We start from the raw sequence: 57,671 nt of genomic DNA on the forward strand, positions 1-57,671 counted from the left end.
CGAACACCTCGTAGCCCGCGCTCAACGGCACCAAGGACTCCAAGCCTCACACGTCTGGCCGAGCTGCTGCTCAGGTCATTGCCAAGGTGCGCCCGAGGGTCACGTCGGCGCTCGGGCGGTTACCGTCGTCCCAGAGCTAGACGCGCCGTGTCCGTCTCTATCGTTATCGCGGTACCAGGTGCGAAGCGTGCAGGTGCTCCCACACGTCTGCACGTCGGGATTGCATTCGGGCGGAGCCATTTGGATGGAGGTAGTCCCTGCATCTGGCGCCGCCCGTGCTGGACCAGCGATCAAAACGAAGAGAAGAAACAGACAGGCCCGGCTGCACCTGTTGGAAGGGACATTTTTGAGAAACTGCAGCGCCACGCGCAGTGCCATTTCGGAGGCCCGGTTTGGGTGTCGTAGGTCACAAGCTGCTGTGCAGGCTTGCTTGCCTTGACGGCGACCAGATGAGCATGCGCAGAAGCCGAAAATCGAGTCCAAGCCGCGAGCCTAGCGAATGCTAAGAACCTCACATTTCAGCTTTCGCTAGCAGTTGCCGGGCGAAGGTGCGTCCGTGTCATGTGGAAGTGCCGCACCCCTCGCGATTAGGGTCTGGAATTCATGCTCCCGCCGGGCTGGCGCTCATTCCGAGGCTGTCCAGTTCCAGGCAGGTGCACGACCGCGTCCATGCCCCAGCTCCTCGCAACGACCTCGTTCCGCCGGCCGCTCGTCGCTCTCCTCCTCGTGCTGGGCGGCTGCACGCAGGTGCCCACGCTCGAGCTCGTAGCGCCACCGCCCCTCGAGGCCGTGCGGGGCCAGCAGACTCCCTGGACCATCGAGGTCCGGCGCGGAGGCGGGCTCTCGGAGCCCATCGAGGTCTCGCTGCTCGACCTGCCCACGGGCGTGAGTGCTTCCCCCGTGACGATTGCTGCCGACGAGACCCAGGCGACGCTCGTCCTCGAGGCCGGCGTCTCGGCGGTGCCGGCGAGTGCCGTCGCGGTGCGGCTCGAGCTGCACGCGAGCGCCGTGGCGCAGTCCTCTTCCGCGCAGCTCACCGTGCGTGACCCAGGTGGCGCGGCGGACCACAGCTTCAACGCGACCGGCATTGTCGCCAGCGAGGGGCTCGTGCCGGGGCTGATGCGGGCGTGTGCCGTGGCCGGCGATGCGCAGGGGCAGAGCGTGACGCTCAACATCCTGCACGGCGACTACCTCCTGGAGAAGCGCGACGCACAGGGCCACCTGCTCGCGAGCTTCGGCAACCGCGGCCAGGTCCACGTTGGGCGGGGAACCGACTATGGGATCTCCGAGTGTGGCCTCGCCCTGCTCTCCGACGGCTCCATCCTAGTGGGGGGAACCTTCAGGGAGCCGGGAGACGACTACGATGCCTTCGTCGCGCGGTACACGGCAGACGGCTCACTCGACACCACGTTCGGGGTCGAGGGCTTCGCCGTGCCCTCGCGCAGCGTGGGGTATCTCGCCTTCGGCTTTGTCTCCGCTCTGCAGGTGGACACCGCGCGCCACATCTACATCGCGGCCACCGGCGGCTGGGTGACACGCGTGGTCCGGCTGACCGCGAACGGGACCTTGGATGCGACGTTCGGCACGCAGGGGGTGGCCACCTTCGAGGGCGCGGACGGCACCTCGATTAGAGGACTCCCCCGGCTTGCACTTGCGCCCGATGGCTCGGTCCTGGTGGCGAGCAGTCGGCAGCCTCGCGTGGATCCGAGTCCCGAGTGGTACCTCGACCTGCGCCGCTACACCTGGAACGGCAGGCTCGACGTCGGGTTCGGCTTCAACGGGGGGGTGACCGTCGAGGGGAGCGCCATCTCCTCCGGGATGGCGGCCCGGGTCGATGCGCTCGCGGTACGCCCTGACGGGCGCATCGTCGTGGGCGAGCTTGTCTGGGGGGACAACAGTTACAAGACCTGTGTGGTCCAGTACCGCGCGGACGGCACGCCCGACCCGGCCTTCGGCATCAGCGGCCGGCAGGTCCTGCCGACAGTCGGGGTCTATCAGTACGACTCGGTGCTGGGTCTCTACCCCTCGGCGGACGGCAAGCTCACGGTCGCCAACACCGCGTACAACGGCCTGGAACCCCGCTTCGCCGTGCTGCGACTCATCTCCGACGGGCGCCCCGATCCAAGCTTCAACGGCGGCCGCGTGTTCGACGTCGTGACGCCCCTGCTCCCGGGCGCTGCGAACGATTGGCAGATCAATCCCGGCGGGAGCGCGCTGCTGCCGGACGGCCGGCTCCTGATGCAGGCGGACCGGGGCGGCGGAGACGGCGACCGGGGACTGGTCCTCGCACGCGTCTGGCTCTGAGCGCCTCGGCCGCGCGCGGGCAGCCCTTCGGCGCCTTGCATCTAGGTCCAACGGTCGTGGGAGTCGCAGGGGGTTAGCTCCGTCGCGGAGGAGCCCCCATGCCCACCGCCCGCGTCCCCGTCGTCTTCATCCATGGCCTCTGGCTGCACACCGACAGCTGGAAGCCCTGGGTCGAGCTGTTCCGCACCGCCGGCTACGAGCCCTTCAACGTGGGCTGGCCCGGAGACTCGAGCACGGCGGAGGAGACGCGGGAGCATCCCGAGCGCCTGGCGGGCCGCAGCCTCGACGAGGTGACCGAGCACTACGCTCGCTTCATCCAGTCGCTGGACACGAAGCCCCTCCTGGTCGGCCACTCCTTCGGGGGCCTCATCGCCCAGAGGTTGCTGGGCCAGGGCCTCGCCGCAGGTGCCGTGTCCATCGCCCCGGCGCAGATGCGCGGGGTGTTGCCGCTGCCGCTGGTCCAGCTGCGCAACACGCTGCCGGTGTTGGGCAACCCGGCCAACTACAAGCGCGCGGTCTCGCTGACGCCGGAGCAGTTCCACCGCGCCTTCGCCAATGCGGTGTCGGAGGCGGAGTCCAACGCGCTGCATGCGCAGTACGCGATTCCTGCCCCCGCACGCCCGCTCTTCGAGGGGGCTCTCGCCAACCTCAACCCCCACACGTCGGCCCGCGTCGACTTCAACCATGCCGAGCGCGGGCCGCTGCTGCTCATCGCGGGCGGGAAGGACGGCACCGTGCCGGAGGTGGTGGTGCGCGCGGAGCACAAGCTGTACCGCAAGGCTCCGACCGTGAACGACTACCGGGTGTTCGCGGACCGCGGTCACTCGCTCACCATCGACCACGGCTGGCGGGAGATCGCCGAGGCGTCGCTGGAGTGGCTGGCCAGCAAGGGGCTGGACTCCACCCTCTCCGACGAGGCCCTCTGGTCCCAGCACGCTGCGTCACCTCCGTTTCCCTCCGAGGGGCCGCACGCCGGATGAGCGGACCCGCGCTGCGCCGCAGGCCTGCTCCTGCCGTCCAGCCCTTGTCGCTCATTCCTTTGGACAGTACCCGGACGCGACCGGCGAACAGACCGTCAGCCCGGACCGACGGACGCAGCGCCGCTCGCTGCGATGGGAGGCCTTCCATGTCCCGCTGCTGTTTCACGCTGCTGACGGCGGTGCTGCTCGCGCTGCCGGCCGCTGCCCAGGTGGAGCCGTTCCCGAAGGAGTTCCATACCCAGGAGGTCTCCACCAACGGCACCACGCTGCACGTTCGGGTGGGCGGCAAGGGACCGGCCGTCCTCCTGCTTCACGGGTATGGTGACACCGGGGACATGTGGGCGCCGCTCGCGGCCGAGCTCGTGCGCGACCACACCGTCGTGGTGCCGGACCTGCGCGGCATGGGCCTCTCGGCGCACCCGGACAAGGGCTTCGACAAGAAGAACCAGGGCCGCGACATGGCAGGGGTGCTGGACGCGCTGAAGATCGACCGCGTGGACCTGGTCACACACGACATCGGCAACATGGTCGGCTACGCGTTCGCCGCGCAGTACCCGGCGCGCGTCACCCGCTACGTGATCATGGATGCGCCGCTGCCTGGAGTGGGCCCCTGGGAGGAGATCCTCAAGAACCCGCTGCTATGGCACTTCCACTTCGGAGGTCCGGACATGGAGCGGCTCGTCAAAGGCCGCGAGCGGATCTACCTGGACCGCTTCTGGAACGAGTTCTCCGCCAACCCGAAGGCGTGGACCGAGGCGGCGCGCGAGCACTACGCGGCGCTCTACGCGCGGCCGGGTGCGATGCACTCGGGCTTCGCCCAGTTCGCCGCCTTCGACCAGGACGCGAAGGACAACAAGGCCTTCCTCGCGGCCGGGAAGCTGAACATGCCGGTGCTCGCCGTGGGCGGCGAGAAGTCCTTCGGGCCCACCATGGCCACGGTGATGCGCTTCGCGGCGAACAACGTCCAGGAGGCCGTGGTGCCCAACGCCGGCCACTGGCTCATGGAGGAGCAGCCCCAGGCCACCATCAAACTCATTCGCGACTTCCTCGCCCGATGAGCCCGCACCGGAACGCCGTACTCCTCGTCGTGGCGTTCGCACTGGCCACGTCTGCCACCGCGCAGGCGCCTGCGGGAGAGCAGCGCCGGACGCTCGAGGAGTATCGCGCGCAAGCCTCGGGCGGACCCGGCCGTGGCACCTCGGGCGTGGCGGGTATCCAGACCACGGTGCTCAAGGGCGATCCAGCCAAGGCCGGGCTCTACACCCTGCTGCTGCGGGTGCCGCCGCACACGCGCATCGCCGCGCACTCCCATTCCGATGACCGCGTGGGCACGGTGGTCTCCGGCACCTGGTACTTCGGCTATGGGCGCACCTTCGATGCCCAGGCCCTGCGCGCGCTGCCGCCGGGCAGCTTCTACACCGAGCCTCCGGACGACGCGCACTTCGCCGAGACGCGCGACAGCGAGGTGCTGGTGCTCCTCTCGGGCGTGGGCCCGTCGGAGACGACCTACGTGCGGCCCGAGGACGCGCCACACTGAGGGAGATGCACCATGCTCCAGCCTGCCACCCGGCCCGCGGACTCCCGCATCGTCGTTCTCGGCGGCGGAGTGGGAGGGCTCACCGCCACCCGGGAGCTGGACCGGCTCTTGCGCCGGGCGCAGCGGTCCGCGGCCGAGGTCCTCCTCGTCAGCCGGGAGAACTTCTTCGTCCTGCCGCCGCTGCTCTTCGAGGCGTGCTCGGGCGTGTTGGAGCTGCGCCACTGCGCCCAGCCCATCCGTCCCTGCCTGCGGGGCGCGCGCTTCCTCGAGGCGATCGTGCAGGGGGTGGACGTGGAGCGGCGCGTGGTGCACGCGCTCGGGGCCGAGGGGGTGGAGCATGCGCTCCCGTACGAGCACCTCGTCGTGGCCCTGGGCGCCTCCACGCAGACCGCGCTCATCCCGGGCTCGGCGCACGCCCTCACCTTCAAGTCCGTGGCGGATGCGCTGCGGCTGCGCAACCACCTGCTCGGCTGCTTCGAGCGCGCCGAGGCCGAGCGCAACCCGGCGCGGCGCCGGCAGCTGCTCACGCTGGTGATGATTGGGGGCGGCCTCGTCGGCGTGGAGCTCCTGGGAGAGCTGACGGCCTTCACCCGCGACGTCCTCCGGTACTACCCGGGGATCGCTCCCGATGAGCCCCGCTTCCACCTCTACGAGGGAGGCGAGCGGCTGCTGCGAGAGTCCACGCCCTTCCTCGGTGCGTACGCCGCGCGCGTGCTGCAGGCGCGCGGCGCCCAGCTCCACGTCGCCACGCGCGTGCTGGGCATCGAGCCCGGGCGCGTGCGCGCGCCGGACGGCGACGTCGAGGCCGGCACCGTGGTGCTGGTCTCCGGCATCAGGCCCAGCGAGGTGTCCGCCACGGTGGCGGTGACGCGAGACCGGCAGGGTCGCATCGTGACGGACGCGAGCCTGCGCAGCGTCAGTCATCCGGAGGTGTGGGCCATCGGCGACTGTGCCAGCGTCCCGGATCCCACGGGCAAGCCGTACTCCGCGCTCGCGCAGAACGCCGTGCGCGAGGGCCGCGCCGTCGCGCGGAACCTGGTCGCCGCCAGGGCGGGGCACAGGCCCGCGCGCTTCGTCCACCGCTCGCTCGGAACGATGGTCGCGCTCGGCCACCGCCAGGCGGCCGTGCACGCCCGTCGGCTGCACCTCACCGGGTTTCTCGCGTGGTGGATTCGCCGCACCTACTACCTCTTCCAGATGCCCCGCTGGGACACGCGGCTGCGCATCGCGCTCGACTGGACGGTCGCGCTGCTCTTCCGGCCCGACCCCTCGAAGGTCGAGGTCTTGCCAGAGCACGCGCTGTGGGCGGCGAGTCGCGAGCCGGCTGCGCCACCTCCCCCGGCCGCGCTCCCCGGAGGCATCGGGATGCCCTCGCCAGCGCCGGGCCACGGCTGAGCGGAGCCCGGCCTCGGCTGAGGGCGATTGCTGAGGTCCTGCACACGAACGGCCCGCGTGACCGCGGTCCAATATTCAAGGGCCGCCGCGTACACGCTCTTACGGGAATGGCCTCTTCAACTCCGGTCGAGCCCGCGCTCGCCTACGCCACGCCGCGCGGCCGGGGCGTGCTCGCCGCCACCGTGCTCGGCAGCGGCCTCGCGTTCATCGACGCCACGGTGGTGAACGTGGCCCTGCCGCGCATCGGCGAGGCGCTGGGCGCCGGGATGTCCGGGCTCACCTGGACGATCAACGGCTACATGCTCACGTTGGCCTCACTCATCCTGCTGGGCGGCTCTCTCGGAGACCGCTTCGGGCGCAAGCGCATCTTCCTCATCGGGGTGGTGTGGTTCGCAGTGGCCTCGCTCCTGTGCGGCCTCGCTCCGGGAATTCACGCGCTGATCGCCGCCCGAGCCCTGCAGGGTGTGGGCGGCGCGCTGCTCACCCCCGGGAGCCTCGCGCTGCTGCAGGCCTCCTTCCGCCCGGAGGACCGGGCGCAGGCCATCGGCGCCTGGTCGGGCCTGGGCGGCATCGCGGGCGCCGCCGGGCCCTTCCTCGGCGGCTGGCTCGTACAGGTGGCCAGCTGGCGCTGGGTGTTCCTCATCAACCTGCCGGTCGCGCTCGCGGTGGTGGTGCTCACCCTGCGCTGCGTGCCCGAGTCGAAGGACCCGGCGGCCTCGCAGCACTTGGATGTCCCCGGCGCGGTACTGGGCGCCGTCGGCCTCGGCAGCCTCACCTGGGGCCTCATCGCCTGGCAGGACCTCGGCGCGGGCTCGCACCGCGTGCAGCTGCTGCTCGCGCTCGGAGTCCTCGCCCTCGCGGGCTTCCTCCTGCGCGAGCACCGGGCAAAGGAGCCGATGCTGCCGCTCGGCCTCTTCGCCTCCCCCCTCTTCAGCGCGGTGAACGCCGTGACCTTCGTGGTCTACGCCGCGCTGGGCGGGATGTTCTTCTGGCTCGTGCTCGCGCTGCAGGTGGTGGCGGGCTTCAGCCCGCTCGTCTCCGGGCTCGCGCTGCTCCCGGTGACCGTCGTCATGCTGCTGCTCTCCGCGCGCATGGGCGCGCTCGCGCAGCGCATCGGTCCGCGCCTCCCGATGACGGTGGGGCCCCTGATTGCGGCGCTGGGCACCGCGGCCCTCACGCGCGTCCACGCGGGCTCCACCTACGTGGGAAGCGTGCTACCGCCCGTCCTGCTCTTCGGCCTCGGCCTCTCGCTCACGGTGGCACCGCTCACGGCGACGGTGCTCGCGGCGGCGCCCGTGCGGCACGCGGGGCTCGCGAGCGGGGTGAACAACGCGGTCGCGCGAGTCGCCGGCCTGCTCGCGGTGGCCGTGCTGCCGCTCGTCGCGGGCCTGAGCGGCGAGGCCTACAGCACCCCCGCGCTGCTGCAGCCTGCCTACCACCGGGCGATGTGGCTGTGCGCCGCGCTGCTCGCGCTCGGAGGCCTGCTCGCGGCCCTCTTCGTGCGCCGGCCGCTGACGGCGCCTGCCCCTGCGACGCCCCGCGGGCCGTGCCACCACTGCTGCGTGGATGCGCCACCGCTCACGCAGTGAGTGCTGCGTGAGCGTTCGTCCCGCCTCGAGGATCGAGGGAGCGCGCCCCCTCCCGTTACTTCGCGGCGGGCGCGGCGGCGGCGGGCGTCTGCTCGAGCTGGCGCAGCACCCGGTCCAGCTCCTTGCGCAGCGCAGGGCCGCGCAGCCGCGCGAGCTCGCGCAGCGAGCGGGTGCGCCCCAGCTCCTTCGCCACGAGGTAGCCGAGGAAGTAGCCCGCGCGCGGCGGCACCACCGGGTCCTCGCTCTTCTTCATGAACCAGCGCTCGTAGTCCCCCTGCTCCTTCGAGTCGAGCTTCGCGCGCAGCTGCGCCGCGAGCGCAGGCAGGTTCGCACGCGAGCGCGCGGGCATGTCGCGCGGCAGGCCGAAGAGGATGGCCTCGGGAGTGCCGGGGTTGAGCGTATCGGCGACGTACACGGCGAGGCCCTCGTGCCACAGCTTCTGCGCGAGCGTGTCCTCGAGCGCGGGGTCGGGGAACTGCTCGTGGTAGATGTGGAAGAGCTCGTGGTCGAAGAAGGACTCGGGGTTGGCCTCGGCGCCGTAGACGGCCGCCATCACGTCCGTGCCGAAGAGCAGTGCGGTACGGCCGTTCACCTGGCGGGTGGCGCCGTCGAAGGCGCCCATGGACACCAGGAAGTACACGTCCCCCGTGTACGCGAAGTCCGGGAAGGCCTTGCGGAAGCGCGCGTCGTAGCGCGGCAGGTCCTTGCCCACGCGCCCGCTCAGCATCCGCGCCACGTCCAGGTGCGGCCCCACGAAGGCCATGGCACGCGGCCAGCGCTCGGCCAGCTGCGGGCCCAGCGGCTTGTCCTTCTCGAGCGTGAGGACGGTGGCGTTGTAGACCTCGGGGTGTGCGCGCACGACGCGCTCCTCGAAGAGCCGCACCTGCTCGGCCTGCGGCTTGTCCTTCGCCTCGTCCCAGTAGCGCCAGAAGGTGGGCGTGAAGTCGTGCACGCGGTAGCCGGGCTTGGGGGGCGCGGCGGCGAGGGCGGGGAGCGCGAGGAGCGCAATGAGGATGAGTGAGGACGCACGCATGAACACTCCAGCTGCCCGCCTGCTCAGGCCGAGCCACACGACTTGGGATTCTTCGATGGTAGACGGCTCGACGCTCCGCTGATTGCCTAGAAGCCTCGGGGACCCGTGAGGGGCATCGAGTTTCCGTCTGGTCGGGAGCGAACTCGAACGGAGTCCGCATGACCGTCCGGACCGCCCGAAAGACCGTCCGGGCCGAAGATGTCCGGCTTCGTCGGCGCCTCGCCCAATCCGCCATCTGTCGTCGGTGGGCAGATGCAGAGAGCGACCGGGCAGCCAGGGTGCTTCAGCTCGGCCTGGGGCTCACCCGCACAAATCCGCGCACAGGGAACACGTTCAGGGCAGTTCTCGGATGGCTCCCGTTGGCCTTTGCAACCCAGCAGGGCAACCACCATCGACACGCCGCCGAGGAGCCGGAACAAGGGCATGGTCCTCAGTCTACGAGAGGCCGCTCATTTATGGGGCAGCATCAGCGTGGCCAGCAGGTAGGCGTTGAGCGCAGTGATGAGCACCGCGCACCCGTAGCCGGCCACTCGCATCCAGCGCGGGCTCACCAGGGGCCCCATGCGCTTCGCGTCCGAGGTCAGGCGCAGCAGCGGGAACACGGCAAAGGGCAGCTGCAGGCTCAAGACCACCTGCGAGGCCACGAGCAGCTGACCCGCGCCGCGCTCACCCATGGCGATCGTCACCAGCAGTGCAGGCACCAGCGCGACCGCGCGCGTGGCGAGCCTGCGCACCCACGGCCGCAGCCGGATGCGCAGGAAGCCCGTCATCACGATCTGCCCGGAGAGGGTTCCCGTGAGCGTCGCGCTCTGCCCCGCGGCGAGCAGCGCCACGGCGAAGAGCGTCGCCGCTCCGGCCGAGCCCAGCAGGGGCGCGAGGAGGCGGTGCGCGTCCTCCAGCTCGGCCACCTGGGTGAGGCCTGCCACGTGGAAGGTGGAGGCCGCGAGGATGAGCAGCGCGGAGTTCACCAGCATCGCGAGCGAGAGCGAGAGCACCGAGTCCAGCGTCGCGTGGCGCACCGCCTCTCGGCGCCCGGGCTCGGTGGGCTCGTAGGCGCGCGTGTGCACGAGGCTCGAGTGCAGGTACAGGTTGTGCGGCATCACCGTGGCCCCGAGGATGCCGATGGCCACGTAGAGCATCCCGGGCTCCTGCAGCACGTGCACGCCGGGCACGTAGCCGCGCAGCACGCCGCCGAGGTCCGGCCGCGAGAGCAGCAGCTCGAAGCCGAGGCAGCCGGCCACCACGCTCACCAGCACGATGATGCACACCTCGAGCGCGCGGATGCCGCGCCCCTGCAGCGCGAGCAGCAGCAGCACGTCCAGGCTGGTGAGGGCGACGCCCCAGGGTAGCGGCAGCCCGAAGAGCAGCTTGAGCGCGATGGCGCTGCCCAGCACCTCGGCGAGGTCCGTGGCGGCAATCGCCAGCTCCGCGAGCAGCCACAAGGGCACGGCCGCGCGCGGGTAGGCCTCGCGGCAGCCCTGGGCGAGGTCCAGGCCGCTGCCCACGCCGAGGCGCACGCACAGCGTCTGCAGCAGCATGGCCATGAGGTTGGACAGCAGCACCACGCTGAGCAGCGCGTAGCCGAAGCGGCTGCCGCCCACGAGGTCCGTGGCCCAGTTGCCCGGATCCATGTACCCCACCGCGACGAGCGCGCCGGGGCCGGCGAAGCCGAGGAAGCGGCGCCAGCCGCGGCGCGGGCTCAGCCGCACGCTGCGGAAGGCGCCGCCCAGTGCATCCCAGCCCCGCGGGGCGCGGGCATCACCGGAGGCAGGCTCGAGCGGCGAGTCCATCCGCCCGGGCCTAGCGCCCTTCCCCGCCCGCCGGAAGTGGCTGCGCGCCGCGGTGCATGGTGGCGGTCAGTGCTTCGGCGGCTTGGCGCTCTCGGGCCGCGTCACCCGTCCCCCCCCAGGCCCTGCGCCCAGGTCCGCACCCGTCACCGGGTTGCTCGAGGCCTGCGAGGCCGTGCGCTTCGCGTTGTTCTTGATGAGCGCCATCTCCTCCGCGCTGAGCCCCACCGAGGCGCCGCCCGTGCCGCCGTCCACCGCCATCTGCTTCTCGCGGTCGGTGATGTACTCCCACTGCTCGCCCTGGTTCCACGGGCCCAGCGTGTCCGCGGTGCCCTGCGACATCCGGTAGTACTTGTCCGTGTACGCAGGCACGCCCGGCAGCTTGCCTGGCGGGAAGTTCGGCTCGATGGCGTACAGCGCCTTCTCGAAGGACTTCTGGTGCGCCACCTCGCGGGTCATCAGGAAGCCCAGCGCCTCGCGCACGCCTGGGTCGTCCGTCACGTTGATGAGGCGCTCGTAGACGATCTTCGCGCGCGACTCGGCGGCGATGTTCGAGCGCAGGTCGCACGTGGGGTCGCCGATGCTGTCGATGTACGCCGCGGTCCAGGGCACCCCGCCCGAGTTCGTCAGCGGCGGCCCACCGCCGTAGAGCACCTGCGTGAGGTGGCTGTCGTTGCCGGCGCCGGTGATGGAGCGGTACATCTCCGCCTGCTCCTGGGTGCCTTCCGCGAGCCGGCCCTTCGCGCCCTTGTTCAGCATGGCGACGATGGTGCCGATGATCTCCAGGTGGCTCAGCTCCTCGGTCGCGATGTCCAGCAGCATGTCCTTGCGCCCCGGATCCTCCTCGGCGAGCGCCTGGGTGAAGTAGCGCATCGCCGCGGCGAGCTCGCCCTGCGGGCCGCCGAACTGCTCGAGCATGAGGTTGGCGAGGCCGGGGTTCGTCTCGGTGACGCGCACCGTGTACTGGAGCTTCTTGTTGTGCATGAACACGCAGATGTCTCCTGGTGAGGGGCCAGAGGAATGCGACCGCGCACCCGGTCCATCCACGCGTCCCCTGTTCTGGACGGTGGTTCGGTGCTTCGGGCCCGTGGCGGTCTGGGCAGGGGGCTGCCCACGAGATCAGAGGTGCTTCGGCTCCCCCACCCTGACAAGCAGGCCCTGCTGCCCGGACGCAGCCGCCCGCTGCGGCCGCCTGCACGGGAGCCGGAGGCCGCGCGGACGGGGAATGCGCCGCGAGGCGCTAGTTCCGACCCCAGCGCCGCGGCTGCTCGAAGCGCAGGAAGCCGCTCGCCTCCTCTGAGGCGAGGGTCTGTGCCTCCTGCCCGAAGAGCCGCTCGCGAAGCTGTGCGAGTCGCCTCGCCTGCTCCTCACCCTGGTAGTCGCGCAGCAGCGCGGCCCGCTCGGCCATGTAGCGCTCGCCCACGCTCCAGCGCGCATCGCGCGTGCCGTCCAGCTGCTCCCAGCGCCCCAGGGCCTGCGCATCCATCCCGAGCCCCGAGCGGATGTCGCGCAGCTGCGCGGAGCGCTCGGCTGCCGGCAGCGCCGAGAGCTCGCGCTGCACCGAGCCCAGGTCCAGGAAGCGGTCCAGCGCCTCTTGCCGGTGGCGCTCGAGGAAGGCGGGGGCCGCGTCGCCGTAGGCCTCCTTCAGGCTCTCGCGGTAGCGCTGCAGGCGATCGGGGAGGCGCGCATCCGGTGCGGCGTCGATCTGCGCGAGCGCCTTCGCGACGCGCTCGCTGCGCAGCTCGAAGGCCCAGATCTCCTCCGCGTCCGCCTTGCCGAACAGCGCCTCGCGCTGGGCCCACAGGTTCGCGCGCCGGTCCTCCGCGTCGAGCGCCTGGAGGTCTCCCGCGTTCGCCTGCATCCAGGCCTCGTACCCGAGCCACTGCTCGAGCCGCGCGGAGAGCAAGGCGTAGGAGTCCGGGAAGGCCGCCTGCAGCGTGCGCAGGAGCTCGGCCTTCCAGTCGGGCCCGCGCCCGCGGAACTCGCGCACCAGGGCCTCGATGAGCTTGAGCTGGATGAGCGGGCTCGAGAGCCGCGCGCCGTAGCGTGCGCGCAGGGTGGCGATGAAGGCCTGCTGCTGCTCAGGCGGGAGCGCGGCGCTCGCGAGCAGGGGCGCGACGCCGGGACGCGCGCTCGTGCTCGTGCTCGTGCTCGTGCTCGAGGTCGCGGCAGGCGCGGACGCGGGTACCGCGGCATGTTCGGAGCGACGCCGCACGAGCCACAGCCCGAGCAGCGCGAGCGCGACGAAGGCGACGAGGGCGAGGCGCTTCATGGCTCGCTAGTCGTACGCCGCGATGTAGTCGAAGATCGCCGCGTAGAACTCGGGCTCGTCGAAGGTGTCCGGCCCCACGCCGACCACGTCCAGGTGGTCCTGGTTGATGACGCTCGAGCTGCTCGTCATCTGCAGGCTGCTGGGCGCGTTGAGGTTGCCCACGTACCCGAGCGCCGTGTCGGTGCTCACGCTGTCGAAGCCGAAGGCGTTCTCCGCGTAGCGCAGCCGGTAGCCCATCTGCGCCGAGTTGATGCCCACCAGCCCGTCGTCGTCGTTCTCGTCGCGCACGCCGTCGCCCTTGCCCGCGGCGCCGTCCGCGTCGCAGTCGTCCACGCAGTAGCCGTCACCGTCGATGTCGTAGAACAGGTTCTTGAGCAGGTAGAGCGCGGGGTTCACGCTGGCCCCCCGCTGCGCGGTGATGAGCGACGCGTAGCGGGCCGCATAGCGCGCATCCACCGGGTAGGCCGCGTTGAAGGCCTTGGCGCCGGTGGTCTTGCCGTCGTTCGGGTCGAAGTCGTCGTACACGAGCTGCTTCGCGCCCGCGTACCCGTCGTTGCCCGCCTTGTAGATGCTGTCGCCGTAGTAGCGCGCGAGCGCGTCGATGACGCCCGTCACCCCGCTGCCCTGCTTGAGGATGTACTTCGCCACGGGCGAGCCGCGGTGCGGCGAGGACACGCTCACCAGCACGCGCACCACCGTGTAGCCGCGCCGCTCGTAGAGCACGCGCGCCGCCTTGCGCGCATCCAGCCCGCCCTGCGAGTGCCCGATGAGGTTCACCCGGCTCGCGCCGCTGGTGGCCATGAAGCCCTCCACGTCGTTGGCCAGGTCCAGCCCGCGCACCTCCGAGGACTGGAAGGCCTGCACCTGCGCGACGAAGGCCCTCTGCCCGTCGTCGATGTCCTCGTTGCAGGCCACCTCGAGGAAGGCGTCGCACGGGTCACCCACGAAGGTGCCGTAGTCGTCTCCCCAGTAGTCGTAGCCCAGGAGGTTGTCGAAGCCTCCCATGCCGTGCGCGAACACCACCGGGTACGTGGTGCGCGCGGCTCCCGCCCACGCACCGCTCGCGCTCCCGAGCACTGCCAGCACCGCCGCTGCTGCCACCCACCCCATGCGTCCTTGCAACGTGACCTCCCGGCCTGGGACCAGTCCCGGGGGAGGACGATGCGCCAGCCCGCACGCGCAGTGCGAGCCCGGCTGACTCCAGAATCACACGCAGCGTGAACTGCCGGTCACTCCGGCAGGGCGCAGTGTTCTCAGAGCGTGCTGAGCGCCACGCGGTACAGGGCCCGGTAGCCCATCTTCGGCGCGGGCTCGAAGCCGTCCAGGTTGAACACCTCGCGCAGGATGTGCTGCCCGTCGGCGCTCTGCGCCATGCCGGTGAAGGCGGCCTCCAGCGCGCTCGCCGACTCGGGGGTGACGCTGGCGGCGAGGCACACGCCGTCGTTGGGGGCCTCGTCGGTGAAGGCCACGAGCGAGAACTGGCGCCCCTTGCCCGGCAGCACCTGCTCCACGCTGGTCTCGAAGCTCTCGCCCACCTTCTCGGGTGGGTTGAAGAGGCCGGCCACGTCCGCCTTGTTGTCCAGCACCGCCTCGAGCGCCGCGCGGTAGCTGCCCACGAAGGCCTGCGAGGCGAAGAGCTTCGCGGGGTCGAGCTTCTTGCTCTTGAGCAGCGCGAGCGGCAGCAGGAAGCCGGCCACCGCGTCGCGGTCCACCCAGGCGGCGCGCGTGCCCTGCAGCTTCTCCAGGGTGAGCCCGGCGCCCGCGCGCGCCACCAGCGCCGCGCGGTAGGTGGAGGCGCCCTTGCGCACGCCGCGCACCAGCACCCGCAGGTTCTGCGACTCGAGCCGCGCGCACACGAAGGGCGGCGCCCACACGGCATCCAGGCGCCCCTCCTGCAGGTCCCTGGCGAGCGCGTCGTAGCTCTGGGCGATCTGCACCTGCACCAGCTTGCCGATGTGCGGGCTGAGCAGGTTCTCCAGCCGGTCCGCCCGGACCCTCGCGATGTTCGCCCCGAGGCTCGCGGGGACACCGAAGCGGAAGGAGTGGCGGGCGGCAGAGGTGGGCATGGCGTGTCCTCTCGCTTCAGGTCAGGGCGCTGAGGCGGGCGACCTCGTCGTCCGCGAGGCCGAAGGTGGCCTGCAGCAGGTCCAGCAGGCGCTGCTCGGCGGGGCTCGCGCTGCCGCTCGCGTGGGCGATCTGCGAGGCGAGCCGGAAGGCCTTCATGCGCTGCGAGTGGGTGGCAAGTCCCTGGGCGAGGACCTGGAGGCGCTGCGGCAGCCCCTCGGAGACGAGCGCGCTCACCGCGTCCGTGATGAAGCCCTGGGCGCGCTCGGCGCTCACCGCGTGGAAGAGCGGGTCGCTCGCGAGGCTCTCCACCAGCGCGCGCATCTCCGCCTCCTTCACCCGCCCGTCGGCAGCAGACACCAGCACCATCACCTCGGCGTAGAGGCGCTCGAGCGGCTCGCCCAGCGCCTCGGCGAGGCTGCCGCCCTGCTCCACCACCTCGATGATCTGCGCGACCTCCTGCTCGCTGATGCCGAGGGCCGCCTGGAAGGTCTTGAGCAGCCCCAACTCCATGCGGGTCGCGCGCTGGTCCGCGAGCGCCACCGCCGCCGCCAGCCCGAAGGCGAGCATGCGGTTCTTGTGGTCCGGCAGCCGCTGGCGCAGGGACGCGAGGATCTCCTGCAGGTCGTGCGCGAGCGAGAGCTTCTTCGCGCTGTGCTCCACCAGCGCGTTGAGCTCCTCGGGGCGGGTGCCCTCGAACTCGGGCCGCTCGATCACGCGCGCGAGCAGCGTGCGCATCTCCATCTGGGACACGCGCCCGTCGGCCATCGCCGCGAGCAGCATGGTCTCCACCAGCGCGGCATTGCGGTCCTTGCGGGCGGCTACAGCCTGCTCTCGAGCCATGGGTCGTTGCTTCCTTCCTCGGGGTGGAGTGCGAAGAGCTCGCGGTCCAGCAGGTGGCTCGGACGCACGTTGCTCATGGCCGAGAGCACGCTCTGGCGCACGTTGGGGATGTCCTTTCCCAGCTCCTCCATCAGCCGCTGCATGCGCTTGCGCTGCAGGTTCTCCTGCGAGCCGCACAGGTCGCAGGGGATGATGGGGAAGCCCTTGGCCTCGGCGAACGCGGCGATCTCCTTCTCGGGCGCGTAGGCGAGCGGGCGGATGACGGTGTTGCGGCCGTCGTCGCTGCGCAAGAGCGGCGGCATGGCCTTGAGGCTGCCCGCGAAGAACAGGTTGAGCAGCAGCGTGTGGATGAGGTCGTCGCGGTGGTGGCCCAGGGCAATCTTGGTGCAGCCCAGCTCCACCGCGGCCGTGTAGAGGATGCCGCGGCGCATGCGGCTGCACACCGCGCACTGCGTCTTGCCCGGCGGGGTCTTCTCGAGGACCACGCTGTACGTGTCCTCCTTGAGCATGCGGTAGGCGTAGCCCTCGCGCTGGAAGTAGCCCTCCAGGGTGGCGGCCGGGAAGCCGGGGTGGCCCTGGTCCAGGTTCACCGCGAGGAGCTCGAACTTCACCGGCGCCCGCTTCTGCAGCTCGCGCAGCAGGTAGAGCAGCGTGTAGGAGTCCTTGCCTCCGGAGACGCCCACCATGATGCGGTCGCCCTCCTGGATGAGCTGGAAGTCGGAGATGGCCCGGCCCATGTGGCCGAGGAGGGATTTTTCGAGGCGGGCGGCGTCAGTCACGGCCCGGCCATCCTAGCGGCGGCGGCGGAAAAAACACCCCACACCTTCGTCACGGCTCCGCTAGCCTGCCTGGCTGCGATGGCGAGCTATCCGGAAGGCGCAGTGGACGTGGTGGATGCGGCGGGAGCCCAGGCAGCCGCCCAGGCGCTGGCCCCCGCGCCCGAGCTGGCGGTGGACCTGGAGGCGGACGCGATGCACGCCTTCCGCGCGCGCCTGTGCTTCGTGCAGCTCGCCACCGACCGCGAGCTCTTCCTCTGGGACACGCTCGCCCCCGGCGTGGACGTGAAGCTGCTCGCCGCGCAGCTGCTCGACCCCGCCTGCACCAAGTACTTCCACGCCGCGCAAGGGGACCTGCAGTACCTCGCGGAGGCGGGCGTCCGGGTGAAGGGCCTCTTCGACACCCACCGCGCCGCGACGCTCTTGGGCTGGCCCAAGGTGGGGCTCGCGGACCTCGCCCGCGAGCGCCTGGGCGTAGAGCTGCCCAAGGAGCACCAGCAGTCCGACTTCTCCCTGCGGCCCCTGCCCGAAGGCATGCGCGAGTACATCGCGAACGACGTGCGCTACCTCTGCGAGCTGGGCCGGCAGGTGAAGGAGGAGTGCCGCAAGGCGGACATCCTCGAGGAGGTGCTGCTCGACTGCGACCGGATGTGCGACGAGGCGATGGCGCGGCCCGACGTGGGCGCGGACTTCCGCCCGAAGCTGCCGCGCTCGGGGCTCTCGGCCGGGCAGGTGGCGCTCGCCACCGCCATCGCCCAGGCGCTGCACCTCAAGCGGCTGCAGTGGGCCGAGGCGGACAACGTGCCCATGGGGCGCATGCTCAGCAACATGGCGGTGACGGACCTCGCGCTCAAGCCGCCCTCCAACGCGAAGGAGCTCTCGCGCGCGGCCGGCGTGCGCGGCGCCTTCGTGCGCGCCCACGGCGACGAGGTGCTGCAGGTGGTGCGCGAGATCCTCGAGAAGGCGCGCGCGGGCACCCTGCCCCCCGAGCCCGAGTCGCGCGGCCCCAAGGACCCGAACAAGCGCAAGCGCGAGGAGGCCCTCAAGGCCTTCCGCGTGGCCAAGAGCCAGGAGCGCAAGGTGACGCCCTCCGCCATCCTGCCCAACGCCGTGCTGGACACGCTCGCCACCGAGGCGCCCGTGGACCTGGAGGCGCTCGCGCAGGTGCCCTACCTCGGCGAGAAGCGCCTGCGCATGTACGGCGCCGAGCTGGTGGCGCTGCTCGCCACCTTCCCGCGGCCTCCCGGGGACGCGCCCCCGCCCGCCCAGGGCAACCTCTTCTGAAGTCGGGGTGCGGCAATCGGGAGCCCCCCCGCGGCGTCTGTGGAATCAAAGCACCGCCCAGCTGTTGGCGGCGCGGCTTCGCCCGGGGCGCCTGATGCGCCTGCGGGAGTGCAACACGGAGACAGACCGCATGGACTACCGCTGGAGGAAGGCCCTGGGCGCGCTGGTGGCGCTCTCGCTCGGCTGTGCATCTTCGAAGCACGAGCAGCAGCAGCAGCCGGCGCCGCAGCCCGCGCCGCAGGCCCAGGCGGCCACGGCTCCCGCCGAGACCCCGCCGGTGCCCACGCTGCGGCTGGACCCGCAGGTGCGCCCCTCGGGCTACGAGCTCGAGCTCACGGTGGACCCGAACCGCGACCAGTTCGCGGGCGTGGTGAAGATCGCGCTCGAGCTGCCCCAGGCCACGCGCTTCGTGTGGCTCAACGGGCAGGAGCTGGAGGTGCAGAGCGCCACCATCGCCGGCGCGGACGGCAAGACGTCTCCGGCGCGCGCGGTGAAGGGCAGCGAGGACTTCATCGGCTTCGGCTTCGAGCAGCCGGTGGGCCCGGGCAAGGCCACGCTCGAGGTGAAGTACACCGGGCGCATCTCGGACAAGGACAGCCAGGGCCTGTTCCGCCAGAAGGAGGGCGGGGACTGGTACGCCTTCAGCCAGTTCGAGCCGGACGACGCGCGCCGCGTGCTGCCCAGCTTCGACGAGCCCAGCTTCAAGGTGCCCTTCCAGCTCACGCTGAAGATCCCCATGGCGCTCCAGGGCTACAGCAACACGCCCGTGGAGCAGGAGACCCCGGCCGCCGGCGGCTTCAAGAAGCTGCGCTTCGCGCGCACGAAGCCGCTGCCCAGCTACCTGCTCGCCTTCGGCGTCGGCCCCCTCGAGGCGGTGGACGCGGGGCGCGCGGGCAAGAACCAGGTGCCGGTGCGCATCATCGTGCCGCACGGGCGCGCCGCCGAGGCGGCCTACGCCGCGAAGGTGACCGGCCCCATCCTCGGGCTGCTCGAGGACTACTTCGGCATCCCCTACCCCTACGAGAAGCTGGACCAGCTCTCCATCCCCATCGCCACCGGCTGGGGCGCGATGGAGAACGCGGGCCTGGTCACCTACGTGTCCGAGCTCATCCTCGCCAAGCCCGAGCAGGACACGCTGGAGCGCCAGCGCATCTTCGCGGAGGTGGCCGCGCACGAGCTCGCGCACCAGTGGTTCGGTGACCTGGTCACCATGCCCTGGTGGAACGACATCTGGCTCAACGAGAGCTTCGCGAGCTGGATGGAGGTGGGCACCATCGACAAGTTCGCTCCCGACTGGGGCGCGCAGGTGGAGCAGGTGAAGACGCGCAACCAGTCGATGAAGGCGGACAGCCTCGCCACCGCGCGCGTCATCCGCCAGAAGATCGAGAACCGCGGCGACATCCGCAACGCCTTCGACGGCATCACCTACGGCAAGGGCGCCAGCGTGCTCACGATGTTCGAGAGCTACCTGGGCAAGGAGCGCTTCCAGGCGGGCATCCACCGCTACATGCAGAAGCACGCCTACGGCAACGCCACCGCGGACGACTTCCTCGCCTCCATCTCCGAGGCGGCCGGCCGCGACGTGGCCCCCATGTTCTCCACCTACCTGCAGCAGGCGGGCGTGCCGCGCGTGTCCATGAAGCTCGCGTGCGAGGCCGGCCAGAAGCCCACGCTGCAGCTCTCGCAGCGCCGCTACCTGCCCACCGGCAGCAAGGGGAGCAGCGAGGGGCTGTGGCAGGTGCCGGTGTGCGTGCGCTACGGCCAGGGCGCGGGCAAGGCCGGCGAGGCGTGCACGCTGCTCACCGAGAAGCAGGGGCAGCTGGTGCTCGAGGACGCGAAGGGCTGCCCGGACTGGGTGATGCCCAACGCGCAGATGAAGGGCTACTACCGCGCGCTGCTCGAGGGTGACGGGCTCGCGCGCCTGATGAAGCAGGGCGGCAAGCAGCTCAGCCTCCCCGAGCGCGTGGGCCTGCTCGGCGACGCGAAGGCGCTCACCGCGAGCAACGACCTGCCGGCCGCCGACACGCTCACGCTCGCCCAGCGCATGCTGCCCTCGGACGACCGCGAGCTGGTCACCGCCGCCATGAGCGCCTCCAGCGTGAACGTGGACTACCTGCCGCAGGGGATGCGCCCGAACTACGAGCGCTTCCTGCGCAAGACCTACGGCCCCGAGGCGCGCAAGCTGGGCCTCAGCCCGAAGAAGGGCGAGAGCCAGGACCAGGCGCTGCTGCGTCCCGAGGTGCTGTGGACGGTGGCCTACTCGGGCCGCGACCCGCAGCTCGCCGCGCAGTCCAAGGCGCTCGCGCTCAAGTGGCTGACCGACCGCAGCGCGGTGGACCCGGCGCTGGTGCCGGTGGTGCTGCACACCGCGGCGCTCGGCGCGGACGAGGCGCTGCACGGGCGCATGCTCGCCGAGGCGAAGAAGAGCCAGGACCGGCGCGAGCGCGGCTGGCTGCTCGAGGCGCTCGGCGCGGTGCGCGACCCGAAGCTGGTGGCGAAGAACCTCCAGGTGATGATGGGCGAGGACTTCGACCTGCGCGAGTCGTACACGCTCCTGAGCGGCCCGCTCGAGGAGCCCACCACGCGCCAGCAGGCCTACGACTTCTTCAAGGAGAACTACGACGCGCTCGTGGCCCGCTTCCCGCGCGACTACGGCGCCTACCTCACCATGGGCGCGAGCCACTTCTGCGACGCCGCCCACCGCGAGGACGTCCAGGCCTTCTTCGGCGAGCGCACCCCGAAGCTGCCGGGCGGCAAGCGCGTGCTCGCGCAGACGCTGGAGACCGTGGACCTGTGCATCGCGCAGAAGGCGGCGCAGGGCGAGAGCCTCGGCCGCTACCTGGCGAAGTACTAGCGGGCGCCGCCGAGCCGTGAAGCCCGGGGGGTGCACCGATGTACGCGGTGCACCCCTCTGCATTTTTACACGGGCCAGTGGTGAACACCTCGCGGCCGGGTGCACCTTGCCGCGGGGAGCCGGGTGCGTAGCTTGCGGCGCATGGTGTCGGAAGCGGACATGGCAGCGCGGGCGGAGACGGCCCGCAGCATCGCGGCGAGCCGCGCGTGCCAGGCGGCCTGTGAGGCCTCGATGGGCCGGCTCAGCGCCGAGGGGCTCGCGCCGATGAGCGAGCCGGTGCGGCTGCTGCGCCAGTGCGCGGAGCTGTGCGCGCTGCACGCGCTCGCCCTGCAGCGCGGCAGCCGGCTCGCGCGCCGCACCGCGCTGCTGTGCGGCGAGCTGTGCGCCCAGGTCGCGCGCGCCGCCTGGCTCGAGGCCGGAGAGCCCGCGCGCGAGCTCGCGCAGGTGGCCCTGCAGGCCTGCCGCGCCGCTCGCCCCCTGACCCAGCGCTAGTCCCCTCTCCCTCTGGGAACAGGAGGCGCCCCGGTGGACACTGGCGTGTCCCGGCCCACGGGCGTACAGAGCGCCCCGTGCAGACCCCGTTCCTCATCGGCAACCGCCTCTACCTGCGCCCGCTGGAGCGTGCGGACGCGCCCCTGCTCGCGGCCTTCGTGAACCACCCGGAGACGCGGCGCACCGTGCTGCGCGCGCGGCCCACGAGCCTCGCGCAGGAGGAGGCCTTCCTCGCGACGCTGGGCAGCAGCGAGCGCGACGTGATGTTCGGGCTCGCGCTGCACGAGGGCGGCGTGCTGGTGGGGGTGAGCGGGCTGCACCAGGTGGACCCCATCGGCCGCAAGGCGCAGCTGGGGCTGCTCATCGGCTCCTCGGTGCACTGGGGCAAGGGCTACGGCACCGAGGCCACGCGCCTCATGCTCGACTATGCGTTCCGCACGCTGAACCTGCACAAGGTGGGGCTGCAGGTGTTCAGCAACAACCCGGCAGGACGGCGCGTCTACGAGAAGGCGGGCTTCCGGCTCGAGGGCACGCTGCGCGAGGACTACTTCGTGGAGGGCACGTACGTGGACGTGCACTGCATGGGCCTGCTGCGCAGCGAGTGGAGCCGGGGCTAGGACCTTCTCCCTGGCGGACAGGGAGGACGCGTCACAGCGCGACGCCGTACAGCGCGCCGTACTTCTCGCGCAGGTAGCCGAGGAAGTCCGCGTCGGTGAGCCCCTCGCCGGTGATGCGGCGCACGCGCTCCTCGGCGGGCAGCCGGTAGCCGTGCTGGTGCACGTGCGTGCGCAGCCAGTCGCGCAGGGGCCGCAGCTCGCCACGGGCGAGGCCCGCCTCGAGCCCCGGCACCTGCCGCTGCGCCGCGCGGTAGAGCGAGGCCGCGTACAGGTTTCCCAGTGCGTAGGTGGGGAAGTAGCCGAACTCGCCCCAGGCCCAGTGGATGTCCTGCAGCACGCCCTGGGTGTCGTCCGGAGGGCGCACGCCGAGGTAGCGCTCCATGCGCTCGCTCCAGGCGGCCGGCAGCTCCGCGAGCGGCAGCTGGTCCTTCACCAGCAGCAGCTCCAGCTCGTAGCGCAGCACGATGTGCAGGTTGTACGTGACCTCGTCCGCCTCCACGCGGATGAGCGAGGGCGCCACGCGGTTCACCGCGGCGTAGAAGCCCTGCGCGTCCACGTCCGCGAGCGCGCTCGGGAAGGCGGCCTTCAGGAGCGGGAAGTAGTGGCCCCAGAAGGCGCGGCTGCGCCCCACCACGTTCTCCCAGAGCCGGCTCTGCGACTCATGCAGCCCCATGGAGGCGGCGGCCGCGAGCGGCGTGCGGTGCAGGGCTTCCGCGAAGCCCTGCTCGTAGAGGCCGTGCCCTCCCTCGTGGATGGTGCCGAAGAGCGCGGGCAAGGGGTTGCCCTCCTCGAGCCGCGTGGTGAGGCGCACGTCGTTCGGGTGCGTGCCGCCGGTGAAGGGGTGGATGCTCTTGTCCTGCCGCCCCGCCTCGAGGTCGAAGCCCATGTCGCGCAGCAGCCGCAGGCTGAAGGCCCACTGTGCCTCCACGTCGAAGGTGCGGCCCTGGAACAGGTCCGGCACCTGGCGGGGGCTCTCGGCAATGGCCCGCACGAGCGGCACGAGCTGGTCGCGCAGCCGCGCGAGCACCGGGCCCAGGCGCGAGACGCGCATCCCCGGCTCGTAGCCCTCGAGCAGCGCGTCGTAGCGCTCGCCGTCGTGGCCCCACGCATCCGCCATCTCGCGGCGCAAGCCGAGCAGGCGCTGCAGCGCGGGCTGGAAGAGGGCGAAGGAGCGCTCCTTGCGAGCGATTCGCCACGCGGCGAGCCCGTGGCTCTGCGCCTCGGCGAGCGCGCGCACCAGTGCGCCGGGCACGCGCACCGCGCGCTCGCGCTCGTGGCCGAGCACCCGCACCATCGCACGCGCGTCCTCGTCCAGGCCGGGCGCCTCGCGCGCCCACGCGAGCACCTCGCCGAGCCGCGGGTCCACGAGGCGCTCGTGGTAGAGCCCCTGCAGCGTGGCGAGCTGCGCGGCGCGCGCCCCCTCTGCCTTGGGCGGCAGGTACGTCTCCTGGTCCCAGGTGGCCAGGCCGATGACGCCCGAGAGATCCTTCAGCTCCTGCATCCGGCCGAGCAGCGCGGGAAAGGTGCGGTCCATGGGCCTCCTCTTAACGCAGTGCGGGCGGAAGCTGGACTTATAGGCACGGGTGTTGACGCCGGCCGTTTTGCGCTATGGGGAGGCCGCATATGGCGCACGTACAGAAGTTCTTCATGGCCCCCGACGACGAGCGGGCCTTCTTCCGGGAGCTGGGCCGCTACGTGCTCGAGGTGTACCCGCGCCGCGTGCCCCCCGACTGGGAGACCTTCCGGGCGAACGAGCAGAACCTCGAGCGGCTGCCCGAGGAGGACCTGTACCTGGTGGCCAGCGAGATCGGCCCCGCCGAGGTCAGCCCGGTGAAGCGCGGCAAGGAGAAGGGCTTCTGGCGCATCGACGAGGTGCGCAGCCCGGTCATCTTCTACGAGCGCTGCCGCCTGAACGAAGAGGGCGAGCTCCTGAGCGGCCAGCTGTGGGCCGAGCTGGACATCACCCCGCAGACCGGCCGGCGCGACGCGGCCCCGGATCGCTTCCGCCGCCTCTTCATGGAGATCCACGAGTACATGAAGAAGACCTTCCGCAAGGGCGACCCCAAGGAGTTCCTGGTGGGCCCCAGGACGGCCCGCCTGGCGAAGGAAGGCCTGGTGCTGCGCGACTCGGCGCACCGGGGCGGAACCGTGGTGCCCTACAAGTAGACGGGGTATAGGGCGCCCCCATCACCCAGCCGGGGCCCGAGAGCGGCCCCTGCGCGGAGCACATCGCAATGAGCAGCCTGAATCACGAGCGCGTCCTCAAGGTGCATCACTGGACCGACACGCTCTTCACCTTCGTCACCACCCGCGACTCGGGGTTCCGCTTCGAGAACGGCCAGTTCACGATGATCGGCATCGAGGTGGAGGGCCGCCCCCTGCTTCGCGCCTACAGCATGGTGAGCGCGAACTACGAGGAGCACCTCGAGTTCCTCAGCATCAAGGTGCCCAACGGCCCGCTGACCAGCCGCCTGCAGCACCTGAAGGAGGGCGACACGCTGCTGGTGAGCCGCAAGGCCGTGGGCACGCTGGTGCCCAGCCACCTGCTGCCGGGGCGCAACCTGTACCTGCTCTCCACGGGCACGGGGCTCGCGCCCTTCATGAGCATCATCAAGGACCCCACCATCTACGAGCAGTACGAGCGCGTGGTGCTCACGCACACCTGCCGCCGCGTGGAGGAGCTCGCCTACCGCGACCTCATCATCCACGAGCTGCCGAAGAACGAGTTCTTCGGGGAGCTGGTGAAGCAGAAGCTCATCTATTACCCGAGCGTGACGCGCGAGGAGTTCCAGAACAGCGGCCGCATCACGGACCTCATCCGCAGCGGCAAGCTGTTCCAGGACATCGGGCTGCCGGAGTTCGACCCGGCGCAGGACCGCGCGATGCTGTGCGGCAGCCCCGAGATGCTCGCGGACACGAAGAACCTGCTCGAGGAGCGCGGTTTCAAGATGGGCGACCCGGGCGAGCCCGGGCAGTTCCTCATCGAGAAGGCCTTCGTCGAGCGCTGAGGGTGTGCGCGGCGCGGGAGCCCGGGGCCTGGAGCCCGGGCTGCACCGCGCCCCGCCCTGTCGCTACTTCCGCTTCTTCTTCGCCGCGGACTTCTTCTTCGCGGGGGCCTTCTTCGCCTTCGCGGTCTTCGCCGCCGGCGCCTCCTTGCGTGCCGCGAGGATGGTGCCGCGGCACTCGGGCGCGCCGCAGCGGCACGGGTACAGGGCCTCCAGCTCGGCGTCGTCCTCGGGCTCGCCGCGCTCGTAGCCGTAGTCGTAGGCGAGCTCCTCACCCGGCGCGATGTCGCGCAGCGCCTCGATGAAGATGCGGCGGTTGTCGATCACCGCCTCGCAGTTGCCCGCGCAGCTGTGGTTGATGAAGCGCGCGTCGTTGCCCGTGTGGGTGGCGTCGATGACGGTGCGCGCGTCCACGCTGAAGAGGAAGGTGTGGTGGCGCTCCATGCGGCTGTCGTCGTAGCGCTTGTCCGCCTCCTTCTGGCTGATGCGCTCGCCGGTGTACTCGACGAAGCGCTCGCCCTTCTTGATGGGGCGGGTGGCAAAGGCGCCGCGGCCCTGGATGTGGCTCTTGCGCAGCTCGAAGGGCGCAACGGCCGGAGGGATCGCGGCGAGCGGCTTCTTCACGGGACGCTTCTTCTTGGACGTGGCCGGCATGGACGCGCACGGTAGCGCGAGCACGCCGGGAGTCCACCGTCACGAACAGGACGGCCTGCGCAGGAGACGACAGAGGCGGGCGAGCCGCGCCAGCGCCGCAGTCGGCCTACTTACTTTGCTTGAGCCGCTCGAGGTGCTCGTCCAGCTGCAGTGCCTCGGGCAGGAACTCGTGCAAGCCCTCACCGATGGAGCCCTCCTCGTCGGTGCTCAGGTACACCCGCTGGACCTCCGCCATCTTGGTTGCGCCGTCGATGATGGCGAGCAGCGAGTGGGTAAGCCCGTACATCGCCTCCAGCTGAACCGAGGCCACGTCGTTCGCCGTGACGCCGGCAGTCCGCAGCGCCGCCGAGATGCGCTCGAACGCATCCGGATTCGCAGACAGCGAGTGATCCGCGCCAGGCTCCGTGAGCTCTTGCGCCGTGCGAGCCACCCACCGGTGCACAGCGGCAGAGACATCCTGGAGGAAGGCGTCTCTGACCTTTGCTTGGTCGTTTAGAAACCGGGCCATACGAACTTGTCTCCGAATTGTTTGTCGATCTTCTGAGCGAAGTCGGCGATCTGCGCAGCCGTCGGGTTTCCCTTGTTGGCCTTGTCGAACTTATTCCACATGTTCGTGATGACGTTGTGCGTCTTGTCATCGACGCCTCGAAGGAATTGGAGATCGTGGATGTTGATGCCCGCTCCCTCGAGCGTCTCCGCATACTTCTGAGGAAGGCTGTGATGAACCTCGAAGCCTGCCGGAAGATCTGGGCGCGCCTTGACGAAGCGATCGCGATAGTTGCTAGCCGTCGCCGCCGACTTGGCACAGCTCGCCGCCCCGTTGTGGACCACCGCGCCCGTGTCACCGACCACGTACGCGTGCGCCGTCTCCACCTCTAGGTTGAAGACGTCGAAGTGCCCCGCGCGAGCGCTGACGGCCGCCACCCGAAGCGGCAGACCTGCTGCGAGGACCTGGTCTCCGACGCGCAGCTCGCGCGCCTGCGTCCAGCGCAGCTCCCACTCGCCGAGCTGGCGGAAGCGGTGCTCGGGCGTCGCCGCGACCACCTCGGTCTCACCCGCGAGATTCTCGAGCGTGACGTCGACCAGCCAGCCCGTCTGCCGGTGGGAGACCTGCGTGACGGTGTGCGCGACGGGCGTCGGGTCGGTCCCATCCTCCGAGGGCACCCAGACCTGATCACCCACCTGCACGCTCTGGATGGGCACCCGCTCACCGCCAGCGACGAGCACCGGTGTGCCAGCCACGAAGCAGCCACCACCGGGCAGACCGCAGGAGCCACCCGAGCAGCCGGGCGCGGACTCCGCGAGCTGCGCCGCCTTCCCGAAGCGGTTGGACACCGCACCGAGCACCTTCTTGCCCACGGCCGAGGCGGCCTTGCCCAGACCGAAGCCGATGACGCCTGCCGCGGCGTCCTGGGTCATCGCCTCGGTGTTGAACGCCGCCTTGACGCTGCCCGTCTGGATGCCGCGCTCGATGACGCCCGAGGCAGCGGAGCCTGCGGCTTCCGCCCCCGCCTGGATGATGAGGCTCGCACCGCCCGTGGCCGCGGTGATGGCGCCGGTGACGGCGCCGCTCGCGGCCGCAGCGAGCACGCCGCGCGCCGTGTACGCCTCGCCGTTGATGGCCCCCTTCACCAGGTAGATGCCGGTGCTGATGGTCGCGCCCACCAGCGCGCCCACCAGGATGTGCGGCAGCCGGCCGTCGCGGTCCGCGAGGCTCGTGGGCGTGTTGCGCGCGTACGCGTAGGGGTTGAGCACCTGCGGGTCCGCGACGCCGTGGCCCGGGTTGCCCAGCACCTCCGTGTCCGGGGTGAGGAAGCGGCCCAGCTGCGGATCGTAGTAGCGCGCCCCCGAGTAGTAGAGACCGGCCTCCGCGTCCCACTCGTGTCCCGTGAAGGTGTAGGGCTCGTCGGTGCCCACCACCTGGCGGCCCCACGCGTCGTACGCGGCCTCGGACACCACTGCGCCCGAAGCGTTCGTGAGGACCGTGGAGCTCTGGAGGTGATCGGTGACGTAGTAGATGGCGTCCGGCTCACCCTCGGGCTGAGGCTGCCCCCTGGGCGAACCTCCACACGCGCTGAGCGCTGCCGCCATGCCGCCGGCGAGCAGCACGCGCGCCCAGCGCCCGCGTCCGCCGGTCGCGGCGAAGAGGGCGCCGCCTGCGACCAGCGCGAGCAGTGAGAGCGCCGAGAGCCCCTGCCCCACCGCGCGATGCGCCGCGGCCACTGCCGTCACGGTGCGCGGCGTGCCCCCGCCGATGCGCGCGAGACGCACGTCTCCCGAGTACACGTACTTCACCAGCTGCCCGTCCCGCTCCTCGCTGAAGCGGTCCACGTAGACGACCGTGTGCTCCTTGCCGCCGGCCGTCACCCGCTTCACCGTGCGGTGGCCCTCGTAGTCGTAGGCGTAGCGGGTGAGATCCTTGTCGGTGGCCACCTCGGTGAGGCGACCCTGCACGTCGTAGGTGAAGCGGCGCCCGAAGGCAGAGGTCACCGCTCCGTTCGCGTCGTAGGTGAGCGGGCGGCCGCCCACGCTGCGCACGGCGTTGGGCTGCGCCTGCGGATCGTAGGCATAGGCCCCCAGGTCGCTCTTGGCGAGCAGGTTGCCGACGGCGTCGTAGGAGAAGCTCGCGCTGCCGGCCGGACCGGACACGCGCTCGAGCCGCTGGAGCGCGTCGTACACGAAGCTGCGCGAGGCGCTGTAGCCACCGTCCGGGTGCACGCTGTCGCGCACCTGGGTGAGCGCGCCCGCGCGGTCGTACTGCAGCTCCAGCCCCTGCACCGTCTTGCCGGCAGCATCGGTGCTGCGCAGTGCGCGCACGCGGTCGTGCGGATCGTACTCGGCGGTGGCCACCACGCCGTTCGCGTACTCGCGGCGCACCGCGAGCCCCACGGCGTTGTAATCGATGCTGCGCACCACACCGGGCACGCTCGCCAGGAGCCCGCGCTCGTTGAAGACGTAGTCGAGCGTGGTGTCGTCCGGGTAGGTGAGCGCCACCACCCGGTCCAGGTTGTCGTAGCGCTGGCGGGTGCGGTAGTCGCGCCCGTCCACCACGCGCAGGTCCTCCACCAGGTGGCCGCGCGCGTCGTAGGCGAAGTGCTCCTGGCCCGCGAGGTCCTCGACCCAGGTGAGCCGGCCACGGGCGAAGGCCGCGGACTCCCCCGGCGTGCGAGGCGAGGGAGTGTCGTAGTGGTAGCGCAGCTCTCCCGCGGAGGCTCCGTCCGGGCGCAGGTGGCGCTCGGTGAGCAGGCGCCCCAACCCGTCGTAGGTCTTGAGGAGGTGCTGCCCCGTGGCGTCCTGCCAGTCCACGAGGTTGTCGTCGTCGTCGTAGCCGAAGCGGCGTGTGCCCGCGTCCGGGTGCTGCAGCTCGAGCAGGCGGCCCAGGCCATCGTAACGGTAGCGGGTGGCGTGCCCCGCGGCGTTCACCACCGCGAGCGTGCGTCCCAGGGCGTCGTAGCTGAAGCGGGTGACGTGGCGAGCGCTGCCGGCGTCCTCGGTGACGGCGATGGTGCGCCCGCGGCCGTCCTGCTCCTGCACGAGCGGTGTGCCGTGGAAGGGGGAAGCCGGGTTCAGGTCCTCGCCGTCCCACAGCTCGCGCCTCAGCGGCGCGTAGCGCGTCTCGGTGCGAAGGCCGTCCGGATAGATGGTGCGGATCTCGCGACCCAGGACGTCGTAGTCGTGGAGGACGGCGGAGGTCTGGGGCGGGGCCTCGACGAAGCCCGAGGAGGCCACGAGCGCCTCGTCCCACTCGCGCACCACTGCGCCCCGGCGCGAGTACTCGCGCCGGTCGGACAGCTCCCACTGCCCGTGCTCGGCCTGGGTGTACGTGGCCAGCGCCCTGCCCAGGCCGTCGTAGTACGAGAGCGCCGTGAGCACCGTGTCCTGGCCTGACACGGTGCGCGACTCCGTGGTGCGCATGCTCAGCGGAGAGGCAAGGCCGTAGCGGTAGCGGAAGGTGGGGAGCTCCAGCGTGTCGCCGGGCTTCGCCAGCGCGACCAGTCGCTCCAGCGCGTCGTAGGCATAGCGGACGGTGGCGGCGTTGGCGTCCGTGAACGAGCGCACGAGCCCGCGGCCCGGCACCACGTCCACCTGGAAGGTGAGCCCCTCTCCGCCCTCGGCGCCCACCACGTGCTCTCGCACCGGGAAGGTGTGCGTGGCCAGGTCGTACTCCACGCTGCGCCGTGCGCCTCGCGGCGTGAGCATCGCCACGGTGTTGCCGTAGGGGTCGCGCGCCACGCGCTGGGCGCTCACCCAACGGTCGGCCTCCACCCAGCGCTCCTCGCGCGTCTGCTGGCCGCGCGTGAGCTGGCCGAGCGGCAGGCCCTCGAAGTCGGGCCCGTCGTAGTACAGGCGGCGCGCGGAGAGGCGCACGCCCGCGGGGGTCTCCGCGCGCTCCTCCTGCAGCCGCCCGAGCACCCAGCCCTGCGCGTCGTTCAGGAAGGTGCGGCGCACGAACAGCTCGTCTCCGCCCCCCAGGGGGTCTCCGTCCACCACCAGCCCGTAGTCGCGCTGCAGCGTGGGGTTGCCCCACCCGTCGTACTCCCACTCCTCCCGCGTGACGGCCGGGGTCTGCGTTCCCTCGAAGCGGGAGGTCTCGTGCGCCGTCAGCTCGACGCCCACGCAGTCCACGCCGTCCAGGCCCGCGGCGTACACCCGCGGTGCATGGGTCCACACCTCGCGCACGAAGAGCCGGCCGTCCTCGGTGCCCAGCTCCCGGGCAAGCTCGCGGCCCTTGAGCGCCTCGCTCGCGAGCCCCAGGTCATAGGTGTGCTGCTCCACCGCGGTGGGGTCCGCGTCGTCGCCGAGCGCCCGCACCTCCACCTGGCCGAAGCCGCGGAACTCGCGGGTGCGGCCGTCGTAGTGGCCCTGCGCGTAGGTGTAGCGGGTGGTGGAGAGGCCGCCGCGCGAGTCGCCGAGGGTGCTCTCCGCGAGCACCTGCACGCTGAAGGGCAGGCGGGTGGTCCACGGGTGGCCCGCCGCCAGCGCCGCGGCGTAGGCATCCGCGCTGGTGCTGAAGCGCAGGGTGCGCACCAGCCCCAGCCCGTTCTCCACGCGCGTGAGGAGGTTGGGGCGCAGGCCGCGGGTCACGTCCAGGTAGGTGACGCGCGCGTCCGGGTCCGCGCTCGGCGTGAGCCACACCACGTCCGTGGTGCCGTTGCCGTTCATGTCACCCAGGCGCACCTGGGTGAGGCGCGCGTTGGTGGAGGGCGTCCCCGCGAGCGAGCGCACGGGGCCAAAGCCCCCGGCGGGCTGCAGCGGCCAGAGGTCCAGGTGGTCCGCGTCCACCCGCACGAGGTCCGCGAGGCCGTCTCCGGTGAGGTCCGCCAGTTGCAGCTGCGCCTCGCCGGCGCTGCCCACGTCCGGCGCGTTGGGCAGGGACTCGGGCGCATCGAAGAGGCCGAAGCCGCGCGCCGGCCACCAGAGCACCGAGCCCGTGCGCACGAAGACCAGGTCCAGCAGCCGGTCCCCGTTGAGGTCCGCGAGCTTCACGCGCCCGTCCGCGAAGTCCAGCGCCGTGCCGCCCGGAGGCAGCGGCAGGGACTGGGCCTGTGAGAAACCCCCTGCCCCACCGTTGCGCCACCAGGTGGCGCTCGTGGGGGTGAGGCGCAGCGCGTCCGGCAGCTTGTCGCCGTCCAGGTCCACCCAGCGCGTCTGCGGGTCCTCGGGCACGAACGAGGGGTTGTTGGCGAGCACCACCGAGGGCTCCCAGCGCCCCTGCCCGAGGTTGGGGAAGTAGCGGAACGCCTGCGACGTGCTGCCCGTGCGCGCGAGCAGGTCCACGAGCCCGTCGCCGTCCACGTCCGCCAGTTCCACGCCGCTGGTGCCCAGTGCGACGGACGGGCTCGCCGGGAGGTCCTGGCGCTCGGCGAAGCGCGCGGCGCCGAGGTTGCGGTAGTAGGCGTGCGCGCCGCTCGCGGCCGTGAGCAGGTCCGGGAAGCCGTCGCCGTCCACGTCCGAGAGCTCGGTGTCGGCGTCGCTGCCAGGCAGCTTCGCGGGAGCGGCCGCGAGCGTCTGCAGGCCGACGAGCGAGGTGGGAGCCTCGCTGTACTGGAAGCGCAACGGAGGCAGCGCGGTGCGGTCGTCGTCGCCGTACATCTGCAGGGACTCGAGCAACGAGACGTCCGTGCCGGCGCGGTAGGCGAGCTCGTAGCGGCGCACCTGCTGCCCCAGCGCGAACACCCGCGCGCTCTTGAGGCGGCGCGCAGTGGTCACGCGGAACGTGGAGCGGTAGTCCGTCAGCGCGTCGGGGCGCGCCTCGTAGGCGAAGTCCACCCGGTTGTCCGCCGCGCCCGCCCGCCGGTTGTAGGCCACGCGCACGAGGTAGGGCAGCCCGCCGTCCTTCTCGTAGAAGTAGCTGACCCGGTTGCCCCAAACGTCGATCTCGTCCTCGAGGTACCAGGCGAACGCGCCCGCCTCTCCCTCCACCCGCGAGCCCGCGTCCAGGCCGTAGCGGCGCACGCTGCCGGAGGGCAGGTCCACCTCGAAGCCCTCGGCGCTGCGGCGCACGCGCAGGAAGGCGCCCTCGTTCTTCAGGCGCCAGGTGTCCTGCGCCACCCGCACCAGCTCCTGCCCGTCCAGCAGGAGCCGGTCGGAGCTGTCGTAGCGCGGCAGGCCGCGCTCGGTCATGCGCTGCACGCTGGAGACGCGCAGCGCCCACCCCAGCCCCACCGGGCCATTGCCCGCGCCGCTGTCGTAGGTGAGCGCGAGCGAGGGCGTCAGCCCCCCGGTGCCGGGCGGCAGCTGCAGCGCCACGGCCTCCGTGATGCTGCCGGAGTTGAGCTGGACCTGGAACGACTCCCCGAGGCCCGCCACACTGCCAGGGCCCGAGGGGACGGAGAGGACGTTGGGGCGCGTGCCGGACTTGTCGGCGCGCGCAGGGAGGGCCAGGCCTACCCCCAGCAGCAGGGTGAGCCCGAACACGAGACGGCGCGACATGCGTGCTCCTACTGCTGGATGGTCTTGGACGAGTGCTCGAAGATGAGCTCGATGTCGTCGAGCCCCGCGAGGTCGAGCCCGGCGTTGGCGGTCTCCACGCGGGTGTCCTGGTTGATCTTCAGCGTCCAGGGACCGGCGAGCAGCGGACGGAAGAGCAGGTCGGTGTTCGGCGTGGGGGCGAGCGGGTTGGAGGCATTGATGCCCGCCTCCACGCGCGCCACGCGCGGGCTCTGCGCATCGTCGAGCAGGTTGTAGGGGACCAGGTCGAAGGGCGAGTCGCAGTTGCGCTGGTAGCTGGTGCCACCGTGGGTGAGGCGGATCACCGCCTTGGTCACCCCGGCACCCAGGTTGTCCCCGACCAGGTTCGCGCGCACGCTCAGGATGCGGTCGTTGCAGACGGCCTGGGAGAACAGGGGCGCATCCGGGCGGGTGGTCTCGAAGTTCAGGCTCAGGTTGCCCTGCGCATCCCGGTGGGCCGGGTCCGCTACGTAGCGGCGGAAGCGCTCGCGGGGGCTGTACTCCTTGCCGGTGACGGGATCACGCAGCGGCTGGCCCAGGCCGAGCAGCGTGTCTCGCACGCTGACCACGTCGACGTTGCCCTGCAGCGGCACGGTGGAGCTGTGGGTGTAGTAGTCGTAGAGGTCGAGGAGGTAGGCGTTGACCTCGGCCGCCGTGCGCTTCTGCCACAGCGTCTCGCGCGGGCCGTAGCTCACGTTGAGCTCGTACTCGAGCGCGCGCGTGGCAAGGTAGGCCCAGTCCATGGCCCGCCGATAGGTGCGCAGTGCCTGCATCGTCGCCGCGTTCCCGTACATGCGGAAGGTGAGCAGGCGGTACGCGGTCGAGGCGCCTTGCTTCGACACCTGGGCGATCTGGTCCTCGACCAGCTGGGCCTGGCGCAGCGTGCCGGTCACCGAGGCTACGGCCTGCAGCAGGCTCTCGCGGGCCATCTCCAGCTCGATGCTCAGGGTGTAGCTCTCCAGCATCTTCGTCTGGATCAGCGCCGCGCTGTTGATGAGCTTCTCCTGGGCCTGGTTGAACTCCACGCGGGCGCGCTGGCGCGTTGCGAGCTCGTTGCGCGCCTTGTCGATCTGCGCGTGCCCGGTGATGGAGACGAGCTGCCCCTCCAAGGAGAGTGCGGCGCCGAAGATGCCAAACACGCCCTTGATGCTGCCGCTGGCGAGGCCCGTCATGAGGCTGCCGGCGGCCTGGTACACCGCCGCGACGGAGTCGATCACGGCCTCCTGGTCCTCGAGCGCGTTGAGGCGCCGGCCGTCCTGCATGATCAGGGTCGCCTCCAGCTCGTTGATGCCGACGCTGCGCCGGGCGCGGTCGCGCTCGATCCGCATCTCCTCGTGCAGGTTGCTCACGCGCTGCAGCAGCAGCCGGATGCGTTCGTTCGCTGCCGTCACCTCGCGCTTCGCGTTGTCGAACTGGCTGCCAGACCCGCCACAGGTGGCCACGGCGCTCGAGCCGCACAGGACGTTGAGCTGGCTGCGCAGCTGCTGCAGCTGCGCCAGCATCTGCGTACTCAGCGCGTCCTGGCTCGCCTCGAACTCGCGGCTGCTCGTCCGGGCCTTGTCCGCGTCGGCCATGGCCGCGGGAGTGAAGGTACCGGCGGCATCCGCGTAGATCTGCAGGAAGTTGCTGTCGTTGCGCGCGGAACCGGGCTTGAAGAAGAAGGGCACGTAGGTTTGCGTGTAGCCGGCGGGGTTACGTCCCGTGGCCAGCGCGTCGTAGCGGGCGGAGAGCGCCTGGAAGTCGCGCAGCACGGCCCCGAGCTCGGCGAGCTCCGCGGGGGTGACCTGGGCCCGGGACATCACGGCCGACAGCAGCGCGAGGTCGATGTAGCCCTGAAGCGCCCCGGAGCGGGCGGTGGTGCGGGCCTCGGTCAGGCGTGCAGGTCCCAGGCGGTGCAGCCGGTCCACCAGCTCGAGGCGCGTGCGCAAGGCGCCGCTCACCCCCAGCGCCACGCGCCGCAGGTGCTCGAACTTGCCGCGGCTCTTGTCGGCGGCAAGGTCGCCGAGCAGCTCGGGGAGGAAGCTCTGGCCGGAGCGCAGCGGCTCCTCGCCGATGGGCCCGAGCAGCAGCTCCAGCGCCCAGGGGTCCAGCATCGTCACGGAGCTCGAGGAGGAGAAGCTGTGCACGCCCGCCGTGTAGAGGATGTACGCGCTCTTGAGCGACTGCACCTCGGTGTCCAGCGAGGTGGTGTCCGGCGACTTCCACTGCTCGAAGATGCTGACGAAGTCCTCCGAGCCGCGCAGCTGGTAGTAGTCCGCGGGGATCTCGTAGGTGTCCAGCAGGCCGCGGGAGGCCTGGTCCCGCGCATCCTGCTGCGCGGTGGTGATGGGCGAGCTCACCGGCGCGGTGAGCACGTCCTCGAACACGAGCTGGGCGCAGCGGACCTGGGAGAGGTTGATGCAGGCGCTGCCGCCGCAGGAGCCGTTGAGGATGGTCTGGTAGGGGCTCTGGCCGTCCGGGGTCGCCTGGAAGGCGCGGTAGAAGCTGCCGGCGGCAGCGAGGTAGGCCTTGCCGCGGCCCAGGGGCGTGCTGCAGTTGGCGCCGACCACGTTGGGGCAGCTCGCGTAGCAGTTGCTGCGCTCGGTCGCGGTGAAGGGCGAGGTGAGCGGCTGCGTGGGGAGGTCCGGGACGGCCGTGGCCTGCCCGCTCCGGGCCTCACCGACGCGGCGCAGGCGGAAGTGGCCGCCCACGTCCACAGTCGCGCTCGCGCGCGGGCCGCTGAGCGAGTCCACGAAGTCACCCTCGAAGAGCCCCTCGGGGCTGACCGTGCCGCGCAGGGTGATGGTGCGGCGCAAGGGGCGCGGGTAGCTGGGGTTCGCCACCGAGCCCGGTGCCCCCGCGACGATGACGGTGAGCTCGACGCTGCCATCCGCACCGATGGTGCCCGCCACGCCCACCTGTGAAGGGAAGAGCAGCGAGGTCTCCGGATCCACGAAGCCCGTGAGGCTTGTGCCGTCGGGACTCTGGAGCACGTGCATCGTGAGGGTGGAGCGCGCGATGGCGAAGGGCTGCGTGACCTCGAGGTCGCCGGCGTACTGGCCGCTCAGGTCGCGGTCCTTGGAAACCGCGATGTTCGCGATGCCCGCGGTGGAGTTGACGCGCAGGTGCGCCTCGGCGTCCGTCCCGGCCAGGGACGCATCCACGCGCACGCGGATGCTCACGGGGCTGCCGCTGACACTCCCCGCGGCGGGCTCCGCGCTCACCCACGCAGAGTCGCTGAGGATGCGGAAGGTGAGCGGAGCGCCGTCGCTCCCGTTGTTCGTCAGGGTGAAGGTCTGCTCGCGGACCGCGCCCGGGAACTGGAGCGACTCGGTGGAGGCCACGAGCGCCGCAGGGCGCGGCGGGGGCGGCGCAGGGACCGCGGTCACCTGTTCGCTCGTCGTGCAGCGGCCCCGGTTCGTGCACACGCGGGCATCGCCGCAGTCGCGGTCACTCACGCACTCGTGGGCGCACACGCCCAGCGAGCATGCATCTCCGCGTCCGCAGTCGGCGTCCACCGCGCACGCCACGTAGGCCGTGCTGGTCGGGACTGGCTGCGCGCAGAAGCCCCCCGCGCACTCCTCGCCCGGGGCGCAGGCAGTCCGGTCCTGACAGGCGCGCGGGCACGCCCGCCCCTCGGCGCAGGTATCGGACGTCTGCTCGGGACCCGTCTTGGGTCCGGCGCCGCCCCCACACGCAGCGAGGGCCAGGAGCGCGACGAGGAAATACGGTTTTGCGCGGTACATGAACTATTCCCTTCCAGCGAATGTGTGTGTTAGGTACCACACGCGCCGAGGAGAATCGAGTCTTTCATGAAAAAGCACCTGGTACTGCTTTCCTGTTTTTCCATATTTGCCCTGGCGGCCTGTGGGGGGACCTCCGACGGAGGGGACCCTGATGCAGGGTCGGAGACGGACGGCACCCCGACTGCCTCCGCGGCGCCCACCCTGGAGACCGCCACGGTGGCGGACGCCGTGGTCGGGGCGGCCTATCGGCAGCCCACCTTCGTGTCCGGCGGCGAGCGGCCGCTGCGCTACGCCCTGGCGGACGTGGCCCCCGCGCTGGCGTGGCTGCGGGTCGATGCGTCCACGGGCGAGCTGGGAGGTACGCCTCCGGCGGTGGTGCAGCCGGCGCAGTCCTTCACCTTGCAGGTGACGGATGCGAAGCAGCGCAGCGCACGCCGCACCTACACGCTGGCCGTGGACACCTGCGCGGACGGCACCACCACGGCCTGCGCGTACACCGACAACACCGCGTGCATGCTGGGCCAGCAGCGCTGCACGAACGGTCAGTTCGGTGCGTGCTCGGGGGGACAGGGGTCGACCCGCGTCGAGCAGTGCGGTGCGAACGGCAGCAGCTGCGGCTCCTGCAGCACGGACGCCAACCAGTGCAAGGACGGCCGCTGCAAGTGCGGCTTCAATGGGGCCTGTGCGGACAGCAAGGCGCCCACCTGCTGCGGTGTGAAGGACGCGGCCTCCTGCACCGACACCCAGACCGACGTCGCCAACTGTGGCGGCTGCGGCACGGACTGCCGGCCGCTCGCGCCCGGTCAGAGCCAGGCCGTGTGCACCGGCGGCAGCTGCAACTTCAAGTGCAACGCCGGCTACGACTTCTGCCCCCAGGTGAGCACCACGCGCTGCATCGGCGTCACGGCGGATCCCGACAACTGCGGCTCGTGCGGCAAACGCTGCCCGCGCAGCGGTGAGCTTCCGAACACCGTGGCTCCCCTGGCGGCGGTGGAGCTCTGCGCAGGCGGCAGCTGCAACCTCCATTGCGCCGCCGGCTTCGCCAACTGCAACGGCGACACGGCGGACGGCTGCGAGGCCAAGGTGGACGTCAACCACTGCGGACCGGACGCCGAGCGCGGCTTCAACGACACCACGGGCTGCGCCGTCGCGTGCACCACCTCGGTCCCCAACGCGCATCCCACCTGCGAGCAGCCCGCGGGCAGCTGCGGCACGGCGTGCAACGCCGGCGCGGTGACGTGCGGCGCGTCCTGCCTCATCTGCGACCAGGGTCCGAACCAGACCGGCGTGGGCTGTGACCTGAGCAACGGCCAGCCTCGCTGCAGCCTCACCTGTACGCCGGGCTACGGGAACTGCGATGTCACGTCGACCAGCGGAGGCGAGGCCAACGGCTGCGAGACGAACCTCAACTCGAGCCAGGCGAACTGTGGCAGCTGCGGGCACGCCTGTACCACCGGCGACGCGTGCCGGGAGGGTCGGTGCTGCCACACGGAGTGCCACACCGAGTGCGACTACGACCGCAAGCCTCCGTGCCAGGAGACCTGCTCCGAGATCTGCACGTGAAGCCGTAGCCTCCCGGTCGCGCCCCACGTTGGCGCGACCGGGGGCAGTGGGCTCCATCACGTCCGGGCGTCCCCGGCAGCCGCCTAACGTCATGGCGCCTTCCGCCTGCGGGTGGCGCACGGTCCACCCCGGCGAGCAGCCGTCCGTCGCTTGGTGACCCTCCCCGGTTCGGGGTGGACCCATTCCGCGCAGGCCTCCCCTTCCGCTAGCGTGCGGGGCTCGCGCCGCGGCAGTGCGCCGCTCGCGTGGGGGGTGTAGCGCAGATGAAGGGTGGTCTCAGCGCAGCGACGCCAGTGGTTCTCTCGGGGGTGACCTTCGCCACGCTCTACGCGATGCGGGGCGCGCTCGCCGAGGACAGCATGTACTTCATCGTCAGCGTGCTCGCGCTGGGCGCCGCGGCCCTGGGCGGGCTGGTGGCGGCGCTGGCCTACGATCCGGGCGACTACATGCGCCGGGCCTGGGCGCTCATCGGCCTGTGCTACGTCCTGCTCGTGGTGGACACGCTGGCCTTCGGCATCACCTCGCGCTCGGCCGAGCGCGACATCTCGGCCCTGGGCGCGGTGACCAGCGCCACCCTCACCTTCGTGGCCAACGTGTGCAGCGTGGTGGGCACCGTGCTCATCGCGCGGGCGTGGCGCGCGGCCGGGCTGGACCTCGGCGTGTCGGCGGCGGTGCGCTGGGTCGCGATGTTGCTCTCGCTCGCGCTGGCGCTCTGGCTCGTGGGCGAGGGGGCGTGGCACGACGTGCAGACGCTGCTGGGCGGGGACTGGCGCGCGCTCGTGTACCTCGCCTCCAGCCTCGGGGACATCGTCTCGCTCGCGCTGGTGGCTCCCATCCTGCTCACCGCGTACGCGCTGCGCGGCGGCAGCCTCGGCTGGCCCTGGGCGCTGCTCGCGCTCAGCAGCGTGGGCTGGCTCCTGTACAGCGCCGCGGGCGGCAGCCTGGGCGCACTCGTGCTGGGCCCTGCGGCGGAGGCGGCGGCGCGGCCCCTCGAGGAGTCGCTGCGCACCTTCGCCTGCCTCGCGCAGCTGTGCGCAGGGCTCCTACAGGCCTCGGTGCTCGCCGCGTCCGAGCAGCCCCTGCCCGCGCGCCCCGCCTTCGCTCGCATGCCCTAGACTGCGCGCGCCCCCATGCGCTCTCTCCTCGCCTGCCTCCTGCTGCTCGCCGCGCCGGCCGCGCGCGCCGCCGAGCCGGCCCCTGCGACCCCTGCCTCCACCGTGCCGCTCGCCGTGCTGCAGCTGGAGGCGGGCCCGGGCGCCGAGGACGCGGCGCGCACCGTGACGGCACTGCTCGCGAGCGAGCTCGCGGAGGCGCCGGGCCTGCGCGTGCTCACCCCCGCGGACGTGAAGGCGGTGGCCGGCATGGCCCGCGAGCGCGAGCTGCTGGGCGAGAGCCCCTGCGCCACCGGCACCTGCGCGGACGCGCTCGCCCACGCCTCGGGCGCGCGCTACGTGCTCGCCGGGCGCCTGGACCTGCAGGGCGGGCGCTACCTGCTCACCACCAGCCTGCTGGACAGCGTGGAGGCGAGGCCGCTCGCCCGTCCGCGTGCCGAGGCCTCGGACGCAGGCGGGCTCGCGGGGGCGGCCTCCGACGTCGCGGCGGCGCTGGTGCATGCGCTGCAGACGGCGCCCGGCGCGCCCCTGCCCTACGGGGGCGAGCTCGCCGTGGGACTGCGTCTCAACAACAGCTTCATCTCGCAGCTGCGCGCGCTCAACCCCGGCGGCGAGCTGGAGCTCGGCTACCGCTTCGCCCCCGCGTGGCAGGGCTTCGTGCAGGTGGGGGTGAGCCTCCTGCGCTCGGGCGGGGACGACGCCGGGCGGCTCAAGGTGCTGCCCAGCGTGCTCGGCGTGCGCCACTACCACCGGGTGGAGCGGGCGCTGCAGCCCTACTGGGGCCTGGGGCTGGGGTTGCAGCTGGCCTTCGGCCAGTACGGGGTGTTCAGCGAGACGGGCACCCTGCCCACCGTCGTCGGGTTCGGCGGGCTGGAGTACCGGATGGGTCGGTCCTTCGGCCTGCAGCTGGAGGCGGGCACCAACCTCGCGCAGGCGCTGCTCGGGCTCTCCGAGGACGGCCTGGGGGACGGCCTCAACGTGGACCTCAACGCGGGGCTCGCGTACCACTTCTGACCACCCGCGCAGGGCTGATCGCAGCGAGCAGCCAGGCGGGCGGCCACCGGCTGCAGACCGGTTGGAGGGTCACAAGGGCCCCAGTAGGGTGCGGGCCGCTCATGCCTTCGCATCCTGCCGTCGACTTGCTCACCACCCGCCTCGCCCAGTATCTCGGGCCTCAGGCGGCCGCCAATACCGTGGACACCTTCTGCCGCCGCAGCGCGGGCGCGCGCCCCGAGGCGCTCACGCCGGCGCAGCTGGTGGGGGTCCTGCCCAGCCTGCAGCCGCTGCTCTCGGTGCTGCTGGGCACCACCAAGGCGGAGATCCTCCTCTCGCAGCTCGCGAAGGACCTCTCCCGATGAGGGGCGCGTGGGTGACGGCGGCGGTGCCCTTCGTGGCGGCGGCCGGGGCGTTCATGACCCTGCACCGGATGCACGGCAGCCTCGCGGAGGACAGCCTCTACTTCATCGTCGGCATCCTGGGCGTGGGCGCCGCGGCGCTGGGAAGCCTGGTGGCCGCGCTCGCCTTCGACGCGGGCGACTACATGCGCCGCGCCTGGCTGCTGCAGGGCATGTGCTACGGCACGCTCGTGCTCAACACCCTGCTCTTCCGCTCCGCGGGCCACGCGAGCGAGCACGTGCTCTCGCCTGCCGCCGCGGCGACGAGCGGCCTCTTCATCATCGTGGCGAACGTGGCCAGCGTGCTGGGCAACCTGCGCATCGCGCGCGCCTGGCGCGTGGCGGGGCTGGACCTGCGGGTGCCGGCGGAGGTGCGCTGGGGCGCCGCGGTGGCCTCGCTCGCGCTGGCGCTCGCGATCGTGGGCAGCACCCTCTCGCAGGACGCGCAGGCGCTGTTCGGCGGGGACTGGGGCTCGCTCTCCTCCACCATCTCGGACCTCGGTGACGTCATCACGCTCGCGCTGGTGGCGCCCATCCTGCTCACCGCCTTCGCGCTGCGCGGCGGCAGCCTCGCCTGGCCCTGGGCGCTGCTGAGCCTCAGCAGCCTCGGTTGGCTCTTCTACGACGCGGCCGGCCCGGTGAGCAGCGCGCTCGCGCTCGAGTCCGCGGCGCAGCGCCCGCTGGAGGCCGCCCTGCGCGTGTTCGCCTGCCTCGCGCAGCTGAGCGCGGGGCTGCTGCAGGCCTCCGTGCTCGCGGAGTCCGAGCAGTCCCTGCCGATGCCCGCGCTGCGGCGCTGAGGGGGGCCCTGCCGCGCGGCGCGCCGCTGTGGCAGGGTGGAGGCCACCTGCCATGTCCCGGCCCCGGATGCCCGTCCTCGCCCTCGCTGCCCTGCTGCTGCTGGTGCTGCTCGCCGCGCTCGCGCGCGGTGCCCGCGCCTACGTGCTCAGCGAGCGCCTCTTCCACCTGCCCCGGCCCCCCGTGGTGCGCCCGCAGGACCTGGCCGGCCTCGAGGACCTGCGGCTGCGCTCCGCGGAGGACGGCGTCGAGCTGCGCGGCTGGTACCTGCGCTCGCGCACGGGCGCCGCGGTGGTGCTGGTGCACGGGCTGGGGCAGGACCGCACCACGCTGCTCCCCGAGGCCCGGCTGCTCGCCGCGCGCGGCGACGGGGTGCTGCTCTTCGACCTGCGCGCGCACGGCGAGAGCGGCGGGGACTTCCAGACCTACGGCGACCGCGAGCGCGGCGACGTGCGGGCCGCGCTGGACTGGGTGCTCGCGCAGCCGGACGTGGACGCGCGGCGCGTGGGGGCGCTGGGCTTCAGCATCGGGGCCTCGGCGCTCGCGGAGGTCGCGGCTGCGGACCCGCGCGTGGCGGCGGTGGCGCTCCTGTGCCCCTACTCCACGCTGGAGGAGGCCATCCGCTCCGACTTCCGCAGCGGCGGCCCCCTCACCGAGGAGCCCGCGCTGCTGCCCTACCGGCGCCGCGGGGTGAGGCTCGGCGCGGTGCGTCCGGTGGAGGCGATTGCGCGGCTCGGGCCGAGGCCCGTGTGGCTCGTCGCCGGCACGCGCGAGACGGACCTCCCCATGATGCGGCGGGTGTTCGCTGCGGCGCCCCCGTCCGCCCAGACCTGGTGGGTGGAGGGCGCGGGGCACGGCGAGTACGCGCAGGCCGCGCCGGCCGAGTACGCGCGCCGGCTCATCGCCTTCTTCGACGCGGCGCTGGGCGGCAGCGCCGCGGGCAGCGCCGCGCCTGCGAGGCCTTAGCCCTCGGCGCGCCGCGCAGGCGCCGCGGCGGAGGCCGGGGCCGCAAAGCCCGCCATCCAGGTGCGCAGCCGCGCGAGGAGCTGCACGCGCATCGCATGCGAGGAGAAGAGGTGATCCGCCTCCCGCCACAGCTCCACCTCGAGCTGGCCGCGCAGGGCGTGCAGCCCCAGCATGTCGAAGAACTGGTCGCGGTAGATGTACTCCGTGCGCGCGCCGCCCGTGTAGAGGAAGAGCAGGCGCACGCCGCGCGCGACCAGCGCCTGCACGTCGCGCGCGAGCGCCGCGGGCTGCGGATACTCGCGCGAGAACACCGCCTGCTGCTCCTGCACCTCGCGCGGCGCCGGGCCGCCGTGGCCCAGGCGCCGCAGCCGCTCGTGCAGGAAGTGGCGCCAGGCGCCGCGGTCGAGGAAGCGCAGCGTGTACCAGCGCAGCTGGTAGCCGCGCGTGCGGTAGCCGTAGCCGTCCAGCCACGTGACGCCCACCACGCGCGGGTCCTGCACGCTCACCGCGTGCACGCTGTCCACGCCGGAGCACAGCCCCACCAGCGCGAAGCGCTCGAGCCGCCGCTTCTTCTGCAGGAGGTCCATCGCCTCGCGCATGTCCAGCACGGCGCGCTCGGCGTCGGTGCGGCTGTCCTTGCGCGCTTCGCTGTCGCCGCGGCCGGAGAGGTCGAAGCGCAGGACCGTATAGCCGTCGGCGGCGAGCGCGCGCGCGAGCTCCACGTTGAGGCGGTAGGGCCCCACGCGGTGGTTCAGCCCGATGTTGGTGAGGATGACGCCCGGGGCGCCGGCACGCTCGGTGCCGGGCGCGGGCTCGGTCACCACGCCCACCAGCGAGTCCTCGGGCCCGAAGGCGTAGACGCGCTCCCTCATGCCGCCCTCCGGGTGAGCGAGGTGACGATCTCCTGGAGAATCCTGCCCGACAGCATCGCGCTCTCCACCTGGGCCGCGCCCGTGCCCGACTCCTCGCGCACCTCGCGCAGCTCCACCGCGCCGCCTCCGCTCGCCAGGTGGCGCTCGAGCGCGCGCACCTCGTCGTCCACCTCCGACACCGCGAGCACCGCGCGCTCCACGGCCGGAGGCGGCGAGGCGAGCAGGTCCACCGCCTCGAGCGAGGCGCGCAGGCCCGGGCTGAGCTCCAGGCCCAGCAGCTCCTCCATCCCGGGGGTGCGCCGCGGCGGCGTGCGGCTCGCGCCGGCCTGCAGCGCGTCCAGCGCGCGCAGCTCCTCGAGGTGGCGCTTGCCGCGGGCCACCGGCTCCCAGAGCACGAGCTCCTTCACGCGCGGGCCCCTGCCCCTTCGCGCGGCCTCCACCGCGAGCGCCGCGCCCAGGCGGAAGCCCACCAGCGACACGCGCGAGACGCCGGCGAGGTCCGCGAGCTCCTCGCTCGCAGTGGCCACGTCCTCGAGCCAGCGCTCGAAGGTGGCGTCTCGCACCTCGCCGGCGCTGTCGCCGGTGCCCGAGTAGTCGAAGCGCAGGCAGGCCACGCCCTCGCGCGCGAGCTGCGCGGCGAGGCGGCGGAAGGCCCAGTGCGCGCGCGTGTACTCCTGGGGCGCGGGGTAGAGCAGCAGCGCGGCGAAGTCCCAGGCCTGGCGGCCGCGCGGCGGGTGGTGGATGCCGAGCAGCTGACGGTCGCTGCGGCCGAAGAACGAGGGAGTCATGGACGTTCCTAGCTCGCGTAGGGCGCGAGGCGGTCCTCGCGCGGGCGGCCGAGCACGCGCTTGGCCAGGTCCTTCGCGCCGACGTAGGCGCCGTAGGCAGCGGCCTTGAGCTGCTCACGCGCGCGACCGTCCGCCTGCACGGGGCGCGGGTCGAGGCCCAGCGAGCGCAGGCGGTGGTTCGCCTCGTGCAGCCGCTTCCGGCGCCGCGTGCTCGCGCTGTAGTAGGTGAAGCTCGCGGTGATGGAGACGCCGGGGCCGTTCTTCACCCAGTGCGGCGCGGTGGTGGGCATGTAGCCGCCCAGCCCCGGCTCCAGCTCGAACACGCGCGCGCGCGGCGCGAAGGCGTCCTGGTAGGTCACGAGCTCGCGCGAGCCCTGGCCGTGGAACAGCTCCAGCGAGCGCTCCGTGACCACGCTGCGGTCGAGCGGATCCCACACGTGCAGCAGCTTCGTGCCGCGGATCTGCAGGATGAAGTTGTGCTCGTGGTCCATGTGGTAGGGCGTCACCGCGCCCGGCGAGGCCACGAAGATCCACCCCGCGCGGAAGCTCATCCCCGGGTCCTTCGCCTCCACCACCGGGCGCACCGCGTCCAGCACCTCGTCCACCAGTGCACGGTAGACGGGATCCTTCTGCACGTTGTGCAACGCCATCCACGCGCGCGACGACTCGATGGACGCGAGGATGTCCTCGGGCCGGCCCTCCACCTTGTGGGTGTCCGGCGCGTTCACGAAGCTCGTCGCGGCGCTGGCCTGGTCGTTGTGGAAGCGCACCGAGTTCGTCGCCGAGAGCCGCTTCGCCAGCTCGATGAGCGGCGGCAGCTGCAAGAGCGGGTGGTCCGCCAGGTTGTGGCGCACCGACATGATCTTCATCGGGTCGAAAGACGCCGCGTCGAAGTGGAGCTGCGCGCCCTCCCAGGGCGAACTTACTGCTACAGCGGAATTCTGCGCCCGAGCGGCCATTGCTTCCCCCCAGAATTTTCCGGTAATGACAGGTCGTACCTTGTCGGATTCACCGCTGCGCCGTCAACCGGGGGGGGAAGACGTGAAGACACCAGAGCTGCCCGAGGCCTTCGATCCATTTGCCGGGCCCGCGATCCTCGCGACCGCGCCCTCCACCGAGCCTCAGCGCGAGCTGTGGACGGCGACGCGCCTCGGTGAGGACGCCTCGCTCGCCTTCAACGAGTCGGTGACGCTGGAGCTCGCGGGCGCGCTGGACCTGGAGGCGCTGCGCCAGGCGCTCAGCGATCTGCTCGCGCGCCACGAGGCGCTGCGCGCGACGTTCAGTGGCGATGGCCTGAGCCTGATGGTGGGCGCGCCCGGCCCCGTGGAGCTGCCGCTGCACGACTGGAGCGCGCGCACGCACGAGGCGCAGGCCGAGGCGTGGGCCGAGCTGCTCGCCGGCGAGGTGGAGCGCCCCTTCGACCTCGCGCAGGGCCCGCTCTTCCGCGCGCAGCTGGTGCGCCTGCAGCCCGAGCTGCACCGCCTCACCCTCACCGCGCACCACATCGTGTGTGACGGCTGGTCCACCGCCGTGGTGGTGAAGGACCTGGGGCAGCTCTACAGCGCCCACCGCCGCAGCAGCGTGCCGCAGCTCGCGCCGGCCGAGTCCTTCACCGCCTACGCGCGCGAGCAGGAGGCGCTCGTGCGCGGGCCCCAGCGCGCCGCCGACGAGGCCTACTGGGTGAAGCAGTTCTCCGGCGAGCTGCCGGTGCTCGAGCTGCCCTTCGACCGCGCGCGCCCGCCCACCAAGACCTACGCGAGCCGCCGCGTGGACGTGGGCTTCGATGCGGAGCTCGTCACCGCGCTCAAGCGCACCGGCGCGAAGCACCGCACCAGCCTCTTCTCCACGCTGCTCGCCGGCTTCGCCACGCTCCTGCACCGCCTCAGCGGCCAGGAGGACGTGGTGGTGGGCATCCCCAGCGCCGGCCAGGCCCAGGGCGGCCACGACGCGCTGGTGGGCCACTGCGTGAACACCCTGCCCATCCGCGCGCGTCCCTCGGGCGCCCTGCCCTTCAGCGAGCTGCTCGGCCAGGTGCGCACCGCGATGCTGGATGCGCAGGAGCACCAGGCGCTCACCTTCGGCAGCCTCCTGCAGAGCCTGCCCCTGCAGCGAGACCCGAGCCGCCTGCCGCTGGTCTCCGTGTGCTTCAACCTGGACAAGGGGCTCAGCCCTGACGCGCTCGGCTTCGAGGGCCTCCAGGCCCAGCTGCTCACCAACCCGCGCCACTACGAGACCTTCGACCTCTTCGTGAACGCGGTGGAGCTGGACGGCCGGCTCACGCTGGAGTGCCAGTACAACACGGACCTGCTGGAGGAGCGCACCCTGCGCCGCTGGCTCGAGGCGTACGGGCTGCTCTTGCGCCACGTGGCGCAGGAGCCCGCGACGCCCGTGGGCCGGCTGCCGGTGCTGCCCGAGGAGGACCGCGCGCAGCTCGCGCGCTGGAACGCCGAGGCCCAGGCCCCCACCTTCCTCGAGGACGCAGCGTGCGTGCACGCGCTCATCGAGGCGCAGGCGGGGCGCACGCCGCAGTCCGTCGCGGTGGAGTTCGAGGGCGCGCGCCTCACCTACGCCGAGCTGGACGCGCGCTCGAACCAGCTCGCGCGCACGCTGCGCGCCTCGGGCGTGGGCCGCGGCAGCCTCGTGGGCCTGTGCGCCGAGCGCTCCCTGGACATGGTGCTGGGCGTGGTGGCCATCCTCAAGGCGGGCGGCGCCTACGTGCCCCTGGACCCGGGCTACCCCGTGGACCGGCTCGCGTACATGGTGGCCGACTCGCAGATGCAGGTGCTGCTCACGCAGGCGCGCCTGCACGAGGAGCTGAAGCTGCCGGCCGCGCGCGTGCTCCTGCTCGATGCGCCCGAGACCTTCGCGGGCCAGGACGCGTCCTCCCTGCCGCACGACGCCGAGGCGAGCGCGGGGCCGGAAGACGTGGCCTACGTCATCTACACCTCGGGCTCCACGGGCAAGCCCAAGGGCGTGCTGGTGCCGCACCGCGCGGTGGTGAACCTGCTGCGCAGCGTGCAGCGCACCCCGGGCCTCTCGGCAGAGGACGTGGTGCTCGCCGTCACCACCCTCTCCTTCGACATCGCCGTCTCCGAGGTCCTGCTGCCGCTCACCGTGGGCGCGCGCATCGTGGTGGCGAGCCGCGAGCTCGCGAGCGATGGCGCCCGCCTGCTCGAGGCGCTGCGCACCCACCGCGTCACCTTCCTGGACGCGACCCCCGCCACCTACCGCCTGCTGCTCGGGGCGGGCTGGCAGGGCACGCCGGGCCTGCGCGTCATCTGCACGGGCGAGGCGATGCCGCGCGACCTCGCGCAGGAGCTGGTGCAGCGCACGGACGCGGTGTGGAACGGCTACGGCCCGACCGAGACCACCGTCTGGAGCACCTTCTACGAGGTGAAGGCCCCGGTGGGCCGCATCCTCATCGGGCGCCCCGTGGCCAACACGGACCTGTACGTGCTGGACGCGGCAGGTGAGCCCGTGCCGGTGGGCGTGCAGGGCGAGCTGTACATCGGCGGCGCCGGCGTCACCCACGGCTACCTGAACCGCCCCGAGCTCACGAAGGAGCGCTTCGTGCCGGACCGCTTCAGCGGCCGGCCCGGGGCGCGCCTGTACCGCACGGGCGACGTGGTGCGGGTGCTCCCGGACGGCAACCTCGAGTGCCTCGGGCGCAACGACCACCAGGTGAAGCTGCGCGGCTTCCGCATCGAGCTGGGTGAGATCGAGGACGCACTCACCCAGCACCCGCGCGTGCGCCAGGCCGCCGTCATCGTGCGCGAGGACCGCCCGGGAGACCGCCGCCTCGTGGGCTACACCGTGGCCCAGGAGGGCGCCGAGGGCGTTCCGGACGCCGAGCTGCGCGCGCACCTCAAGCGCACCCTGCCCGACTACATGGTCCCGGGCACCTGGGTGCGCCTGCCGAAGATGCCGCTCACCCCGAGCGGGAAGATCGACCGGCGCGCGCTGCCCGCCCCGCAGGCGCCCGAGGGTGGCACGGGAGCGGACTTCGTCGCCCCGCGCACCCCCACCGAGACCCTGCTCGCAGGGCTCTGGAAGGAGGCGCTCAACGTGGGGCGCCTGAGCGTGCACGACGACTTCTTCGCGCTCGGCGGCCACTCGCTGCTCGCCTCGCAGGTGCTCGCGCGCCTGCGCCGCGACCACGGCATCCAGCTGTCCTTCCGCAAGATGTTCGAGGCGCCCACCATCGCCCGCTTCGCCGAGCTGGTGGACCAGCAGAGCACCTCTCGCGAGAGCGCCCCGCCCGCCGTCACCGGTGTGCCCAAGCGCCAGGGCACCGGCCCCGCGCCCGTCTCCGGCATCCAGGAGCGCCTGTGGCTGCTCGAGGAGATGGACCCGAGCCAGCGCCTCATCCACAACCTGCCCGCCGCCTGGCGCCTCAAGGGCGCGCTGGACGCAGGGCTGCTCGAGCGCTGCCTCAACGAGCTCGTCCAGCGCCACGACACCCTGCGCACGACGTTCAGCATCGTGGGCGGCCAGCGCGTGCAGCTCGTGCACCCGGCCTACACGCTGAAGCTCGCGCAGGAGGACCTCTCGGCGTTGCCGGGCGAGGAGCGCGAGCGCGTGCTGGATGCGCGCATGGCGGAGGCTACCCGCGAGCTCTTCGACCTCTCGGCGCTGCCCCTGTTCCGCGCGACCCTGTACCGGCTCGCCGAAGACGAGCACGTGCTCTACACCCTGCGCCACAACACCATCTGGGACGGGTGGAGCTTCGACATCTTCCTCAACGAGCTCGCCGCCCTCTACACCGCGTACGCCGCCGGGAAGCCCTCCCCGCTGCAGCCCCTGCCCGTCACCTACGCGGACTTCACCGAGTGGCACCGCGGCTGGCTCGAGGGACAGGAGATCGCCCGCCAGCGCGAGTGGTGGCGCACGCAGCTGGGCGGCTCGCCCCCGGCGCTGGACCTGCCCACCGACCGCCCCCGCTCGCGCGCCCCGACGCACGCGGGCGCGAACGAGGGCGTGAAGCTCACCAAGGTCGAGCTGGACGCGCTGACGCAGCTCGCGCAGAGGGCCGGCGGCACGCTCTACATGGTGGTGTTCAGCGCCTTCAACGCGCTCTTGCACCGCTACACGGGGCAGACGGACCTGCTCGTGGGCACGCCCGTGCGCGCCCGCTCGCAGCCCGAGCTCGAGGGGCTCATCGGCCCCTTCGTCAACGCCGTCGTCCTGCGCACCCGCGTGCGCCCGGAGATGAGCTTCCTGGAGCTGGTGAAGAGCGTGCGCGACACCACGCTGGACGCCTTCGGGAACCAGGACCTGCCGCTGGAGCGCCTCGGGGGCCGCCCGCCCATCGTGCGCGCCTTCTTCTCGCTGCAGGACGCGAAGAACCGCCCCAAGGGCCTGGGCGAGGTGAGCATCTCGCAGGTGCACGTGCTGCCGCCCGCGGCCGCCGACGACATGATGCTGTGGATGATGGAGGGCCGCGACGGGCTGCTCGCCATGCTCAACTACAGCACCGAGCTCTTCGACCAGGCCACCGCCCAGCGCTTCCTGCAGCAACTGCGCACGCTGCTCTCGGAGGTGGTGCGAGACCCCACCCAGTCGCTCGCGCGCCTGCGCCTGCTGCCCGAGGCCGAGAGCGCCGCACTGCAGCGCGCGGGGCACACGCCCCACGCCCTGCAGGGCCCGGCGCTGCTCCATCGGCGCTTCCAGGCCCAGGCGGCCGCGACGCCGGACGCCTCGGCGCTGCGCGTGGGTGGCCAGGTCACGTCCTACGCCCAGCTGGCGCAGCAGGCCTCGCGGCTCGCGCGCGCCCTGCTCGCACGGGCGGGTGCGGCACCGCTCTCGAAGGTGGCCCTGCTGCTCGAGCCGGCGGCGCTGCCCGCGGCGCTGCTCGCCACGCTCGAGGCCGGTGCGAGCGCCGTGTTGCTCGACCCGCGCCACCCGCGCCCCTGGCTGCAGCGGCAGCTGGAGGCCGCGGCCCCCGGTTTGCTCCTCACCACGCGCGCCCTGAAGGACGCGCTCGCCCCCGCGCAGCCCGCCGCGCTGCTCGTGGACGAGGACGCGGCGCTCATCGAGAGCCACTGCGCCGGCGCCCTGCCCGAGGTGTCCGCGCAGGCCGCGGCCCTGGAGAGCTGGAGCGCCGAAGGAACGGGGGCGCTGGTCCCCTCGCGCGTGAGCCACCTCACGCTGAGCCACCTGCTCGAGGCCGTGTCGCCGCTCACCGGCCTCGAGGCGGGGGCAAGCGCGGTGCACGCGCTCTCGCCCGCGCACGAGTCCGCGGCGCTCGAGCTGCTGCTGCCGCTCACGCGGGGTGCGGCCCTCGAGGTTCCGGCTTCGGGTGAGCCGGAGGCGCTGCTCGGCGCGCTGGGCACTCCCGGCGCGCACTGGCTCGCCGCCCCGCCCGCCACCCTGCAGACGCTGGTTGCCGCGGGCTGGAAGGGCGCTCCGGGCCTTCGCGGGGGCTGCCTCGGCCCCGCGAGCGCGGAGCTCGCCCCGGCGCTGCGCACCCGGGCCCCTGCGGGAGCCTGGAGCCTCCATGGGTGGCCCGCAGCCGGTGGCCTCGCCTTCGCGCGCGACCTCTCGCGCGAGGACGTGCCGCACGCCCTCGGCCGTCCCCTGCCCGGCTGGCACGCCGAGGTCCTCGAGACCACCGGGAGCCTCAGCCCCACCGGCGTCCCCGGCGCATTGCGGCTCACCGCCCCCGGCGCCGAGGCCTGGGCAAGCGGCGAGCGCGCGCGCCTGCGCGCCGACGGGGTCTTCGAGCTGCTGGAGCGCCCGGAGGCAGCGGCCCTGGTGGGCGGCCTGCGCGCGCACCCCGCCCAGCTCGAGGGCGCGATGCGCGGCCACCCCGCCGTCGCGGACGCGGCCGCGGCCGCACACCCGGATCGACTCGGCGAGCTGCGCTGGGTGGGCTACGTGGTGCCCCGCCCCGGCGAGTCCGTCACGGCCACCGAGCTGCGCCGCCACCTGCGCCGGCTCGTGCCGGAGGCCCTCGTGCCCCAGGCGGTGGTGGAGCTCGAGGCCCTGCCCGCGCGCGACGACGGCAGCGTGGACCGCACGCGCCTCGCCTCGCCCTACAAGCAGCAGGCGCACGAGTACGTCGCGCCGCGCACCGACGCGGAGCGGCTGCTCGCGGGGCTGTGGACGGAGCTGCTCGGTACGCAGGAGGTGGGCGTGCACGACAACTTCTTCGCCCTCGGCGGATACTCGCTGCTCTGCTTCCAGCTGATTGGAAAGGTCGCGGAGCGCACCGGGAAGCGGCTCAACCCGCGCCTCTTCCTCCTCGACACGCTGGAGCAGGTGGCCGCGCAGCTGGGCCCCGTGCAGCAGCAGGCGGCGGCTGCGGCGGCTCCGGTGGCTGCTGCGGCGCCCGCTCCCGCGGCCCCGGCGGCCTCGTCGGGCGGCCTCTTCGGCAAGCTGAAGGGGATGCTGAAGAAGTAGCCCGTCCCTCCTGAAGCAAAGAAGGGCCGCCCCACTCGGGGCGGCCCTTTTCGTTTTTCACGGGTCGAGGCGCGCTTCCCTCACTCTTTCCCTCTCCCAGCGGGAGAGGGGACCTTCACGAGGCTTCGCGCGGCAAGCTCACTTCACCTACCCCTCGTGCTTCACGTACTTGCCCGGCTCGCTGGGGCTGGGCACGTACCAGGCGGGGTTGCCGCTCGGGTCGCGGCCCAGGCGCGCGCCCGGCACGGGCGGACGGCTGGGGTCCAGCACCGGCGCCACCGTGGCCCCTGCGGGCACCTTGGACGGCGGGAAGAAGCCCGCCTCCTGCATCTCGGCCACGGCCTCCTTGAAGCAGCGGACGATGAAGTCCACCTCCGCCTGCGTGTACGCCACCGTGAGGAAGCAGGGGAAGCCGTCCAGGATGTGCAGGCCGCGGTCGCGCAGCATCACGAAGAGCAGGTCACCCCAGGCCTGCTCCTCCTTCCAGAACACCTTCCACAGGCTCGAGAAGTGCTTGATGTGCAGCGGCGCGCCCACCTCGTCGAAGAAGGCGTTGAGCGTGCCGGCGAGCCCGTCCGTCATCCCGTTGAGCCGCTGCTGCAGCGCGGGCCCGTGCTGCTTCATGTACTCGAGCGCCGCCTTCGCGGAGGCGAGCGCCAGCGGGTGGCGCACGAAGGTGCCCGCGAAGTAGGTCACGCCCACCGTGGGCACCGAGTCGTCGCCGAACTGCCAGTGGCCGCCGTCCAGCGCGTCCATCCACTCGCGCTTGCCCGCGATGACGCCGATGGAGAGCCCGCCGCCCACCACCTTGCCGTAGGAGGCCAGGTCCGCCTTGATGCCGAAGTGCGCCTGGGCGCCGCCCGGCCCGGTGCGGAAGCCGGTGATGACCTCGTCGAAGATGAGCGCCGCGCCGCACTCCTGGGTGAGCTTGCGCAGCTCCTGCAGGAACTCCTTCGGCTGGAAGTCGGGGCGGCGGCTCTGCACCGGCTCCACGAGGATGGCGGCCAGCTCGTGCGCGCGCTCCTTGAGGATCTCCAGCGAGCGCTCGGTGCCGTAGTCGAGCACCAGCACGTTCTCGGACGTCGAGGGCATGATGCCGGGAGCCGCCGGCATCGCGCGGCTCTTCGTGGCGCGGACGATGACCTCGTCGAAGATGCCGTGGTAGCTGCCGGTGAAGATGGCGATGGTGCGCCGGCCGGTGACCGTGCGCGCGATGCGCATGCAGCCCATCACCGCCTCGGAGCCCGTGTTGCACAGGCCCACGCGGTCGTGGCCGGTGAACTCGCAGATGAGCTTGCTCACCTCGCCGGCGAGCGGGTGCTGCGGCCCCACCTCGAAGCCCGCGTCGATCTGCTTCTTGAGCGCCTCCTGCACGAAGTCCGGCGAGTAGCCGAAGAAGTTCGAGCCGAAGCCGTTGAGCGCGTCCACGTACTCGTTGCCGTCCACGTCCCACAGCCGCGCGCCCTTCGAGCGCTCGATGACGATGGGGTAGACCAGCTCCTTCATCGGCGGGCGGAAGCCCGTCACCACGCGCGGGTCGGCCATGTGGCCGCGGTGCTGGGTGGTGTAGGCCTTGGAGCCACGCGTCTTCTGCGTGTAGCGGCGCGTGACGGCGTCCAGGCGCGCGCGCTGCTTGGGCGTGAGCGACTCGGTGCCGCGCTGGGTGTGGATGCGGGCGATGGCGCCGAAGGCCTTCTTCACGTCGTACTTCTGCGGGGCCGCGGGCTCCTCGGCCTCCGCCTTGGCCGGGGCCGCCTGCGGGGCCGCAGCCTGGGGCGCGGGGGCCTGCGGGGCCTGGGCCGCCGGAGCCGTGACGGCCGGCGCCGCGGCGACCTGCTGCGGAGCCACGCCGGACAGGAGCATCAGCTGCTGCTGCATGAGGCGCAGCTGGGCGTTGATCACCTGCTGCAGCTCGTCCCCACCGGCCACCGGTCCCACGCTGAACATGGGCAGGGCGGCGAGCGGCGCGGGCGCGGCGACGGGTGCGGGCGCGGTGACCTGGGCGGCGGCCTGCAGGGCGGCGGCGGCCGGGGCGGGCGCGGCCTTGTCCTCGGGCAGCACCGCGTCCAGGTGGGCCGCGAGCTGCTGCAGGCTCGCGTACTCCTCGGTGAGCTGGCGGAAGGCCAGGTTCACGCCGAAGCGGCGCTTGAGCTCGATGGCCACCTGCGTGAGCACGAGGCTGTCGAGCCCCAGCTCGAGGAAGGTGGTGGACGGGTCCGCGCCCTCCAGCTCGAGTCCGGACATCTCCTCGAGCGTCTGGCGCACATCGTTGGCGATTCGTTGCTGACGGCTCACGTGTTCCCCCCCTGAGAGGTCTTGCGGTTCTGGAGCAGTTGCAGCTGCTGCTGCATGAGTTGGAGCTGATCGTTCACCAGTTGCAGCGCCGGGGCCGGCGCCCGCGCGAGCGCGGCGGCGAGGGCGGGCGCTGCCGGAGCGGACGCTTCGAGCGAAGGAGCGGGCGCGGCTGCCACCGCGGCGCGCGGCTCCACCCAGAAGCGCTGGCGCTCGAAGGGATAGGTGGGCAGGGCGACGCGGTAGCGGCGCTCGCGCGCGTAGAAGGCCTTCCAGTCGAGGCGCGCGCCGGCGAGCCACAGCTGGCCGAGGGCCCCCAGGAGCGAGGCGTACTCGGCCTCCTCGGTCGCGGTCTCCCCGAGCGAGGCCACGGCCACCTGGCGCACGCGGTCCTTGACCTGTTGGCGCGCGAGCGTGGAGAGCGTGTTGCGCGGGCCCACCTCGAGCAGCACCCACTCCGGCTGCTCGAGCAGCGTGCGCACCGCGCCCGAGAAGCGCACCGGCACGCGCAGGTGGCGCGCCCAGTAGGTGGGGTCCGTGGCCTGCTCCGCCGTGAGCCACGCGCCCGTGGCGGTGGACACGATGGGCAGCCGGGGCGCGCAGAGCGCCACCGACTGCACCACCTGGAGGAAGGGCTGCACCGCGGGCTCCATCATCGCGGAGTGGAAGGCGTGCGAGGTCTGCAGCGCCCGGCACACGGCACCCTCCGCCTCCAGCTCCCGCTGCAGCCGCTCCACGTCCGGCGTGGGGCCGGCCACCACGCACAGCGAGGGCCCGTTGTCCGAGGCGACGCACAGCGTGGGCCAGGCGGAGAGCCGCTGCTCCAGCTGCGCGGCCGGCAGGCGCACCGAGAGCATGCTGCCGCGCGGCTGGGCCTCCATGAGGCGTCCGCGCAGCGCCACCAGCTTCAGCGCGTCCTCGAGCGAGAACACGCCGGCGAGGCACGCGGCGACGAACTCGCCCACGCTGTGGCCCACCATGGCGCCGGGCTGAACGCCCAGGCTCAACCACAGCTGCGCGAGCGCGTAGCTGGTGACGAAGAGCGCGGGCTGGGTGATGGAGGTCTCGCGCAGCGCGCGCGCCGCCGCTTCCGCGTCCCCGGCCGGCGGGTACATGAGGGTGCGCAGGTCCTTGCCCAGGTGGGGCAGCAGCAGCTCCGCGCAGCGGTCCACCGCGTCGCGGAACACGGGCTCTCGCGCGTACAGCGCCTTGCCCATGTCCACGTACTGCGAGCCCTGGCCCGGAAAGAGGAAGGCCACGCGCGGCTCTCCCGCCTGGAGCTCGCGGCTGGACACGCGCACCGGGTCCTTGCTCTCCAGCGCGCGCGCCGCGTCCTCGCCGCTCGCACACACCACGGCGCGCCGGTGCGCGAAGCCCGTGCGCCCCGTCTGCAGCGTGAAGGCCACGTCCGCGAGCGGCACCTCCGGGTGCGCGCGCAGGAAGGTGGCCAGGTTTGCGCTCGCCGCGTCCAGCGCCGTGCGGGTGCGCGCGGAGAGCAGCAGCACCTGGCGGGGGCGGCTCTCGCTGCCCGGCTCGCGCGCGGGCGGCTCCTGCAGCACCACGTGCGCGTTGGTGCCGCCCACGCCGAAGGAGCTCACCCCGGCGAAGCGCGCCCGCGCCCCCGTGCGCGGCCAGGGCCGCAGCGACGAGGCCACGAAGAAGGGGCTCTTCTCCAGCTCGCACTTCGGGTTGGGCCTCTCGAAGTGCAGCGTGGGCGGGATGCACTCGTGCTCGAGCGAGAGCGCCGCCTTGATGAGCCCGGTGACGCCCGCGGCGATGACCAGGTGGCCGAAGTTGCTCTTCACCGAGCCCAGCGCGCAGTAGCCCAGCTCCTTCGCGCCGCCCTCGCGGAAGGCCTGGGTGAGGCCCTGCACCTCGATGGGGTCTCCGAGCGGGGTCGCAGTGCCGTGCGCCTCCACGTAGCCGATGTCGCGCGGACTCACCCCGGCGCGCGCCTGGGCGAGCGCCACGACTGCGGCCTGGCCGCTCGCGCTGGGCGCGGTGAAGGAGGCCTTGTTGCCGCCGTCGTTGTTCACCGCCGCGCCGCGGATGACCGCGTGCACGTGGTCGCCGTCGGCGAGCGCGTCCTGCAGCCGCTTGAGCACCACCACGCCGACGCCGTCGCTGAAGGTGGTGCCGGTGGAGCCCTCGCTGAAGGGCTTGCAGCGCCCGTCCGCCGAGAGCATCCCGCCCTCCTGGTACAGGTAGCCGCTCTTCACCGGCACGGTGAGCGAGGCGCCGCCGGCGAGCGCCACGTCGCACTCGCCCAGCTGCAGGCTCTTCACCGCCTCGCACACGGCCACGAGCGAGGTGGAGCAGGCGGTGTGGATGCTGAGCGCGGGGCCGCGCAGGTTGAGCCGGTGCGCCACGCGGGTGGCCACGTAGTCCTTCTCGTTGGACACCATCACCTGGAAGGCGCCCACGCGCTCGACCAGGTCCGGCCGCGTGGAGACGTGCGTCTGGTGGTACGAGTTGTTGTAGACGCCGCCGAACACGCCCACGAGCCCCGCGGTGTCCGGCGAGTAGCCGGCGCGCTCGAGCCCCTGCCAGCAGGCCTCGAGGAAGAGGCGCTGCTGCGGGTCCATCAGCTCGGCCTCCTTGGGGCCGATGCCGAAGAAGGCCGCGTCGAAGAGCTCCACGCCCTCCAGCACGCCGCGGGCGCGCACGTAGGCGGGGTCCTCGCGCAGGGACACGGGGACGAGCGGGTCCAGCTCCCCGGGCGTGAAGAGGCTCGTGGCGTCCACGCCCGCGCACAGGTTCTTCCAGAGCGCATCCACGTCCGGCGCGCCGGGGAAGCGCCCCGCCATGCCCACCAGCGCCACGTCCGCGAGCCGCCCGCCGCCGGCAATCCCAGCGCGCCGGGACGCGTCCGCTGCGATGCTCGCGCCCGCGGCCTGGCCCTCGAGCCACGCGGCGAGCTGCGCGGGCGTCGGGCACTGGAACAGCTGCACCGCGGGTACGGGTGCCCCGGCGTCCTGGGCAAGCCGCGCCGCCGCGCGCACCGCGAGGAGGCTGGTGCCGCCCAGCTCGAAGAAGTTGTCCAGCGCGCCCACGCGGTCCAACTGCAACAGCTCCGCGAAGCCGCGGGCCACGAGCTGCTCGAGGCGGCTGCGCGGCTGCACGTAGGCCTGGGCGAGCTCGGGGCGCTTCTGCTCGGGCGCGGGCAGCGCGCGCAGGTCCAGCTTGCCGTTGTCCGTGAGCGGCAGGGCCTGCAGCCACACGAAGGCGCTGGGCACCATGTACTCGGGCAGCCGGGCGAGCAGCGCCTCGCGCAGGGTGGGGAGCGCGGGTCGGGCCGCTGCGTCCTTGGCGACGAGGTAGGCCACGAGCCGCTTGTGGCCCGGCACGTCCTCGCGCGCCACCACCGCGCCGGAGCGCAGGCCGGGCTGGGCGAGCAGCGCGGCCTCGATCTCCCCGAGCTCGATGCGGAAGCCGCGCACCTTCACCTGCCGGTCCGCGCGGCCCACGAAGTCCACGTTGCCGTCCGGCAGGTAGCGCACCACGTCGCCCGTGCGGTACATGCGCTCGCCAGGCTCGGGGCTGAAGGGGTCTGGCACGAAGCGCTCGGCGTCCAGCTCGGGGCGGCCGAGGTAGCCCAGCGCGAGCCCCGCCCCCGCGATGTACAGCTCCCCCTCCTCGCCCAGGGCCACCGGCATGCGCTCGGCGTCCAGGATGTAGAGGCGCGTGTCGCGGATGGGCCGGCCGATGGGCACCGCGCGCTGCGTGGGCGGGAGCTCGCGCGGGATGCGGTAGGTGGCGGCGAAGGTGGTGCACTCGGTGGGGCCGTAGCCGTTGATGAGCTGCGTTCCCGGCAGGGCCGCCTGCGCGCGCCGCACGTGCGTGACGCTGAGCGCCTCGCCGCCGGTGAGCAGCTGGGAGAGCCCCCTCAGGCACGAGGCATCCTCGTCCACCAGCGCGTTGAAGAGCGCGGCGGTGAGCCAGGCGGTGGTGACGCCGTGGCGCGCGATGCACTCGCGCAGCCCCGCGGCCGTGGGCACGCGCTCGGGGTGGCACACCACGCGCCCGCCGTTGAGCAGCGCGCCCCACAGCTCGAAGGTGGAGGCGTCGAAGGCGAGCGGCGCCGCGTGCAGGAGCACCTGCGCCTCGCCCAGGTCCACGTAGTCCACCGCGCACACGAGCCGGTTGATGGCGCGGTGGGGAACCTGCACGCCCTTGGGCTGCCCGGTGGAGCCCGAGGTGTACATCACGTACGCGCGCTGCGAGGCCCGGTGGCCCCTGCAGTCCGGCGCGGCGCTGCTCTCGCGCGCGAGCGCCGCGGGCAGCGCCTCGAGCAGGAGACACGTGGACACCGCAGGCATCAGCGGC

The 57,671-nt window shown here is 72.3% G+C and carries 37 protein-coding genes (1 of these 37 running past the window's edge); 19 read left to right on the top strand and 18 right to left on the bottom strand.

Features of this window, described 5'->3' with window-relative positions; all coding sequences use genetic code 11:
• The first annotated feature begins 669 nt into the window (after window positions 1-669).
• The 6 genes from FGE12_RS06530 (at window position 670) to FGE12_RS06555 (ending at window position 7,805) form a co-directional block, all read left to right on the top strand.
• Window positions 670-2,304: a hypothetical protein gene (locus FGE12_RS06530; protein WP_194797654.1), complete on the top strand. Its 1,635-nt coding sequence runs from the start codon at window positions 670-672 to the stop codon at window positions 2,302-2,304.
• A 98-nt stretch (window positions 2,305-2,402) separates the two neighbouring features.
• The gene (locus FGE12_RS06535) at window positions 2,403-3,284 is read left to right on the top strand and encodes an alpha/beta hydrolase (RefSeq protein WP_153865536.1); all 882 of its coding nucleotides are present in this window, start codon (window positions 2,403-2,405) and stop codon (window positions 3,282-3,284) included.
• A gap of 146 nt (window positions 3,285-3,430) precedes the next feature.
• Complete coding sequence (locus FGE12_RS06540) at window positions 3,431-4,342, top strand: alpha/beta fold hydrolase (protein ID WP_153865537.1); 912 nt, start codon at window positions 3,431-3,433, stop codon at window positions 4,340-4,342.
• 29 nt (window positions 4,343-4,371) lie between these two features.
• Window positions 4,372-4,821 carry a cupin domain-containing protein gene (locus FGE12_RS06545; RefSeq protein ID WP_228530635.1) on the top strand — a complete coding sequence of 150 codons (450 nt, stop codon included), beginning with the start codon at window positions 4,372-4,374 and terminating at the stop codon, window positions 4,819-4,821.
• A 12-nt stretch (window positions 4,822-4,833) separates the two neighbouring features.
• Window positions 4,834-6,216, top strand: a complete 1,383-nt coding sequence (locus tag FGE12_RS06550; protein WP_153865539.1) for an NAD(P)/FAD-dependent oxidoreductase — start codon at window positions 4,834-4,836, stop codon at window positions 6,214-6,216.
• Window positions 6,217-6,323: 107 nt separating this feature from the next.
• Window positions 6,324-7,805, top strand: coding sequence for an MFS transporter (locus FGE12_RS06555; RefSeq protein ID WP_153865540.1), 1,482 nt, complete (start codon window positions 6,324-6,326; stop codon window positions 7,803-7,805).
• A gap of 55 nt (window positions 7,806-7,860) precedes the next feature.
• On the opposite strand, the gene FGE12_RS06560 is transcribed toward FGE12_RS06555, so the two are convergent.
• The 8 genes from FGE12_RS06560 to ttcA all read right to left on the bottom strand — a co-directional run bounded on the left by FGE12_RS06560 (window position 7,861) and on the right by ttcA (window position 16,583).
• On the bottom strand, window positions 7,861-8,838 hold the full coding sequence (locus FGE12_RS06560) for a hypothetical protein (protein WP_153865541.1): 978 nt from the start codon (window positions 8,836-8,838) through the stop codon (window positions 7,861-7,863).
• Window positions 8,839-9,287: 449 nt separating this feature from the next.
• A complete protein-coding gene (locus FGE12_RS06565; protein WP_153865542.1) occupies window positions 9,288-10,628 on the bottom strand; it encodes an Nramp family divalent metal transporter in 1,341 nt (446 codons plus the stop codon).
• A gap of 66 nt (window positions 10,629-10,694) precedes the next feature.
• Window positions 10,695-11,609: a manganese catalase family protein gene (locus FGE12_RS06570; protein ID WP_153865543.1), complete on the bottom strand. Its 915-nt coding sequence runs from the start codon at window positions 11,607-11,609 to the stop codon at window positions 10,695-10,697.
• Window positions 11,610-11,865: 256 nt separating this feature from the next.
• Window positions 11,866-12,897 carry a hypothetical protein gene (locus FGE12_RS06575; RefSeq protein ID WP_153865544.1) on the bottom strand — a complete coding sequence of 344 codons (1,032 nt, stop codon included), beginning with the start codon at window positions 12,895-12,897 and terminating at the stop codon, window positions 11,866-11,868.
• Between the two features lie 6 nt (window positions 12,898-12,903).
• Window positions 12,904-14,007, bottom strand: a complete 1,104-nt coding sequence (locus tag FGE12_RS06580; protein WP_153865925.1) for a triacylglycerol lipase — start codon at window positions 14,005-14,007, stop codon at window positions 12,904-12,906.
• Window positions 14,008-14,150: 143 nt separating this feature from the next.
• Window positions 14,151-14,963, bottom strand: coding sequence for a phosphate/phosphite/phosphonate ABC transporter substrate-binding protein (locus tag FGE12_RS06585; RefSeq protein WP_153865545.1), 813 nt, complete (start codon window positions 14,961-14,963; stop codon window positions 14,151-14,153).
• A 16-nt stretch (window positions 14,964-14,979) separates the two neighbouring features.
• On the bottom strand, window positions 14,980-15,804 hold the full coding sequence (locus FGE12_RS06590; RefSeq protein ID WP_153865546.1) for a TerB family tellurite resistance protein: 825 nt from the start codon (window positions 15,802-15,804) through the stop codon (window positions 14,980-14,982).
• Window positions 15,783-16,583, bottom strand: coding sequence for a tRNA 2-thiocytidine(32) synthetase TtcA (ttcA, locus tag FGE12_RS06595; protein WP_194797656.1), 801 nt, complete (start codon window positions 16,581-16,583; stop codon window positions 15,783-15,785). Before ttcA ends, FGE12_RS06590 begins: the two co-directional genes overlap by 22 nt.
• Window positions 16,584-16,661: 78 nt before the next feature.
• Here ttcA and FGE12_RS06600 point away from each other — a divergent pair, with 78 nt between their 5' ends.
• The 4 genes from FGE12_RS06600 (at window position 16,662) to FGE12_RS06615 (ending at window position 21,827) form a co-directional block, all read left to right on the top strand.
• Window positions 16,662-17,864 carry a ribonuclease D gene (locus tag FGE12_RS06600; RefSeq protein WP_153865548.1) on the top strand — a complete coding sequence of 401 codons (1,203 nt, stop codon included), beginning with the start codon at window positions 16,662-16,664 and terminating at the stop codon, window positions 17,862-17,864.
• 130 nt (window positions 17,865-17,994) lie between these two features.
• The gene (locus FGE12_RS06605) at window positions 17,995-20,718 is read left to right on the top strand and encodes a M1 family metallopeptidase (protein ID WP_194797657.1); all 2,724 of its coding nucleotides are present in this window, start codon (window positions 17,995-17,997) and stop codon (window positions 20,716-20,718) included.
• 159 nt (window positions 20,719-20,877) lie between these two features.
• Entirely contained in the window at window positions 20,878-21,210 is a 333-nt protein-coding gene (locus tag FGE12_RS06610) for a hypothetical protein (RefSeq protein ID WP_228530636.1), read from the top strand.
• 77 nt (window positions 21,211-21,287) lie between these two features.
• The gene (locus FGE12_RS06615; protein WP_194797658.1) at window positions 21,288-21,827 is read left to right on the top strand and encodes a GNAT family N-acetyltransferase; all 540 of its coding nucleotides are present in this window, start codon (window positions 21,288-21,290) and stop codon (window positions 21,825-21,827) included.
• Window positions 21,828-21,858: 31 nt separating this feature from the next.
• Here FGE12_RS06615 and FGE12_RS06620 read toward each other — a convergent pair whose 3' ends face one another.
• Window positions 21,859-23,361, bottom strand: a complete 1,503-nt coding sequence (locus tag FGE12_RS06620; RefSeq protein WP_153865551.1) for a carboxypeptidase M32 — start codon at window positions 23,359-23,361, stop codon at window positions 21,859-21,861.
• Between the two features lie 89 nt (window positions 23,362-23,450).
• On the opposite strand from FGE12_RS06620, the gene FGE12_RS06625 reads away from it, so the two are divergent.
• Both FGE12_RS06625 and FGE12_RS06630 read left to right on the top strand, forming a co-directional pair.
• On the top strand, window positions 23,451-23,993 hold the full coding sequence (locus FGE12_RS06625) for a hypothetical protein (protein WP_153865552.1): 543 nt from the start codon (window positions 23,451-23,453) through the stop codon (window positions 23,991-23,993).
• Window positions 23,994-24,061: 68 nt separating this feature from the next.
• Window positions 24,062-24,835, top strand: a complete 774-nt coding sequence (locus tag FGE12_RS06630) for a ferredoxin--NADP reductase (RefSeq protein ID WP_153865553.1) — start codon at window positions 24,062-24,064, stop codon at window positions 24,833-24,835.
• Between the two features lie 63 nt (window positions 24,836-24,898).
• Here the strand turns inward: FGE12_RS06630 and FGE12_RS06635 are convergent, their stop codons facing one another.
• From FGE12_RS06635 to FGE12_RS06650, 4 genes are all read right to left on the bottom strand, one after another.
• Entirely contained in the window at window positions 24,899-25,486 is a 588-nt protein-coding gene (locus FGE12_RS06635; protein WP_153865554.1) for an SET domain-containing protein-lysine N-methyltransferase, read from the bottom strand.
• A gap of 106 nt (window positions 25,487-25,592) precedes the next feature.
• A complete protein-coding gene (locus tag FGE12_RS06640) occupies window positions 25,593-25,916 on the bottom strand; it encodes a hypothetical protein (RefSeq protein WP_153865555.1) in 324 nt (107 codons plus the stop codon).
• 62 nt (window positions 25,917-25,978) lie between these two features.
• On the bottom strand, window positions 25,979-32,419 hold the full coding sequence (locus tag FGE12_RS06645) for a toxin TcdB middle/N-terminal domain-containing protein (protein WP_153865556.1): 6,441 nt from the start codon (window positions 32,417-32,419) through the stop codon (window positions 25,979-25,981).
• 8 nt (window positions 32,420-32,427) lie between these two features.
• A complete protein-coding gene (locus FGE12_RS06650; RefSeq protein ID WP_153865557.1) occupies window positions 32,428-35,805 on the bottom strand; it encodes a hypothetical protein in 3,378 nt (1,125 codons plus the stop codon).
• A gap of 423 nt (window positions 35,806-36,228) precedes the next feature.
• Here FGE12_RS06650 and FGE12_RS06655 point away from each other — a divergent pair, with 423 nt between their 5' ends.
• From FGE12_RS06655 to FGE12_RS06680, 6 genes are all read left to right on the top strand, one after another.
• Window positions 36,229-37,725, top strand: a complete 1,497-nt coding sequence (locus tag FGE12_RS06655) for a putative Ig domain-containing protein (protein ID WP_228530638.1) — start codon at window positions 36,229-36,231, stop codon at window positions 37,723-37,725.
• A gap of 308 nt (window positions 37,726-38,033) precedes the next feature.
• Window positions 38,034-38,840, top strand: a complete 807-nt coding sequence (locus FGE12_RS06660; RefSeq protein WP_153865559.1) for a hypothetical protein — start codon at window positions 38,034-38,036, stop codon at window positions 38,838-38,840.
• 15 nt (window positions 38,841-38,855) lie between these two features.
• On the top strand, window positions 38,856-39,851 hold the full coding sequence (locus FGE12_RS06665; RefSeq protein WP_153865560.1) for a hypothetical protein: 996 nt from the start codon (window positions 38,856-38,858) through the stop codon (window positions 39,849-39,851).
• 101 nt (window positions 39,852-39,952) lie between these two features.
• A complete protein-coding gene (locus FGE12_RS06670; RefSeq protein WP_153865561.1) occupies window positions 39,953-40,195 on the top strand; it encodes a hypothetical protein in 243 nt (80 codons plus the stop codon).
• Window positions 40,192-41,028 (top strand): hypothetical protein, encoded by an 837-nt coding sequence (locus tag FGE12_RS06675; protein WP_153865562.1) that lies wholly within the window; start codon window positions 40,192-40,194, stop codon window positions 41,026-41,028. Before FGE12_RS06670 ends, FGE12_RS06675 begins: the two co-directional genes overlap by 4 nt.
• Before the next feature lie 52 nt (window positions 41,029-41,080).
• A complete protein-coding gene (locus FGE12_RS06680; RefSeq protein WP_228530639.1) occupies window positions 41,081-41,992 on the top strand; it encodes an alpha/beta hydrolase in 912 nt (303 codons plus the stop codon).
• On the opposite strand, the gene FGE12_RS06685 is transcribed toward FGE12_RS06680, so the two are convergent.
• From FGE12_RS06685 to FGE12_RS06695, 3 genes are read right to left on the bottom strand one after another with little or no spacing between them, the layout of a single operon-like run.
• Window positions 41,989-42,864, bottom strand: coding sequence for a hypothetical protein (locus FGE12_RS06685; RefSeq protein WP_153865563.1), 876 nt, complete (start codon window positions 42,862-42,864; stop codon window positions 41,989-41,991). The two genes, FGE12_RS06680 and FGE12_RS06685, sit on opposite strands and share 4 nt — an antisense overlap.
• The gene (locus tag FGE12_RS06690) at window positions 42,861-43,652 is read right to left on the bottom strand and encodes an alpha/beta fold hydrolase (protein WP_153865564.1); all 792 of its coding nucleotides are present in this window, start codon (window positions 43,650-43,652) and stop codon (window positions 42,861-42,863) included. Before FGE12_RS06690 ends, FGE12_RS06685 begins: the two co-directional genes overlap by 4 nt.
• Before the next feature lie 8 nt (window positions 43,653-43,660).
• The gene (locus FGE12_RS06695; protein ID WP_194797659.1) at window positions 43,661-44,521 is read right to left on the bottom strand and encodes a cupin-like domain-containing protein; all 861 of its coding nucleotides are present in this window, start codon (window positions 44,519-44,521) and stop codon (window positions 43,661-43,663) included.
• A gap of 172 nt (window positions 44,522-44,693) precedes the next feature.
• On the opposite strand from FGE12_RS06695, the gene FGE12_RS06700 reads away from it, so the two are divergent.
• Window positions 44,694-51,053 carry a non-ribosomal peptide synthetase gene (locus FGE12_RS06700; protein ID WP_194797660.1) on the top strand — a complete coding sequence of 2,120 codons (6,360 nt, stop codon included), beginning with the start codon at window positions 44,694-44,696 and terminating at the stop codon, window positions 51,051-51,053.
• 147 nt (window positions 51,054-51,200) lie between these two features.
• On the opposite strand, the gene FGE12_RS30875 is transcribed toward FGE12_RS06700, so the two are convergent.
• Together FGE12_RS30875 and FGE12_RS06710 are read right to left on the bottom strand one after the other, a co-directional pair.
• Window positions 51,201-53,348 carry an aminotransferase class III-fold pyridoxal phosphate-dependent enzyme gene (locus FGE12_RS30875; RefSeq protein WP_370458901.1) on the bottom strand — a complete coding sequence of 716 codons (2,148 nt, stop codon included), beginning with the start codon at window positions 53,346-53,348 and terminating at the stop codon, window positions 51,201-51,203.
• On the bottom strand, window positions 53,345-57,671 hold the 3' portion of the coding sequence (locus FGE12_RS06710; protein WP_153865567.1) for a polyketide synthase. Its footprint extends 425 nt past the window's final position; the window shows 4,327 of its 4,752 coding nt (coding positions 426-4,752); its start codon lies beyond the right edge, outside the window; it ends in the stop codon at window positions 53,345-53,347. Before FGE12_RS06710 ends, FGE12_RS30875 begins: the two co-directional genes overlap by 4 nt.

It is taken from the genome of Aggregicoccus sp. 17bor-14 (genome assembly GCF_009659535.1).
Taxonomy (GTDB): Bacteria; Myxococcota; Myxococcia; order Myxococcales; family Myxococcaceae; genus Aggregicoccus.

Bases quoted from the DNA above. Each gene is read 5' to 3' on its own strand.
- FGE12_RS06530 (WP_194797654.1), top strand. From the start codon at position 670: ATGCCCCAGCTCCTCGCAACGACCTCGTTCCGCCGGCCGCTCGTCGCT.
- FGE12_RS06535 (WP_153865536.1), top strand. From the start codon at position 2,403: ATGCCCACCGCCCGCGTCCCCGTCGTCTTCATCCATGGCCTCTGGCTG.
- FGE12_RS06540 (WP_153865537.1), top strand. From the start codon at position 3,431: ATGTCCCGCTGCTGTTTCACGCTGCTGACGGCGGTGCTGCTCGCGCTG.
- FGE12_RS06550 (WP_153865539.1), top strand. From the start codon at position 4,834: ATGCTCCAGCCTGCCACCCGGCCCGCGGACTCCCGCATCGTCGTTCTC.
- FGE12_RS06555 (WP_153865540.1), top strand. From the start codon at position 6,324: ATGGCCTCTTCAACTCCGGTCGAGCCCGCGCTCGCCTACGCCACGCCG.
- FGE12_RS06560 (WP_153865541.1), bottom strand. From the start codon at position 8,838: ATGCGTGCGTCCTCACTCATCCTCATTGCGCTCCTCGCGCTCCCCGCC.
- FGE12_RS06565 (WP_153865542.1), bottom strand. From the start codon at position 10,628: ATGGACTCGCCGCTCGAGCCTGCCTCCGGTGATGCCCGCGCCCCGCGG.
- FGE12_RS06570 (WP_153865543.1), bottom strand. From the start codon at position 11,609: ATGCACAACAAGAAGCTCCAGTACACGGTGCGCGTCACCGAGACGAAC.
- FGE12_RS06575 (WP_153865544.1), bottom strand. From the start codon at position 12,897: ATGAAGCGCCTCGCCCTCGTCGCCTTCGTCGCGCTCGCGCTGCTCGGG.
- FGE12_RS06580 (WP_153865925.1), bottom strand. From the start codon at position 14,007: ATGGGGTGGGTGGCAGCAGCGGCGGTGCTGGCAGTGCTCGGGAGCGCG.
- FGE12_RS06585 (WP_153865545.1), bottom strand. From the start codon at position 14,963: ATGCCCACCTCTGCCGCCCGCCACTCCTTCCGCTTCGGTGTCCCCGCG.
- FGE12_RS06590 (WP_153865546.1), bottom strand. From the start codon at position 15,804: ATGGCTCGAGAGCAGGCTGTAGCCGCCCGCAAGGACCGCAATGCCGCG.
- FGE12_RS06600 (WP_153865548.1), top strand. From the start codon at position 16,662: ATGGCGAGCTATCCGGAAGGCGCAGTGGACGTGGTGGATGCGGCGGGA.
- FGE12_RS06605 (WP_194797657.1), top strand. From the start codon at position 17,995: ATGGACTACCGCTGGAGGAAGGCCCTGGGCGCGCTGGTGGCGCTCTCG.
- FGE12_RS06610 (WP_228530636.1), top strand. From the start codon at position 20,878: ATGGCAGCGCGGGCGGAGACGGCCCGCAGCATCGCGGCGAGCCGCGCG.
- FGE12_RS06620 (WP_153865551.1), bottom strand. From the start codon at position 23,361: ATGGACCGCACCTTTCCCGCGCTGCTCGGCCGGATGCAGGAGCTGAAG.
- FGE12_RS06625 (WP_153865552.1), top strand. From the start codon at position 23,451: ATGGCGCACGTACAGAAGTTCTTCATGGCCCCCGACGACGAGCGGGCC.
- FGE12_RS06630 (WP_153865553.1), top strand. From the start codon at position 24,062: ATGAGCAGCCTGAATCACGAGCGCGTCCTCAAGGTGCATCACTGGACC.
- FGE12_RS06635 (WP_153865554.1), bottom strand. From the start codon at position 25,486: ATGCCGGCCACGTCCAAGAAGAAGCGTCCCGTGAAGAAGCCGCTCGCC.
- FGE12_RS06645 (WP_153865556.1), bottom strand. From the start codon at position 32,419: ATGTCGCGCCGTCTCGTGTTCGGGCTCACCCTGCTGCTGGGGGTAGGC.
- FGE12_RS06655 (WP_228530638.1), top strand. From the start codon at position 36,229: ATGAAAAAGCACCTGGTACTGCTTTCCTGTTTTTCCATATTTGCCCTG.
- FGE12_RS06665 (WP_153865560.1), top strand. From the start codon at position 38,856: ATGCGCTCTCTCCTCGCCTGCCTCCTGCTGCTCGCCGCGCCGGCCGCG.
- FGE12_RS06670 (WP_153865561.1), top strand. From the start codon at position 39,953: ATGCCTTCGCATCCTGCCGTCGACTTGCTCACCACCCGCCTCGCCCAG.
- FGE12_RS06675 (WP_153865562.1), top strand. From the start codon at position 40,192: ATGAGGGGCGCGTGGGTGACGGCGGCGGTGCCCTTCGTGGCGGCGGCC.
- FGE12_RS06680 (WP_228530639.1), top strand. From the start codon at position 41,081: ATGTCCCGGCCCCGGATGCCCGTCCTCGCCCTCGCTGCCCTGCTGCTG.
- FGE12_RS06685 (WP_153865563.1), bottom strand. From the start codon at position 42,864: ATGAGGGAGCGCGTCTACGCCTTCGGGCCCGAGGACTCGCTGGTGGGC.
- FGE12_RS06690 (WP_153865564.1), bottom strand. From the start codon at position 43,652: ATGACTCCCTCGTTCTTCGGCCGCAGCGACCGTCAGCTGCTCGGCATC.
- FGE12_RS06695 (WP_194797659.1), bottom strand. From the start codon at position 44,521: ATGAAGATCATGTCGGTGCGCCACAACCTGGCGGACCACCCGCTCTTG.